At 62.3% G+C, this 56,912-nt stretch carries 53 protein-coding genes and 1 tRNA gene (2 of these 54 running past the window's edge); 15 read left to right on the top strand and 39 right to left on the bottom strand.

Annotated elements, in window-relative coordinates; genetic code table 11:
* On the top strand, window positions 1-454 hold the 3' portion of the coding sequence (locus ACP3TE_RS15760; RefSeq protein WP_332731509.1) for a 3-hydroxyacyl-CoA dehydrogenase. Its footprint begins 392 nt before the window's first position; 454 of the gene's 846 nt are visible here — the last part of the coding sequence; the start codon falls outside the window, past its left edge; its stop codon occupies window positions 452-454.
* Here ACP3TE_RS15760 and ACP3TE_RS15755 read toward each other — a convergent pair.
* Complete coding sequence (locus ACP3TE_RS15755) at window positions 451-861, bottom strand: hypothetical protein (protein WP_105658522.1); 411 nt, start codon at window positions 859-861, stop codon at window positions 451-453. The genes ACP3TE_RS15760 and ACP3TE_RS15755 overlap by 4 nt on opposite strands.
* Before the next feature lie 30 nt (window positions 862-891).
* Here ACP3TE_RS15755 and ACP3TE_RS15750 point away from each other — a divergent pair, with 30 nt between their 5' ends.
* Window positions 892-2,574: an ABC-F family ATP-binding cassette domain-containing protein gene (locus ACP3TE_RS15750; protein ID WP_105661405.1), complete on the top strand. Its 1,683-nt coding sequence runs from the start codon at window positions 892-894 to the stop codon at window positions 2,572-2,574.
* Here ACP3TE_RS15750 and ACP3TE_RS15745 read toward each other — a convergent pair.
* The gene (locus ACP3TE_RS15745) at window positions 2,571-3,182 is read right to left on the bottom strand and encodes an AmiS/UreI family transporter (protein WP_426734159.1); all 612 of its coding nucleotides are present in this window, start codon (window positions 3,180-3,182) and stop codon (window positions 2,571-2,573) included. The genes ACP3TE_RS15750 and ACP3TE_RS15745 overlap by 4 nt on opposite strands.
* A gap of 108 nt (window positions 3,183-3,290) precedes the next feature.
* On the bottom strand, window positions 3,291-5,015 hold the full coding sequence (locus ACP3TE_RS15740; protein ID WP_426734156.1) for an FAD-dependent oxidoreductase: 1,725 nt from the start codon (window positions 5,013-5,015) through the stop codon (window positions 3,291-3,293).
* A 78-nt stretch (window positions 5,016-5,093) separates the two neighbouring features.
* On the opposite strand from ACP3TE_RS15740, the gene ACP3TE_RS15735 reads away from it, so the two are divergent.
* Window positions 5,094-6,014, top strand: a complete 921-nt coding sequence (locus tag ACP3TE_RS15735; protein ID WP_105658510.1) for a LysR family transcriptional regulator — start codon at window positions 5,094-5,096, stop codon at window positions 6,012-6,014.
* Here ACP3TE_RS15735 and ACP3TE_RS15730 read toward each other — a convergent pair.
* The 4 genes from ACP3TE_RS15730 to ACP3TE_RS15715 all read right to left on the bottom strand — a co-directional run bounded on the left by ACP3TE_RS15730 (window position 5,998) and on the right by ACP3TE_RS15715 (window position 9,442).
* Window positions 5,998-6,624: a pentapeptide repeat-containing protein gene (locus ACP3TE_RS15730; protein ID WP_426734154.1), complete on the bottom strand. Its 627-nt coding sequence runs from the start codon at window positions 6,622-6,624 to the stop codon at window positions 5,998-6,000. The two genes, ACP3TE_RS15735 and ACP3TE_RS15730, sit on opposite strands and share 17 nt — an antisense overlap.
* Window positions 6,625-6,633: 9 nt before the next feature.
* A complete protein-coding gene (locus ACP3TE_RS15725) occupies window positions 6,634-7,632 on the bottom strand; it encodes an epimerase (RefSeq protein ID WP_105661414.1) in 999 nt (332 codons plus the stop codon).
* A gap of 10 nt (window positions 7,633-7,642) precedes the next feature.
* A complete protein-coding gene (locus ACP3TE_RS15720; protein WP_426734152.1) occupies window positions 7,643-8,518 on the bottom strand; it encodes a VOC family protein in 876 nt (291 codons plus the stop codon).
* 75 nt (window positions 8,519-8,593) lie between these two features.
* On the bottom strand, window positions 8,594-9,442 hold the full coding sequence (locus ACP3TE_RS15715; RefSeq protein ID WP_105661416.1) for an SDR family NAD(P)-dependent oxidoreductase: 849 nt from the start codon (window positions 9,440-9,442) through the stop codon (window positions 8,594-8,596).
* Window positions 9,443-9,577: 135 nt separating this feature from the next.
* Between ACP3TE_RS15715 and ACP3TE_RS15710 the strand changes: the two genes are divergently transcribed.
* The 3 genes from ACP3TE_RS15710 to ACP3TE_RS15700 all read left to right on the top strand — a co-directional run bounded on the left by ACP3TE_RS15710 (window position 9,578) and on the right by ACP3TE_RS15700 (window position 12,728).
* A complete protein-coding gene (locus ACP3TE_RS15710; RefSeq protein ID WP_133833499.1) occupies window positions 9,578-10,084 on the top strand; it encodes an Lrp/AsnC family transcriptional regulator in 507 nt (168 codons plus the stop codon).
* 209 nt (window positions 10,085-10,293) lie between these two features.
* Window positions 10,294-11,355 (top strand): histidinol-phosphate transaminase, encoded by a 1,062-nt coding sequence (gene hisC, locus ACP3TE_RS15705; protein ID WP_105661417.1) that lies wholly within the window; start codon window positions 10,294-10,296, stop codon window positions 11,353-11,355.
* Window positions 11,352-12,728: an amino acid permease gene (locus tag ACP3TE_RS15700; protein ID WP_426734149.1), complete on the top strand. Its 1,377-nt coding sequence runs from the start codon at window positions 11,352-11,354 to the stop codon at window positions 12,726-12,728. The genes hisC and ACP3TE_RS15700 overlap by 4 nt, the downstream gene beginning before the upstream one ends.
* Window positions 12,729-12,761: 33 nt before the next feature.
* On the opposite strand, the gene ACP3TE_RS15695 is transcribed toward ACP3TE_RS15700, so the two are convergent.
* The 15 genes from ACP3TE_RS15695 to ACP3TE_RS15625 form a co-directional block, all read right to left on the bottom strand.
* Window positions 12,762-13,436, bottom strand: coding sequence for a DNA alkylation repair protein (locus tag ACP3TE_RS15695; protein ID WP_105658503.1), 675 nt, complete (start codon window positions 13,434-13,436; stop codon window positions 12,762-12,764).
* A 14-nt stretch (window positions 13,437-13,450) separates the two neighbouring features.
* Window positions 13,451-14,110, bottom strand: coding sequence for a GyrI-like domain-containing protein (locus ACP3TE_RS15690; protein ID WP_332595112.1), 660 nt, complete (start codon window positions 14,108-14,110; stop codon window positions 13,451-13,453).
* Complete coding sequence (locus ACP3TE_RS15685) at window positions 14,092-15,111, bottom strand: magnesium and cobalt transport protein CorA (protein ID WP_332488796.1); 1,020 nt, start codon at window positions 15,109-15,111, stop codon at window positions 14,092-14,094. The genes ACP3TE_RS15690 and ACP3TE_RS15685 overlap by 19 nt, the downstream gene beginning before the upstream one ends.
* A gap of 179 nt (window positions 15,112-15,290) precedes the next feature.
* Window positions 15,291-17,027: an HNH endonuclease signature motif containing protein gene (locus tag ACP3TE_RS15680; protein ID WP_105661571.1), complete on the bottom strand. Its 1,737-nt coding sequence runs from the start codon at window positions 17,025-17,027 to the stop codon at window positions 15,291-15,293.
* A 111-nt stretch (window positions 17,028-17,138) separates the two neighbouring features.
* A tRNA-Ala gene (locus ACP3TE_RS15675) sits at window positions 17,139-17,211 on the bottom strand.
* A 72-nt stretch (window positions 17,212-17,283) separates the two neighbouring features.
* Entirely contained in the window at window positions 17,284-17,664 is a 381-nt protein-coding gene (gene rsfS, locus ACP3TE_RS15670) for a ribosome silencing factor (RefSeq protein WP_105658500.1), read from the bottom strand.
* A 57-nt stretch (window positions 17,665-17,721) separates the two neighbouring features.
* Window positions 17,722-19,104 carry a hypothetical protein gene (locus ACP3TE_RS15665; RefSeq protein WP_146112903.1) on the bottom strand — a complete coding sequence of 461 codons (1,383 nt, stop codon included), beginning with the start codon at window positions 19,102-19,104 and terminating at the stop codon, window positions 17,722-17,724.
* 82 nt (window positions 19,105-19,186) lie between these two features.
* Window positions 19,187-19,792, bottom strand: coding sequence for a nicotinate-nucleotide adenylyltransferase (nadD, locus tag ACP3TE_RS15660; RefSeq protein WP_105658499.1), 606 nt, complete (start codon window positions 19,790-19,792; stop codon window positions 19,187-19,189).
* Window positions 19,793-19,794: 2 nt separating this feature from the next.
* The gene (locus ACP3TE_RS15655) at window positions 19,795-20,007 is read right to left on the bottom strand and encodes a hypothetical protein (protein ID WP_105658498.1); all 213 of its coding nucleotides are present in this window, start codon (window positions 20,005-20,007) and stop codon (window positions 19,795-19,797) included.
* A gap of 118 nt (window positions 20,008-20,125) precedes the next feature.
* A complete protein-coding gene (locus tag ACP3TE_RS15650; protein ID WP_105658497.1) occupies window positions 20,126-21,412 on the bottom strand; it encodes a glutamate-5-semialdehyde dehydrogenase in 1,287 nt (428 codons plus the stop codon).
* A 16-nt stretch (window positions 21,413-21,428) separates the two neighbouring features.
* The gene (proB, locus tag ACP3TE_RS15645) at window positions 21,429-22,586 is read right to left on the bottom strand and encodes a glutamate 5-kinase (protein WP_105658496.1); all 1,158 of its coding nucleotides are present in this window, start codon (window positions 22,584-22,586) and stop codon (window positions 21,429-21,431) included.
* A 3-nt stretch (window positions 22,587-22,589) separates the two neighbouring features.
* The gene (obgE, locus tag ACP3TE_RS15640; protein WP_105658495.1) at window positions 22,590-24,179 is read right to left on the bottom strand and encodes a GTPase ObgE; all 1,590 of its coding nucleotides are present in this window, start codon (window positions 24,177-24,179) and stop codon (window positions 22,590-22,592) included.
* Window positions 24,180-24,303: 124 nt separating this feature from the next.
* Window positions 24,304-24,558 carry a 50S ribosomal protein L27 gene (gene rpmA, locus ACP3TE_RS15635; protein ID WP_013349162.1) on the bottom strand — a complete coding sequence of 85 codons (255 nt, stop codon included), beginning with the start codon at window positions 24,556-24,558 and terminating at the stop codon, window positions 24,304-24,306.
* Between the two features lie 48 nt (window positions 24,559-24,606).
* Window positions 24,607-24,915: a 50S ribosomal protein L21 gene (gene rplU, locus ACP3TE_RS15630; protein WP_013349163.1), complete on the bottom strand. Its 309-nt coding sequence runs from the start codon at window positions 24,913-24,915 to the stop codon at window positions 24,607-24,609.
* A gap of 228 nt (window positions 24,916-25,143) precedes the next feature.
* Window positions 25,144-27,987, bottom strand: a complete 2,844-nt coding sequence (locus ACP3TE_RS15625; RefSeq protein ID WP_426736242.1) for an Rne/Rng family ribonuclease — start codon at window positions 27,985-27,987, stop codon at window positions 25,144-25,146.
* A 606-nt stretch (window positions 27,988-28,593) separates the two neighbouring features.
* Between ACP3TE_RS15625 and ACP3TE_RS15620 the strand changes: the two genes are divergently transcribed.
* The gene (locus ACP3TE_RS15620) at window positions 28,594-29,217 is read left to right on the top strand and encodes a vitamin K epoxide reductase family protein (RefSeq protein ID WP_332489127.1); all 624 of its coding nucleotides are present in this window, start codon (window positions 28,594-28,596) and stop codon (window positions 29,215-29,217) included.
* A 260-nt stretch (window positions 29,218-29,477) separates the two neighbouring features.
* A complete protein-coding gene (locus ACP3TE_RS15615) occupies window positions 29,478-30,065 on the top strand; it encodes a GNAT family N-acetyltransferase (protein ID WP_332489126.1) in 588 nt (195 codons plus the stop codon).
* Window positions 30,066-30,140: 75 nt separating this feature from the next.
* Here the strand turns inward: ACP3TE_RS15615 and ACP3TE_RS15610 are convergent, their stop codons facing one another.
* Entirely contained in the window at window positions 30,141-30,359 is a 219-nt protein-coding gene (locus ACP3TE_RS15610; RefSeq protein ID WP_332489125.1) for a hypothetical protein, read from the bottom strand.
* A gap of 243 nt (window positions 30,360-30,602) precedes the next feature.
* Between ACP3TE_RS15610 and ACP3TE_RS15605 the strand changes: the two genes are divergently transcribed.
* The gene (locus tag ACP3TE_RS15605) at window positions 30,603-31,892 is read left to right on the top strand and encodes an AI-2E family transporter (RefSeq protein WP_105658490.1); all 1,290 of its coding nucleotides are present in this window, start codon (window positions 30,603-30,605) and stop codon (window positions 31,890-31,892) included.
* A 352-nt stretch (window positions 31,893-32,244) separates the two neighbouring features.
* Window positions 32,245-32,451: a hypothetical protein gene (locus ACP3TE_RS15600; RefSeq protein WP_105658489.1), complete on the top strand. Its 207-nt coding sequence runs from the start codon at window positions 32,245-32,247 to the stop codon at window positions 32,449-32,451.
* A 63-nt stretch (window positions 32,452-32,514) separates the two neighbouring features.
* Here the strand turns inward: ACP3TE_RS15600 and ndk are convergent, their stop codons facing one another.
* From ndk to ileS, 4 genes are read right to left on the bottom strand one after another with little or no spacing between them, the layout of a single operon-like run.
* Window positions 32,515-32,931 (bottom strand): nucleoside-diphosphate kinase, encoded by a 417-nt coding sequence (gene ndk, locus ACP3TE_RS15595; protein ID WP_105658488.1) that lies wholly within the window; start codon window positions 32,929-32,931, stop codon window positions 32,515-32,517.
* A gap of 40 nt (window positions 32,932-32,971) precedes the next feature.
* Window positions 32,972-33,406: a DUF4233 domain-containing protein gene (locus tag ACP3TE_RS15590; protein WP_105658487.1), complete on the bottom strand. Its 435-nt coding sequence runs from the start codon at window positions 33,404-33,406 to the stop codon at window positions 32,972-32,974.
* Window positions 33,406-34,701 (bottom strand): bifunctional folylpolyglutamate synthase/dihydrofolate synthase, encoded by a 1,296-nt coding sequence (locus ACP3TE_RS15585; protein ID WP_426736240.1) that lies wholly within the window; start codon window positions 34,699-34,701, stop codon window positions 33,406-33,408. Before ACP3TE_RS15585 ends, ACP3TE_RS15590 begins: the two co-directional genes overlap by 1 nt.
* A gap of 56 nt (window positions 34,702-34,757) precedes the next feature.
* Window positions 34,758-38,018, bottom strand: a complete 3,261-nt coding sequence (ileS, locus tag ACP3TE_RS15580) for an isoleucine--tRNA ligase (protein WP_105658485.1) — start codon at window positions 38,016-38,018, stop codon at window positions 34,758-34,760.
* A 428-nt stretch (window positions 38,019-38,446) separates the two neighbouring features.
* On the opposite strand from ileS, the gene helR reads away from it, so the two are divergent.
* From helR to ACP3TE_RS15555, 5 genes are all read left to right on the top strand, one after another.
* Window positions 38,447-40,606: an RNA polymerase recycling motor ATPase HelR gene (gene helR, locus ACP3TE_RS15575; RefSeq protein WP_426734142.1), complete on the top strand. Its 2,160-nt coding sequence runs from the start codon at window positions 38,447-38,449 to the stop codon at window positions 40,604-40,606.
* A gap of 30 nt (window positions 40,607-40,636) precedes the next feature.
* A complete protein-coding gene (locus tag ACP3TE_RS15570) occupies window positions 40,637-41,884 on the top strand; it encodes a sensor histidine kinase (RefSeq protein ID WP_105658483.1) in 1,248 nt (415 codons plus the stop codon).
* Entirely contained in the window at window positions 41,881-42,498 is a 618-nt protein-coding gene (locus ACP3TE_RS15565; RefSeq protein WP_426734140.1) for a response regulator, read from the top strand. The genes ACP3TE_RS15570 and ACP3TE_RS15565 overlap by 4 nt, the downstream gene beginning before the upstream one ends.
* 112 nt (window positions 42,499-42,610) lie before the next feature.
* The gene (locus ACP3TE_RS15560; protein WP_426734137.1) at window positions 42,611-44,713 is read left to right on the top strand and encodes an MMPL family transporter; all 2,103 of its coding nucleotides are present in this window, start codon (window positions 42,611-42,613) and stop codon (window positions 44,711-44,713) included.
* On the top strand, window positions 44,706-45,149 hold the full coding sequence (locus ACP3TE_RS15555; RefSeq protein ID WP_388022208.1) for a DUF2871 domain-containing protein: 444 nt from the start codon (window positions 44,706-44,708) through the stop codon (window positions 45,147-45,149). Before ACP3TE_RS15560 ends, ACP3TE_RS15555 begins: the two co-directional genes overlap by 8 nt.
* Window positions 45,150-45,282: 133 nt before the next feature.
* Here ACP3TE_RS15555 and ACP3TE_RS15550 read toward each other — a convergent pair whose 3' ends face one another.
* The 12 genes from ACP3TE_RS15550 to ACP3TE_RS15495 form a co-directional block, all read right to left on the bottom strand.
* Complete coding sequence (locus tag ACP3TE_RS15550; RefSeq protein ID WP_426734134.1) at window positions 45,283-46,260, bottom strand: exonuclease domain-containing protein; 978 nt, start codon at window positions 46,258-46,260, stop codon at window positions 45,283-45,285.
* Between the two features lie 257 nt (window positions 46,261-46,517).
* Window positions 46,518-47,972 carry an FAD-dependent oxidoreductase gene (locus ACP3TE_RS15545; protein ID WP_105658478.1) on the bottom strand — a complete coding sequence of 485 codons (1,455 nt, stop codon included), beginning with the start codon at window positions 47,970-47,972 and terminating at the stop codon, window positions 46,518-46,520.
* Window positions 47,973-47,989: 17 nt separating this feature from the next.
* On the bottom strand, window positions 47,990-48,769 hold the full coding sequence (cobA, locus tag ACP3TE_RS15540) for a uroporphyrinogen-III C-methyltransferase (RefSeq protein ID WP_105658477.1): 780 nt from the start codon (window positions 48,767-48,769) through the stop codon (window positions 47,990-47,992).
* Window positions 48,762-49,619 carry an ABC transporter permease gene (locus ACP3TE_RS15535; protein ID WP_426734132.1) on the bottom strand — a complete coding sequence of 286 codons (858 nt, stop codon included), beginning with the start codon at window positions 49,617-49,619 and terminating at the stop codon, window positions 48,762-48,764. Before ACP3TE_RS15535 ends, cobA begins: the two co-directional genes overlap by 8 nt.
* Window positions 49,591-50,334 (bottom strand): ABC transporter ATP-binding protein, encoded by a 744-nt coding sequence (locus ACP3TE_RS15530; RefSeq protein ID WP_105658475.1) that lies wholly within the window; start codon window positions 50,332-50,334, stop codon window positions 49,591-49,593. The genes ACP3TE_RS15535 and ACP3TE_RS15530 overlap by 29 nt, the downstream gene beginning before the upstream one ends.
* The gene (locus ACP3TE_RS15525) at window positions 50,334-51,431 is read right to left on the bottom strand and encodes an ABC transporter substrate-binding protein (protein ID WP_105658474.1); all 1,098 of its coding nucleotides are present in this window, start codon (window positions 51,429-51,431) and stop codon (window positions 50,334-50,336) included. The genes ACP3TE_RS15530 and ACP3TE_RS15525 overlap by 1 nt, the downstream gene beginning before the upstream one ends.
* Entirely contained in the window at window positions 51,418-52,713 is a 1,296-nt protein-coding gene (locus tag ACP3TE_RS15520; protein ID WP_105658473.1) for a sulfate adenylyltransferase subunit 1, read from the bottom strand. The genes ACP3TE_RS15525 and ACP3TE_RS15520 overlap by 14 nt, the downstream gene beginning before the upstream one ends.
* A 1-nt stretch (window position 52,714) precedes the next feature.
* The gene (gene cysD, locus ACP3TE_RS15515; RefSeq protein ID WP_105658472.1) at window positions 52,715-53,638 is read right to left on the bottom strand and encodes a sulfate adenylyltransferase subunit CysD; all 924 of its coding nucleotides are present in this window, start codon (window positions 53,636-53,638) and stop codon (window positions 52,715-52,717) included.
* 10 nt (window positions 53,639-53,648) lie between these two features.
* Window positions 53,649-54,371 carry a phosphoadenylyl-sulfate reductase gene (locus tag ACP3TE_RS15510; protein ID WP_426734129.1) on the bottom strand — a complete coding sequence of 241 codons (723 nt, stop codon included), beginning with the start codon at window positions 54,369-54,371 and terminating at the stop codon, window positions 53,649-53,651.
* Window positions 54,368-56,068, bottom strand: coding sequence for a nitrite/sulfite reductase (locus tag ACP3TE_RS15505; protein ID WP_426734127.1), 1,701 nt, complete (start codon window positions 56,066-56,068; stop codon window positions 54,368-54,370). The genes ACP3TE_RS15510 and ACP3TE_RS15505 overlap by 4 nt, the downstream gene beginning before the upstream one ends.
* A gap of 67 nt (window positions 56,069-56,135) precedes the next feature.
* Window positions 56,136-56,876 (bottom strand): sirohydrochlorin chelatase, encoded by a 741-nt coding sequence (locus ACP3TE_RS15500; protein ID WP_105658469.1) that lies wholly within the window; start codon window positions 56,874-56,876, stop codon window positions 56,136-56,138.
* A 30-nt stretch (window positions 56,877-56,906) separates the two neighbouring features.
* Window positions 56,907-56,912 carry the end of an SDR family oxidoreductase gene (locus tag ACP3TE_RS15495; RefSeq protein ID WP_133833253.1) on the bottom strand. It continues 759 nt past the right edge of the window, so 6 of the gene's 765 nt are visible here — the last part of the coding sequence; its start codon lies off the right edge, out of view; its stop codon occupies window positions 56,907-56,909.

Genomic DNA, 56,912 nt, shown 5'->3' with positions numbered 1-56,912 from the left:
CCGCCCCGGACAATTCCTCGCCCTGCACTACGCCAACCGCATCTGGTCCAACAACACCGGCGAAGTCATGGGCACACCAGCAACCTCCCCCGAAGCCTACGAAGCAGTGGTCGATTTCGCCGAGCGTACCGGGCTGGTCGCGATCCGGGTGCTCAAGGAGCAGCCGGGCTACGTGCTGAACTCGCTGCTGGTCCCCTTCCTGCAGTCCGCCAGCCACCTGCTGGTCAACGGGGTCGCCGATGCGCAGACCATCGACAAGACCTGGAAGCTGGGCACCGGGGCACCGCATGGGCCGTTCGAGATCTACGACATCGTGGGGCTGAACACCGCCTACAACATTTCCCGTGCAGGCGATGCAACCAGCCAGAAGTTCGCCGAGCTGCTCAAGACCCAGTACATCGACCAGGGCAAGCTCGGCGCGGCGGCCGGCGAAGGGTTCTACAAGTACAACTAGCCGCCGCGGGGCGCGCCACCAGGCAGGGGCGCGCCCTCATCCCAGTCGGCCAGCGGCGGAAGGCTCTTCGGATCCGCTACTTCCAGTCCCACCACGATCCAGTCGTGGTCGAAATCCGTGCCTTCGGGAACATGCAGGGTATCGACCACCGGGACAGGGCCACCTGCCAGTCCCCCGGCCTTCGCCGCACGTTCAGGATCCCGGTACTGGATGCGCACCACCCGGGCGGCGACTGCTGCCACGGGCACCCCCGTGCCATCGAAGGTGCCGTGGTCATCGAGCTCGAAGGAAATTTCCCCGCGCCCATTGCGCACCTGGGCCAGCTGCCAGCGCACGTGATCGCCTACCGAAAACGCTGAATGGCAGCAGGCATGGAGCGCTCCGTAAATTTCTACTGTGATCTGCATGTTCGGCAATCTACCCGATAGGATTGCCAGGTGGCCCATATAGACGTGACAGACATCCAGTATTTCCTTTCCGACGGCACCCAGCTTCTGGGCGGCGCGGCCTTCAAGGTCACCGCCGGCTCCAAGACCGCGCTGATCGGACCCAACGGCACCGGCAAGACAACCCTGTTCAAGATCATCGCAGGAGACCTGAAGGCCGACGAAGGCTCCATCAACCGCACCGGCACCCTGGGCATCATGCGCCAGTTCGTCGGGCAGGTGCGCGACGACTCCACGGTGAAGGACCTGCTGCTGTCCACCGCCGCACCGGCTTTGGCCCAGGCCGCCGCCAAGGTCGCCGAGTACGAAGCCAAGATGCTCACCAGCGAGGACGAGAAAGTCCACATGCGCTACGCCGAGGCGATCATCGAGTGGGGCGACGCCGGCGGCTACGAGCTGGAAACCACCTGGGACAAGGTCTGCATGGCCGCCTTGGGCATCGGGTTCGACAAGGCCGGGGACCGGCTGGCGCGCACCCTGTCCGGCGGCGAGCAGAAGCGCCTGGTCCTCGAAGCGCTCTTCGAAGGCAACGACGAACTGCTGCTGCTCGACGAGCCGGATAACTACCTTGACGTGCCCGGCAAGCGCTGGCTGGAAGAGATCATGTCCCGCTCCAACAAGACCGTGCTGTTCATCAGCCACGACCGCGAGCTGCTGGACAACGCCGCCACCCGCATCGTGACCCTGGAACCGGGCCACGGCGGGGCCACCGCCTGGGTGCACGGCGGCGCGTTCGGCTCCTATGTGGAAGCCCGCAAGGAGCGCAACGAGCGCTTCGAGGAGCTGCGCAAGCGCTGGGACGAGGAGCACGCCAAGCTCAAGGAACTGGTCAACATGTACAAGACCAAGGCCGCGTTCCGCTCCGACATGGCCAACCGCTACCAGGCGGCCACCACCCGGCTGGAGAAGTTCCTGGAGGCCGGCCCGCCGCAGGCGATCCCGCTGGAGCAGAACGTGCAGATGCGGCTGAAGGGCGGGCGCACCGCCAAGCGCGCGGTCGTGGCCGAAAAGCTCGAGCTGACCGGGCTGATGAAGCCCTTCAATACCGAAATCTGGTTCGGCGACCGGGTGGGCGTGCTGGGTTCGAACGGCTCGGGCAAGTCGCACTTCCTGCGCCTGCTGGCCTCCGGCGGATCCGATCCGGAGCGCGAGCACCTGCCGGTCTCCGATGTGGTGATCGCCCCGGTGGCGCATGCCGGCACGGTGAAGCTGGGAGCGCGCATCCGCCCGGGCTACTTCGCCCAGACCCACAGCCGCCCGGACCTGTTTGGCCGCACCCTGCTCGAAATCCTGCACCGCGGCGACGAGCACCGCTCCGGAATGCCGCGCGAGGCGGCGGCCGGAGCGCTGGATGGCTACGGGCTGGCAGCGCAGTCCGAGCAGAAGTTCGAATCGCTCTCCGGAGGCCAGCAGGCGCGCTTCCAGATCCTGCTGCTGCAGCTCTCGGGGGCAACCCTGCTGCTGCTCGATGAGCCCACCGACAACCTGGACCTGCACTCGGGCGAAGCCCTGGAGCGTGCCATCGACGCGTTCGAGGGCACGGTGCTGGCGGTGACCCACGACCGCTGGTTCGCCCGCGGCTTCGACCGCTTCCTGGTCTTCGGCTCCGACGGCACCGTCTACGAGTCCGACGAGCCGGTCTGGGACGAGGCCCGGGTGCAGCGCAAGCGCTAGGCTGCCTCCTGCATGGAGCGCCAGGTGCTGCGGGCTTTCCAGCAGCTGAATCCGGCGGCCGCGGCCAGCACGCAGAGGGCGGCCCAACCCGCAGCCGGCGACGTGGACCACCGCTCGTTCTGCGCGAACAGCGCCGGGATAGTGCTGCTCGGGATGCCGGCGCTGAGCATCAACCATGCGGTGGCCACAGGCACCTGGACCGGGCCGAGCCGGCGCAGCCCCAGCCCGTCGGAGAGGAACAGGCCCAGCCACATCAGCGCCCAGGCCAGCCAGATGACCGCGAACAGCGGGTCCGGGCCGATGGACAGCACGCTCTTGTAGAGCGCGATCGCGGCCACGAACGCGCTGAACCAGCCCAGCGTGGCCGGGTCGAAACCGGACAGGGTGTTGAACCCGACCAGCAGATAGGTCATCCCGAACAGGTAGCTGGGCCAGGTGGCATTGACCAGTGCGATGTCGCTGCCTGCCTGGCTGAGTATCAAGGTCGGCAACATGATCTGCAGCGCGCCGACCATCAGGTTGAGCACCGCCGCCGAGCGGGCCGGAATCCGGGCCAGCCCCACCAGCGCATTCACACTCAGAATCAGTCCTACGAATACGAGCCCCACATGGGCCATCTCATCCTCCACTCGCGAAGGGCACCCACGCCTGGCCGGTCGCCCACTGAGCTCAGTTTCAGCGCAGCCGCCGGGCCTTGGCAAGTTCGCACCGGTTCATTACTCCACGAGCTTGCCTGCCTGCGATACCTCGGTGATCAGCGCGGCCACTTCCGCAGGCACTTCGGGGATCGGCTCACGGGTGATGCCCTCGGGCGACCAGATGAGGTTCACCTGCAACTGCGGATCGGTGAGCGGATAGTCGCTGCGGTTATGGCAGCCGCGGGTTTCCCGGCGCTCCAGCGCCGACTCCAAGGTGGCGCGCGCGGCCAGAGCCGAGGACTTCAGGTCGAAGGCGTGGCACAGATCCTGGTAGCCGGCGATGTCCGGGTGGATGCCCACCCGTGCCATCCGCACTTCGACCTCTGCCAGCTTTTCCAGCCCCAGCTTCAGCCCCGCCTCATCGCGCACGACTCCGGCGTGCTGGGTCATGATGTCGCGGATCGCCCGCTGCAGGGACCGGACATTTTCCTGCCCATCGGCGGCCAGCAGCCGGTCCACTTCCCCGCGCGCCTTCTCGATGGCCGCCTGCGAACGCGGCTGGGACGTGAGCGCACGCGAATACCGGGCAGCTCCCTGCCCGACGATCCGGCCGAAGACCAGCAGCTCGATCAGCGAGTTGCCGCCCAGCCGGTTGGCCCCGTGCAGGCCCGAGGAGGCTTCGCCGATCGCGTAGAGGCCGGGGACTTCGGTTTCGTGGGTGAGCGGGTCCACCTGCACCCCGCCCATGGAATAGTGCGCCGTCGGGGCGATCTCGATCTTCTGCTCGGTGATGTCCAGCATCTGCTCCTCGAGCAGCGTCTGGTAGACCCGGGGCAGCCGTTCCATGATGGTGGCCCGGGGCAGGTGCGAGACATCCAGCCAGACCCCGCCCTTGGCGGTGCCGCGCCCGGCGGCGATCTCGGTGTAGGCGGCCAGGGCGACCCGGTCGCGGGTGGACAGTTCCATGCGCTGCGGATCGTAGCGCTCCATGAAGCGTTCGCCCAGGGCGTTGGTCAGGATCCCGCCTTCGCCGCGGGCGGCCTCGGAGACCAGGGTCCCGGCCACCGATTCGGGTTCGATGATGCCCGAGGGGTGGAATTGGACGAGCTCGGCATCGCGCAGCCGGGCACCGGCCTCCACGGCCAGGCGGAAGGCGTCGCCGGTGTTCTCGTCGCGCCGCGAGCTGCTGCGCCGCCAGATGCGGGTGTGGCCGCCGGCGGCCAGGATGACCGCGTCGGCATGGATCAGGTACCCGGTGCCGTCGTTGACGTCGAAGCCGTAGGCGCCGAAGATCCGCCCCTCGGCGACCAGCAGCTCGGTGATATAGACCGAGTCCAGGATCGGGACCTGCAGCTGCTGCGCACGGCGGACCAGGGTGCGCTGGATTTCCAGCCCGGTGTAGTCCCCGGCGAAGGCGGTGCGCCGGAATTTGTGGGCGCCGAAGAAGCGCTGGGAGATCCGGCCGTCGGTTTCGCGGGCGAAGTTCATGCCGTAGCGTTCCAGGTCCTCGATGCCGCGGGCCGCGCCTTGGGCGACCACCTGCACGGTGCGCGGATCGGCCAGGTAGTAGCTTTCCTTGATGGTGTCCGCCGCGTGCTGCTGCCAGCTGTCCTCGGCATCCATCGTGCCCAGTGCGGCGTTGATGCCGCCGGCGGCCAGCGCGGTGTGCGCGTCGTGGCGCGGGCGCTTGCCCACGGCCAGCACGTCGGTGCCCGATTCTGCCAGCTCGATGGCCGCGCGAAGGCCTGAACCGCCGGTGCCGATGACCAGTACGGAGGTGGATATCTGCTGTTCGTTTCTCATGGTTTCCAGCATCGCCCCGCACCCAGAATACGTCCAATGAATTATTGGCATGATGTTGATAGCAGTAGGCTATGCACCATGAACCTAGAGCAATTGCGCGGCTTCACCGCCATCGCCGAAGTGGGGCACTTCACCCGGGCCGCCGAGCAGCTGCACCTGGCCCAGCCATCGCTCAGCCGGCAGATCGCCACGCTGGAACAGGAACTGGGCTCCGAGCTGTTCCACCGGGCCCGCGGCAACATCACGCTCACCGCCGCCGGACAGGCATTGCTGCCCCGTGCGCGCCGGATGCTGGCCGACGAGGAGTCCATCCGCACCGAAATGGCCGACCTGGCCGGGCTGCATCGCGGGCGGGTGCGCCTGGGCGCCCCGCCTACCCTGTGCGTGTCGCTGGTCGCCGAGGCGCTGTCCATCTTCCGCACCCGCTACCCCGGGGTGCAACTGCAGATTTTCGAAGCGGGCTCGCACAAGCTGCTGGAGCAGCTGGACGGTGGCGCACTGGATCTGGCGCTCATCGTGACCTCGGAGCATGCGGTGAACGACAACCATCTGGAGAACCTGCCGCTGCTCGAAGAGGAATTGGTGGTCATCGACGCACTGGAGCACCCGCACCTGGCTGGCCAGGAGCTTGATTTGCGCGCGTTGGCTCCGGTGCCCCAGCTGGCCTTCTCGCACAGCTACGATCTGCGCGCCAGCACCGCCCTGGCCTACAAGAACGCCGGCCTGGTGCCCAATATCGTCGTGGAAGGCGGGGAGATGGACGCGGTGCTGCGCTTCGTGCAGCGCGGGCTCGGAGTCGCCGTGGTTCCGGCGACGGTGGCGCTGGACGCTCCGGGAGTGCGCTCCATTGCCTTGCGCGAACCGCTGGCCCGCACCATCGGGCTGGCGCACCGGCGCGATGTCTCCTTGACCCGCGCCGCTGCGGCCATGGCGCAGCTGCTGGCCGAAACCGCGCAGCAGCTGGCCGCCGGCCACGGGCAAATCAACTCCCTAGCTTGATCCCCAGGTGGCTGGCCATCGCCTCCGCGAGCAGGCCCAGCTGCAGCGCACTGATCCGTGCCCCGCGCAACCCGTCGACCCCCTCAACCTGGGCGAAGTCCAGCCCCTGCAGGTCGACCTCGCGCAATTGCGCCCCGGCAGCGGTAATTTGCCCGGCCCGCGAATCGACGAAGCCCAGGCGCTGGATCTGCCCGCCCAGGTCGATCTCCTCGAATTGGCAATTGACGAAGAGCACATCGCGCACCGTTGCACCGCGCAAATTCAGCCAGCCGAATTTGCAGTTCTCGAATACCACGCCATCGAGCTGGGCCTCGGCGAAATCCGCAGACCCGAAGCGGCTGTGGGTCACCCGCACATCGTTGAGGAACGCACCAGCGGCTTGCAGGGCGGGAGCCCCGGATTGGTCCAGTTCGCACTGGATCAGCCGGGCATTGCGCAAGGCCTCGATCTGCACGGAGCTGAAACGGCATTCCTCCAGCCGCGCGCCATCGGCCGCCAGCGGCTCATCGAAATCCCTGAAGTGCAGCAGTTCAACGTAGTCATCGCCCAGATCCCCGCGGTAGCCAGGGGCCAGTTCGGGCAGGGTGAAGCGTCGGATTCTCGGTGCCAATGCGCGTCCTTAAAGTGCTTGCTTCGCAGCCAGGTTCCCGGCCACGTCATCCAGCGCCGCATCCAGGTGCGGCCAGCGGAACTCGTACCCGGTCCCCTGCAGCACCCCGGGCAGCGCCCAGCGGGACTTGAGCAGCATTTCCGGTTCCACGCGCAGCACGAACATGGCCGGCTCCAGCATCCAACGATACGCGGGCAGCCCGAATTTCGCGCCGGTGGCGCGGCGCAGCGAGGCCATCAGCGCCCGGTTGGCAACCGGGTTCGGCGAGCTGAGGTTGACCGGGCCGGTGATTTCGCGGTGGTCGATGATATGCCCGATCGCGCCGATCGCATCATCGACATGGATCCAGCTGAAGCGCTGGTTCCCGCGCGTGCGGTGCCAGCCGCTGCGTTCGGCTCCGCTCGGATCCGGGCCGATGCCGCGGTAGCGCCGATGCGCTGGCCACCAGCTATCGTGCTGCGCCCCGCCCAGCCCCAGCCGCGCGACGGCAAGCAGCTTGCGCGTGGCCGGGCCGTCGCCGAGCACGATGGCCATGCGCAGGGCGACCCGGCGCGTGGGCAGCTCGCCGCGGAAGAACTCGCGTTCCCAGTTGCGCGCCACATCCACCGAGAACCCTTCGCCGATCCGGCCGTCCTCGGTGTTCGGCGCGTCCATGCTGTGCCGGTAGATGGTCGCGGTGGACGCGTTCAGCCACAGCGCCGGCGGATCAGCGGCCTGGGACACTGCCTCGTGCAGCGCGCGGGTCGTGTCCACGCGCGAGGCGAGGATCTCGTTGCGCGCCGCCTCGTGATAGCGGCAGCCGACATTCTTCCCGGCCAGATTGACCAGCAGTTCTGCACCATCGATGAGTGCCGCCAGCGCCGGGCCATCGCCCCACTGCGCATCCGCTGTACGGCCGCGGCCGATGACCGCCACCTGGTATCCAGCCCCGCGCAGCTGCGCGATCAGCCGTTCGCCAATGAACCCGCTGGCTCCTGCCACTACCGCCCGCCGTGCAGCGCTCTGCATCGTTCCCCGCTCAGAAGTCGTTGATCACCAGTTTCTTCATCTTCAGCATATGCTCGAATGCGCCGGGTCGCTCCATCAGCTCGCCCATGTTCGAGGGCACGATCTGCCAGCTCACCCCGAATTTGTCGGTCAGCCAGCCGCAGGCCTCGGCTTCAGGCACCGCGGACAGCGCCTCCCAGACGCGGTCGATCTCCGCCTGGCCATCGCATGGCCATTCCAGCGAGACGCCGGGAGTGAAGGTGAAGTCCTGCGGCACGGCCGAATCCATGGCGGCAACGCAATCCTCGCCGAGCGTGAATTGGGCGTACATCAGCGCTTCGGCGGTAGCGGCTTCGGTCGGCTCCCCGTACGGGAAAGCGCTGTCCAGTTTCGCGCCGAGCACCTGGCTGTAGTACTCGATGGCCTCGACCGCGCGGTTCTGGGCCGCACCGCCGAACATCAGCGCAGGAAAGACCGAGGCGCGCGGCTCAACGGGCTCATCGGACTCCATCAGCTGCCAGGAGACACCGTACTTGTCGTTCACCCATCCGTAGCGCGCGCTGAACGGGTAGGTGTCCAGCGGCATCAGCGCCGTGCCGCTCTCCAGCAGCGCGGCCCAGGTGGCATCGAGGGACTCGCGCTGGCCGGCGTTGAAGACCACGATGATCGAGATCGCCGGATTGGGCATGAATTCCTGGCCCGCGTTGATCAGCGTGATCTTGGTTCCCCGCACCCACAGCGAAACGGTCAGCGCCTTGCCGGCGAAGGGTTCCTGGAATTCCAGCAGGCCCTCGGTGGGATAGCGCGATTCGACTTCGGTTTTTGCCTCCGGCAGGGCGCGGGCATAGAATTCCCCCGCTTCCTCTGCAGTGCCTTGCATCCATAAATTGACGGTGAGCTTTTGCATGACGGTCCTCCTAGCTGGGCGATGCTCCAAAGCTACCCCGCAGGGCCCTCCAGCAACAGATGGGCCAGCGAACTTTCAGCCCCGATTCATCTGCTCGTCCCGCGTTGTTCGCCCGGTGAACTCGTCCATCGAGCGGTATACGCCGATAACCTTGCCGGCCACGAAATCCCAGGCCGGTCGCGGCAGCACGCCGCGCAGCAGCTGGCCCAGCTTGCTGGTCCACGGCATCAGCACCAGCGGCGTGCCGGCAAGCATCGCCCGCCACGCCCGGTCCACCACGACTTCCGGCTCCAGGATCGGGGTCAGCAGCATCGGCTTGGCGCCCGCGAACATGCCGGTGCTGATATAGGTCGGGCAAATGGTGCTCACGGCGATCTGGTCGTTGCCTTCCAGCTCCAGCCGCAGCGAATCGCTGAAGGACAGGGCCGCAGCCTTGGAGGCCGCGTAGACGCTCATATTCGGGTTGGACACCAGCGCGGCCGCCGAGGCGATGGTCAGCACCCGGCCCTTGCCCCGTCGGCCCAGCTGCGGAAGCAGGGCGTGGGTCAAGTACATCGGGGCGAGCGCGTTCACCTGCATGGCCGCGGTGATCTGCGCGGTGCTGTGCTTCGCGAAGGAGGTGCCGGTGACCACCCCGGCGTTGTTGACCAGCACGTCGATTCCCCCGCCCTCCACCGCCGTGGCGGCGTAGCGCTGGATTTGGCTCTGGTCGGCAAGGTCCACCACATGGGTCTCGACAGTGCCGCCGAGCTGGCGCAGCTCCTCGGCAGCCGCGTCGAGCTTGGCCGCGTCGATGTCCCAGATGACCACCCGTGCCGCGCCCTCGAGGCAAGCCTGCCTGGCGAAAAGCAAACCCATGCCCTGCGCGGCCCCGGTGACAAGGACGTGCAAACCGGCTACCGACTGGAGAGGTGTCTTGCCCATCAGTGAACTCCTTGAGGATCAGTATGGCAACAGCCTCGCCTGTGGCGCGGATTACACTTGGCTCATTTTCATCGAGCGCGCCCAGCAAACACCGCTAGCCTTGGATCATTGGACCGACTCGTCGAAAGGACGACCGTGCGCATTGACCGCCTGGACGCGGATTTGATCGAACTGCTCACCGAATCACCGATGCTTCCGGTGATGGAGTGCGCCCGGCGCTTGGGTGTTGCCCGCGGCACGATCAGCAGCCGGCTGGCCCGGCTCCACGAGGCCGGCGTGATCCAGGGCATCGTCCCGCGGGTCAAGCCTGCGGGGTTCGGGTACACGCTGGTCGCGTTCTGCCAGGTGGAGATCATCCAGCGCTATGGGCACGATCCGGTCGCGAGCGCATTGGAGGAATCCATCCCGGAAATCCTCGACATGTACACCGTGACCGGCAGTTCGGACTTGCAGCTGCGCGTTGTGGCCCGGACCCCCGAGGACCTGCAGGCGATTTTCAACCGCATCAACAAGGTGCCGGGTGTGGCAAGGACCTCATCCTCCTTCGCCCTGCACGAGCATTTCCAGGGAAGGACACTGCCACTGGTCGCAGCGTGCGCTAGGGCCGAGGCAGAAGTGGAAAACACTGGGCAGATTGACTAGTAAAATGGGTTGATTGGCGGCGATTGCTATGCAGCCTGCATAGAAACAGGGTTTGCGATTGCGCCGGCAGATTCATTCAACCTACAGTCGATGCTTGTGAATCGCGACACGCGAGGATATGAGCAGGGCCACCGCTGACCACGCACCACGGCTTTGTCATACGAACGATTGCCAACCTCGTGCAGCTCTGGCAGTCAGAGAGGAAACTCATGACCCTTCACCAGCGCCCCTCCTTGCAGGAAGTGCCCGCTTACAAGCAGGGCAAGCCCGCAGCCGCTGGAGCCTCCAAGCTCTCATCCAACGAATCCCCGCATAGCCCGCTGCCCTCGGTGCTGTCCAGCATCCAGGAGGGCCTGGCCACGATCCACCGCTACCCGAGCATCGCGGCGCCCGAATTGACCGGCGCCCTCAGCTCGCAGTTCGGCGTCCCGGCGGAGCACATCACCCTGGGCGCGGGCTCGGTCGAGGTCGCGGCCCAGATCATCCATGCGGTTGCCGCCGAGGGCGACGAAGTCATCTACGCGTGGCGCTCCTTCGAGGCGTATCCTTCGCTGGTGCGGATCGCCGGCGCCACCCCGGTCGAGGTGCCCCTGGATGCCGATAGCCGCCATGATCTGCCCGCCATGCTGGCCGCGATCACCGATAAGACCCGATTGGTCTTCATCTGCAACCCGAACAACCCGACCGGCACGGTGGTGGAGGCCCGCGCGCTGGATGAGTTCATCAATGCCGTGCCGCGCAACGTGCTGGTCGTCGTCGACGAAGCCTACGTGCACTTCGACCGCTCGGCCGTGCGGGCCGATGGCATCGAGCTGTTCCGCAAGTACCCGCATGTGGCCGTGCTGCACACCTTCTCCAAGGCCTACGGCCTGGCTGGCCTGCGCGTCGGATACGCCATCAGCCCGCTGGAAGTTGCCGGGAACCTGCGCAAGGTGGCCGTGCCATTTGGCGTCTCCGACTTGGCACAGCGCGCGGCGGTGGCCTCGCTGGCCGCCATCGGCGAGCTGTCGCTGCGCATCGAGGAAGTCGTCACCCAGCGCGAGCGGATGTACGAGGGCCTGGCTGCTGCCGGATACCCGGTCGTGAAGTCGCAGGCGAACTTCGTCTGGGTGGATGCCGGCGAGGCGACCGAAGAGCTTGAAGCCAAGCTCGCCGCCGGCGGTGTAGTGGTTCGCGCCTTCCCCGGTGACGGGTTGAGGATTTCCTCCGGTACCGCACACGACGTGGATCGCGTGCTCGCGGCCCTGCCCGTCCAGGAGGCCACCGCGTGAGCGCAGTCAAAGCCCCCGAGCAGCTGCATACCGGGCTGACCCGGCGCCAGATCTCCATGATGGGCCTGGGCGGCGCGATCGGCGCTGGCCTGTTCGTCGGCTCCGGCCAGGCCATTTCCATCGCCGGTCCGGCCGTGCTGGTCTCCTACCTGATCGCTGGAACCGTGATCATCGTGATCATGGCCATGCTCGCGGAGATGGTAGCCGCCAATCCGTCCTCCGGCGCGTTCTCCACCTTCGCTGGCCAGGCCATGGGGCGCAGCGCAGGGTCCACCCTGGGCTGGCTCTACTGGATCCAGCTGGTCGTGGTGATCGCTGCCGAGGCTACCGGGGCCGCGGCTATTACCGCCGGCTGGGTTCCGGCCTTCCCGCAGTGGGCATGGGTGCTCGGCTTCGTGGTGGTCCTGACCGGAGCGAATCTGCTCGGCGTAAGGAATTACGGCCGTTTCGAATACTGGTTTGCCGTGATCAAGGTGGCTGCGATCATCGCGTTCCTGGTCTTCGGCGCCTTGGTGCTGACCCGGGTGATCCCGACGCCGGAACCAGTTGGCTTCGCCAATCTGGCCGCCCATGGCGGCTTCGCCCCCGGTGGCATGGCCGGCATCGCCGCCGCAGTCCTGATCGTCATCTTCTCCTTCGGCGGTACCGAAGTGGTGTCCATCGCGGCCGCCGAGTCCAAGGACCCGGCCGGCAACATCAAGCGCGTGGTCAAGTCCGTGATGATGCGTATCCTGTTCTTCTACCTCGGCTCGATCCTGGTCATTGTCGCCCTGGTGCCCTGGAATGATCCGGCGATCGTGGACGGCCCATTTGCGGCTGCACTGGATGTCATGCACATTCCAGGCGTGGGCTTCTTGATGAACGCCGTGGTCGTGGTCGCCTTGCTTTCGGCGATGAACGCGAATATCTACGGTTCCTCGCGCATGCTGTACTCGCTGGGCCAGCGCAAGCTCGCCCCGAGCGCCGTCACCCACGTGACCGGCAAGGGCGTGCCGTCGAAGGCCGTGATCGCCTCCGTGGCCTTCTCCTTCCTGGCCGTGGGCCTGAACTGGATCTGGCCCGAGGCTGTGATGCCGATCTTGCTGAACGTGGTGGGTTCGACCATCATCTTCATCTGGGCGTTCATTGCCGTGACGCAGCTGATCCTGCGTCGCCGCGCGGACCGCGATGGCGGGCATCTGCCGTTGCGGCTGTGGGGTTTCCCGGGCCTGTCGATCACTACGATCATCGTCCTTGCGGCGATTGTCGCCATCGCGATGACTGATCCCGCGGCGCGCACCCAGCTGCTGCTCACCGGCGGGCTGACCGCCGTGATCTGGGTGATCTCCAAGATCGCGCTGCGCGATAAGCGCGAGGAACCGGCGGACGCCTAGCTCCCGGAAGCCTAGGTCCAGCGATTGCTGGACCTAGGCTTTTCTTTTGGCCATTTCGGTGATCCAGATGGGAGCGAATGGTGAAATGCACCCGGCGGAGGTCGGGTAGTCCGCCAGCACCTGCAAGGTCTCGCCGATGGCCAGGGCACGTCGGCGCAAATGCTCATGCTCGATGCCGATGTGCGCCAGGGTCGTATTCATCGCCCACTGCAGGCGATCCGGTGCGGCGCTCATTCGGGCTTCGATCGTGTCAAGCAGCTGTTCCAGGTCCAGCAGTTCCGGGGCCTTGACTACCTGGTGGGCAGTCAGCTCCCAGCCGGCAGCCAGCTGTACCGGGTCGCTCTGGCTCATGAGCAGCAGGCGGAGCTCCTCGAGCAGCTTGGATTTCTTGACGATGTAGCTCAGGAACCATGCTTGGACCTTGGGAGTGCTGGCGCCTTGGCTCCACACCTGCAGCTGCTCCAAGGTAAAGCTCCGTGGTTTGGCGATCAGCAGCGCGACCAGCCGGGTTGCGGTTTCGCCGGTGGCCCAGAGTTCCTCGGCAAGCTCCTGGTTGCTCTTCAACGACTTGGCCAAGGCGCGGAGCTTGCCTAGATTCACGCCGAAATCATCGCCGTGCTTCTCATTGACCGCGCGGTACTTGGGGTCTTCGAGCTCGGCCAGTGCCTGTTGCACTTGGGCAACTGTGCTCTGGGGTGCCAGTTCCATCTATTTTCCTCTCGCTAGTTGGGCTCAACGGGTTGGCGCAGGATCGTGCGAAGCTTTTCCGGTGCCACCTTACGAGGGTCGCCGAGGTAGATCTCGTGGTGCTTGCCAGTCATGCGCAGTCCCTGGCCGGGTATGAATTCGTGGTGCATCGCGGCCAGGATTTCGGCTTCTGCATCGTAGGGGCCAATGTGCAGCGTCTGCACGCATTGGCCTTCAGCAAGCGACTGGAACCGGATGCGCCCAGGGCAAGGCAACGGCTTCTTCGCCTGGGCGGTTTCCAGAGCCGTCGCGTAGTCGTCCTCGTTGATCCACGCCGGGACCATCAGCATCATGGTCCAGCTCCACTGTTCCTTGTCTCTCCGTTCGGTAAAGACCGCCATGTCCTCGGCCCACCACAAGCCTTCCAGCGGCGGGACGACATAGTCCTTGCCCTGCGCCTTGCTCGCGAATTTGAGTTTGTAGGCCACCGGATACAAGGTTTGCAGGGCTTGCTGGTACAAGTTGCTGGTATTCGGGTCACCTGATCCATCGAACATCAGGTAGTGCATCGCTGGCAGCTGCAGGACACGGAACTGCCCGGCCACGGACCGATAGCTGTCCAGCGACTTCTTGAAGTCGATTTTCGCCGTCAATGTCTCCCCTGGAATCTTTCCGCTCAGAACCACTTGCGCCATTTGAATACACCATATAGTGCGGCAGCAAATCCCAGCATGAGGCCGGCCGCAATCGGGTAGCCGAAGGTCCAATGCAGTTCTGGCATGTTCTCGAAGTTCATCCCGTAAATCGCTGCAATCAAGGTCGGGGCGAAGAGGATCGCTGCCCAACCGGAAATCTTCTTCATGTCCTCGTTTTGGCGCTGGGCTACGAGGGTGGAATTGACGCTCAAGATCTGCGATAGCGCATCCCGGTATTCCACGGCTTGGGTATGCGCGCGGGTGAGGTGGTCAGTGACATCCTGCAGGTAGGTTTCCAGCTCAGCGGGCACCGGGTACTTCTTGAACCCGTCGTCGAGCGATTGCACGACCTCCAGCAATGACGCGGTCGCATGCTGCATGTCGATCACTTCTTGGCTGAGGCGATAAATGCGTTCGGTGACTGCGGCATCGCCACTGAAGACTTGCCGTTCGATCTGCTCCTTGTCGATCCCCAGGCCGTGGAGCACGGGGGCGTATCCATCAACAATCGCATCAAGTATCCGGTACAGCACTGCTTCGGCGCCCAACCGGAGCAGCTCCGGGTCTTTGAGCAGCACCTGGTCCTTGCGAAGCTTGCCGTTCCTGATTGACTCGACGAATTCCTCGCCGTCTGTGCCGTCGATCCACCGGTGGTCCTGGCAGAGCACCGCCACAGCGCCTTTGCGCATCAGGATGTGGAACTCGGACAGCTCGACTTCTTCGGATTCATCGAGGTACAACGCTGAGCGAACTACCAGCAGGAGCACCTCGCCGTAGCGTTCGAGTTTAGGCCGCTGGCGGGCGTGCACGAGGTCTTCGGCTAGCACTGGATGCAGTTCCCACGCCTCGGTGAGATCGTGGATGTCAGCTTCATCTGGTGTGGGATACAAGGACAAAGCAATGCGCTGATCACCAGTCTGGCCGAACGCCAGCGCATCGGCCGCGCTCGTGCCTTCCGGAGCGGATTCCACGTTGCCATCATCAATATAGCGAACAGCCATCGAGGTATGCGACGAATTCTGGGTACCGAAAAATGGTCGGGAATTCGCAGCCCGGCGTTGAACACGTGACATATTGCTCCTGAATGATCTTCGTTCATTCAAGTATCGCAACTCCGGCGAGAATATCGGCGCTGAAACGGTCCTCCGCTCGTCGGCGGCTGAATCTTGCTAGGGGGATCTCAAGGTTCGACGATTTCTACGTCCAGCTCCCCCGCGCGCCACTTCGCTGTCGTTTCATCCGCCAACGCTTCAGCTTCCAATGCCTCTGCGGGAGTCATGAAATACGTATTGATCCGCAATTTCTGTTCCGGATCCAATTCTGGTGAAAGCAATACCATCGGCCTGCTCTCCGGAATCTTCACCGCGTGGAACAACCCGCAATGCCGGGCAGTGTGGTGTATCAGGCAATTCAACCCGGCAGACTTGATATCCGTTCGTCCACCCTTTTCCCACGCGTCCAGATGATCAATTTCGCACCGTTCTACGGGCATGCTGCATCCAGGATAGGAACAGCCCCGGTAGGCGGCTCGGATCGCACGGCGCTGGGACTTCGAATACAGTCGTTGCGTCCGGCCTAAATCGAGGGGCAGGCTCTGGCCATTGAGCACTACCGGATACACTCCGGCATTGCACAGCGCAGTTCTGACTTCACCAGCAGACAAGGACATCCCACTGCTGGTGACCGCGAAGTCTTGTGCTTGCTCTTGCATCTTGTCCCAATTCAGAATGATGCTCACCTGCGGTGCGACCAACCCAGCACGTTGACCCGGCGGGTCACTGGTGCTCGTCCTGTCACTCATCAGCATTGCCATGAATCCAACTAAACGGCGTCGCTCGGGCTTCAAATCCTCCCATGGAGTGACTGCACCATTGGTAGCTGATTCAGTATTACGTTCTTCAGGATCCCCCGGCCGGCAACATTCTTCCTCGTCATCCGAGGTCTCCGAAACTTGTTCGTTGTTGTCTGCCGGCGGACTATCGTCTTCGGTTTCTTCGTCCGCCACCGGATCGTCTTTTGCCCAGTCCGGTTTGGACTCCGCATCGTCCCAACCGGAGTCCTGCTGACCCGTGAATTGAGCCTCGGCGTCTTTCAAGCCGTCCCTGTTCCCGGCCACGGTGGCAGGATTGTCCAGTTGCGCGAAGTAGGCCTCGATATACGCCGCCTGGGAGGGCAACACACGAAGCGTATACTCGATCAGGCCCTGGCGCATGCCCTTCTTGAAGATGCCAATGCGCTCCAGCAGAGCTTTCAGCGGGCGTTTGCCGGCTTTCACCTGAGCCACCAAGTCATTGATGTGCTTACGAGCCGATTTGGGTTCTGAGCGCAGGAAAGCGACTGATTCTGCTTCCAATCGCGCTTTCTCCGCCTGGCCGGTTTCATCGTCGCCGAAATCATTACGTGCCGAATGCAGCTTCAAGGCCGTAGAAGCTACCAATCGCGGGTCCACATTCGGGGCTTCGAATTGCGCGGCTAGCTCCGGGAGCCACGGCTCTACCGGTTGCCCTGCTTGATCGACACCACCTAGCAGGCAGTCGGCTTGGACTAGCCGAGTTCCTGCAGTGCCGCGCGGAATATTCAGCCAGTCGGTCATCATGCCTTTGGCGTCTTTGAAATGGGTGCGCCCGGTAGTGGCATGTCCTTCGGCGGCTTCAAGTTGTTCCAGCGTGGGATCGACACCAGCATCGCTGACCGCTTGGAAGGAGGCCTGATCAAGTTTGTGTGCACCGGTGCGGCGTAGGGCATGAGCTGCGTGGATCTGTGCCCGACTGAGCTTTTGGTTGATTTCCTCGACATACAGCGCGAATATCGCAGCGTGGCCGGCCGGTACGTCGCCGGACAGGATCGAAGTAGCCAAGGCGATTAGCTTGCCCGCCTCGACCAGATTCGATAGTGCTTGTGCCGTCACTGTGCTCATGGGATACAGCATGCCGTGGGCATCGCGGGCACCGGCGGTGGGCAACACGGTTTGTGGAAAACAAAAAATCCTGAAATCTCGGACAAACCGAAATTTCAGGATTTTAATTTGTGGAGGTAAGGGGATTCGAACCCCTGACCTTCTGCATGCCATGCAGACGCGCTACCAACTGCGCCATACCCCCAAAAGGATTGCTACCCTGATCAGGCAACTCCATAATCATAGATGACTACCTGATCAGGATGCAAATTGAGGGTTACTTCTGGTTTTCAGAAAGTTCCTCAGGCAGCTCGATGACTGGGCAGTCGGCCCACAGGCGTTCGAGCGCGTAGAAGATGCGGTCTTCCTGGTGCTGAACGTGGACGACTACGTCGCCGTAGTCCAGCAGGACCCAGCGTCCCTGGCCGAAGCCTTCACGGCGAATCGGACGCATGCTGTACTCGTCGAGCACCTCAGCGACGATTTCATCGACGATTGCGTTCACCTGAGGTTCTGATCCACCAGAGACAATCAAGAAAGCGTCGGTGACGCCCAAGCGGTCGGCAACGTCCAGCGCGACCATGTTTTCTGCCATCTTCTCGGAAGCCGCGTGCGCGGCAACTTTCACGAGGGCAATTGATTCGGCGTGTGCTCCCATAGAGTGGAGTGTCTCCTTATAGAGGTGTAGATCGAGAACCTAATTGTCCTACGAAAACTAGTTGCCAAGCAACATGATCAAGCCAGCAATCAATGCTGCACCGCCCACGCTGAGGGCGACGATCATCGCGATCAGCATGTTATTGGCGCGGCGGAGGCCGTGCGCCTGCACGTCAAGTGGCTGCAATCCCTGTGCATTGACCGCATCGATGCGTGGCATGTCAACGTCCGGGGCCGGTTGGGCCGTATGGGTTTCAGCCTTCTGATCCGCCGGCGCCTTTGGCGCAGGCTTAGCGGCTGGTTTTGCAACTGGCTTGGCTGCAGGCTTGGCCGGTGCCTTGGCCGCAGGCTTGGCGGGGGCCTTCGCTGCGGGTTTGGGCGCCGGCTTGGCCATAGGCTTCTTGGCTGCTGGTGCCGCTTCGTCCTTCTTGGAGCTGAGCTTGCCGCCGGCGTTGAAGTCCAGCGAAACACTCTGGGTCTTGGGCCCTTGCACGCCGGTTTTGGCGATGCGGTCCTCGACCTCGCGAATGTTGCCCATGGCGCCGGTGAAAGGATCGGAGGCCTTGTCGTCCTTGCCCTGGTTGGCATTCTGGATGCGCAGGCGTTCACGTTCCGCGGCACGGCGGGAAATGATGGCCGCGCGGGCTGCCATTTCACGCTGGTGGGCGAGCACTTCGAGATCGATCTCGGAATCGTCCTCCCCCAGCAGGTTTGGATCGACCGGGGTCTTCGGCGCGTGGGCACGGCGGGCGGCTAGCGCCTGCTCGACGCTCATGACCGTAGTCTCCGGGTCGTCTTCCTTGGGCGCAGGCTTCTTGGCGGCCGGGGCCTTCGGCTCGGCCTTGCCCTGGTCTGCCAGCGCCTGGAGGCGCAGTTGACGGCGGGTCAGCGGCTTAGGTTCCTCCGCGGGGGCGACCGTTGGAATATTAGTGGTCAGCGCGCCGACCTCTTCTTCCAGTCGACGACGCTCGCGCAAGGCCTCGCGGTCACGGGCACGGCGCAACGACGCCCGTTCACCCAGGGACTCTTCGGACTGTGGTGCGCTAGCTGGCTCAGCTGCAGGCTTTGCGCTGGGAGCCTTGGCTGGGGCTCCAGCCGGCTTGGCCGCTTCTGGCTTGGCACCTGCGGTCTTGGCGGCTGGCTTGGCCGGCTGCGGCTTGGCTGGAGCTGGTTTTGCCGGCTCTGGCTTGGGTGCAGGCTTGGCCGGCTGCGGCTTGGCTGGAGCTGGTTTTGCTGGCTCTGCCTTGGGTGCCGGCTTGGCCTTTGGGGTCGCGTCAGATTTCGCTGGCTTCGCCGAATCCTCGGCCTTTTCCGCGCTTTTCGACGCGTGCTCCTTGGCTGCCTGCTCGGCCTTGCTGTTGGCCAGCAAAGCTTCCATCTCAGCACGTCGTTTTTCGCGCAGAGCTCGCCTGCTTGAAACCGGCTGCGAGTTATCGCTCATCCTGATACTTCTCCCGACCGCATAGACAAATACCGTCACCCTTACCTAGAGATTATGCCGTGCTACCCCACCTTATGTGAGGTTACGACTCGGTATACAGCCCATATTTTGCAATGTACTGCACCACACCGTCCGGCACAAGATACCAAACCGGCTTGTCGGCGGCGACACGCTCCCGGCAATCGGTAGAGGAAATTGCCAGTGCCGGAATTTCCAATTGCGAGACATTGTCGCGACCCACATCCGCGATGACATAGCCAGGGCGGCTCACGCCAACGAAGTGGGCGAGGTCGAAGACCTGGTCGATGTCGCGCCAGCTCATGATCTGGCTCATCGCGTCGGCACCGGTAATGAAGAAGAGCTCCGCATCCGGGCGCAAGGCGCGCAGATCGAGCAAGGTGTCACGCGTGTAGGTGGCGCCTTCGCGGTCGACGTCGACCCGGCTTACGGTGAAGCGCGGGTTCGACGCGGTGGCGATCACGGTCATCAGGTAGCGGTGCTCAGCGCTGGTGACCTGGCGATCGGCCTTCTGCCAAGGCTGGCCGGTGGGCACGAAAACGACCTCATCCAGGCCGTACTCGGCGGCTACCTCGCTGGCAGCGACCAAGTGGCCATTGTGGATGGGGTCAAAAGTACCGCCCATCACGCCGAGGCGCAATGGGCGGTCTTGAGGCTTTTGCTCTGCCAAGACTAGTGGCTATGTGGTACGTGAGTCTTGAACTGGCGGTGGGTGTCCTCTGGTTCAGGCTTTGCCTCGTGGCGGTTGCCTACGTTGGTGTAGGAAACGGTAATCAGCAGCAGGACCATCAGTGCTGCGAAGATGCCCCCACCGACGATCACAGCGAAAGTGTGAGGATCCATGCCGGTGGAAGCGGCTTCCGAAGCCAAAATCAGCGCGTTCAAGATAATTCTCCAGTCGTTTTCACGAGTTCGCTAAGCCAGCAACCTGGGCGGCTGGATCAGTAGCTCGAAAAGTAACGGTACGTTTCTTCTACATCGTACCGAAAAGGGCGGTCAGAAACTATTTGCGAATGTGCCCGTCGCCCTGGACGATCCACTTGGTCGTGGTCAGTTCGGCCAGGCCCATCGGGCCGCGAGCGTGCATCTTCTGGGTCGAGATGCCTACTTCTGCGCCCAGGCCCAGCTGCCCGCCGTCGGTGAACCGGGTCGAGGCGTTGACAATCACCGCAGCCGAGTCGATCTCCGCCACGAACTGCTCGGAAGCAGCCAGCGTGGAGGTGATGATCGCCTCGGTATGGCCGGTGGAGTAGGCGCGGATGTGCTCCAGGGCCTGGTCCATGCCATCGACGACCTTCACCGCGATATCCAAGTCCAGGTACTCGTTGCGCCAGTCATCCTCCCCCGCCGGGATGGTCGGCAGCTGCGGAACCAGCGCGGCGGCTCGGTCGTCCGTGTGCAATCTCACGCCGGCTGCGGCCAGGGCCTGCAGCACTGCCGGGGCCACAGCGGCATCCTTGTGGACCAGCAGGGTCTCCACGGTGTTGCAGACGCTGGGGCGGTGGGTTTTCGCGTTGAGCAGGATATCGACGGCCATTTCCTCGTCGGCGCTCGCGTCGAGGAAGATGTGCACATTGCCTTCGCCGGTTTCAATTACCGGGACCTTGGCGGTGGTGACCACGCGCTGGATCAGCTCGCGGCCGCCACGCGGGATGAGCACGTCGATCTTTCCGCGCGCGCCCATCATGGCGTCGGCACCGGCGCGGCCGAATTCGTCGACCGAGATCACGATGTCGCGGGGCAGGGAGACGGACTCCAGCGCGTCGCGGATCACCGCGACCAGCGCCTGGTTGGAGTTCAGCGCCGCCGAACCGCCACGCAGCAGCACCGAGTTGCCGCTCTTGAGCGCCAGGCCAGCGATGTCCACGGTGACGTTCGGACGCGCTTCGTAGATGGTGCCGATGACGCCCAGCGGGACGTTGACCTGGCGCATGCGCAGGCCGTTGGGCAGGGTTTCCCCGCGCACCACGCGACCGACCGGGTCGGGCAGGCCAGCGAGTTCATGCAGCGCGGAAATCAAGCCGTCGATGCGCTTGCCATCGAGCTTCAACCGGTCCAGCAGGGCCTCGGAGGTGCCATTGGCGCGGCCGGCAGCCAGGTCCTTCTCGTTGGCGCGCAGGATCATCGCACGATTCTGGTCGATGCGCGAAGCCATGGCCGCGAGGGCGCGGTCCTTCCAGTCGCGGTTGGCGCGCTTGAGGATCCGTGCGGCGCGGCGTGCACGGTCGGCCAGCTGGTGGACCGAGGTGGTGACGTCGGTGGTCGTTTCTTCGGTGTTTACGGCATCCATACTCATGCTCCTCATTCTAGAAAATGGGTTCGATCAAAGCTAGGTCGTCAACATGCACTACTGATCTGTCGTAACCTTCGCCCAGCTCCTCAACCAGATCCGTGGTGTTGTGTCCGAGCATCTCGGGCAGTTCATGGGAGCTGAAGTTCACCAGCCCGCGAGCGAAGGGGGTTCCTTCCGCGTCGCAGATCTCTACGGCGTCACCAGCCTCGAATTCCCCGCGGACGGCGGTAATGCCGGCTGCCAGCAGCGAGTTGGTTCCCTTTTCGATGGCCTTGACTGCGCCGGCATCCAGGATCAGCTTGCCTTCGATGGAAGCCAGATAGGCCAGCCAGACGTCGCGGGCCGAACGGCGGGAGTTGCGGGCGGCGAACCAGGTGCCTACATCCTGTCCGCGCAGCGCCTTGGCGGCATTGTCGGTGCTGGTCACCAGGGTGGGAATGCCCGCCGAGGAGCTCAGGGTCGCGGCATCGACCTTGGTGATCATGCCGCCGGTGCCGACTCCGGCTGCCCCCGGGGTGCCCAGGTCCACCGCTTCGAGTTCGTCGGGGTGCTCGATGGTGGTGATGCGGCTGCCACCGTCATCAGGGTGCGCGTCGTAGACCGAGTCCACGTCGGAGAAGAGCAGCAGCGCGTCGGCCTTGACCAGGTGGGCCACCAGCGAGGCGAGGCGGTCGTTGTCGCCGAAGCGGATTTCGCGGGTGGCGACCGCGTCATTTTCGTTCACGATGGGCAGCACGCCCAGGTTCAGCAAGCGAACCAGGGAGCGCAGCGCGTTGGTGTAGGAAGAGCGGCGCATCAGGTCGTCGGCGGTGAGCAGCACCTGGCCTACGCGCTGGTCGTACTCATCGAAAAGCTGGGTGTACTGCGCCAGCAGCAGACCCTGGCCAACGGCCGCCGCGGCCTGCTGGGTGGCAAGGTCCTTGGGACGCTTGGCCAACCCGAGCGGGGCCAGACCGGCGGCAATGGCACCTGAGGATACAAGAATGACCTCGGTACCGTTGTTGACAGTTTCAGCGAGAGTGTCCACCAGGAACTTCAACCGCTCGTGGGATATCCCGCCGCTGACCGTGGTCAGCGAGCTGGATCCAACTTTGACCACTAAGCGCTTGGCTTGAGGCAGTTGGTGGGGCGAGGTAATGGCTGAAATTGTTTTGGTGGCACTTTCACTCATACTTTAATTTTCCTCCTGGGTTGCCTTTGGTTCCGCAGTCTTTCGTCCGTACTTGGAGTCAACCGATTCGGTCCAGACGCCGGCCTTGCGTTCGGCTTCCAGTTCGGCGCGAGCCGATGCCTTGGCCGCCCGGCGCTCTTCGTGCTCGGCACGCTTTTCCTCGCGGGTCTTGCGATCGCCGCGATCCTCGAGGCGGATGTCCTCGCCGCGTCGGCTGCCGCCGAGCAGTTCGGCGCCGGCTGCCATAGTTGGCTCCCAATCGAAGACCACTGCGTTGTCCTCGGCGCCGATGATTACCGCGTCCCCTGGCTTGGCGCCGGCCTTGAACAGCTGGTTTTCGACACCCAGCTTGGCCAGGCGGTCAGCCAGGTAGCCGACAGCTTCATCGTTGCGGAAATCGGTCTGCATAATCCAGCGTTCCGGCTTTTCACCGATAACTCGCCACATTGGCTCAAAGTTCTGCTCCTCGCGGCGGATGGTGAACTCGGCACGCTTGGTGGTACGTGGACGAATCACAGGCACCTCGACTACTGGGGCTTCAACAACCTGTTCAGCGCGTGCCTGCTCTACCAATTCAGCCATAGCGAAGGACAGATCACGCAATCCGTTACGCGAGAGCGCGGAGATCTCGAAGACGCGGTAACCGCGTTTTTCCAACTCAGGGCGCACGAATTCAGCCATGTCGGCACCGTCTGGCATGTCAACCTTATTAAGTGCGATCAGCTTCGGGCGCTCGATCAGCGGCACGATGGTGCCGTCGGTACCGGCGAAGGTGGAGTCGGCTTCGTAGTTGGCCAGCTCTGCTTCGATGATGTCCAGGTCGCTGATTGGGTCGCGGTCCGCTTCCAGCGAGGCGCAGTCCAGCACGTGCACGATGGCGGCACAGCGCTCAACGTGGCGCAGGAACTCGTGGCCCAGCCCCTTGCCTTCGGAGGCTCCAGGGATCAGGCCAGGCACGTCGGCGACAGTGAAGCGGGTTTCGCCTGCTTCGACGACACCCAGGTTAGGCACCAGGGTGGTGAACGGGTAGTCGGCGATCTTCGGGCGTGCCGCGGACACGGCGGCGATCAGCGAGGATTTGCCGGCCGATGGGTAGCCCACCAGCGCGATATCCGCCATGGACTTCAGTTCCAGGACAATATCCTGGCCGGTTCCGGGAATGCCCAGCAACGCGAAGCCCGGGGCCTTGCGCTTGTCCGAGGCGATGGACGCATTGCCCAGGCCGCCCATGCCGCCTATTGCGGCGATGTATTCATCGCCCGGCTTGACCAGGTCGCCGAGGATGTCGCCGTCCTTGGTCTTGATGACGGTGCCGGCAGGTACGCCCAGGACCAGGTCCTCGCCGCTCTTGCCCGGGTGCAGACCGCCCTTGCCCGGCTCGCCGTTGCCGGCCTTGCGGTGCGGCAGGTGGTGGAAGTCCAGCAGCGTGGTGACCTGGGGGTCGACGCGCAGGATGATGTCTCCGCCCTTGCCGCCGTTACCGCCGTCGGGACCGCCAAGCGGCTTGAACTTCTCACGCTTGATGGACACACAACCGTGGCCACCATTACCTGCGGTGACATGAAGGGTTACGCGATCAACGAATGCAGCCACGGGGCCATCTTCTCCTAGTACGGGGTTGCGAGGGTTACTCGCTTAAAAGTCTAACTATGCACGCAAGGGGCGGACCGAAATCGGCCCACCCCTTGTGTACTAAAAAATTTGCCTGTTGCCTGAATTAGGCAGCAGCCACAATGTTCACCACGCGGCGACCACGACGGGTGCCGAACTCGACTGCGCCAGCAGCCAATGCGAACAGGGTGTCATCCTTGCCACGGCCTACGCCGGCGCCTGGGTGGAAGTGGGTGCCACGCTGGCGAACGATGATTTCGCCTGCCTTGACTTCCTGTCCACCATAGCGCTTTACGCCTAGGTACTGTGCGTTGGAATCGCGACCGTTGCGAGTGGAACTCGCACCTTTCTTATGTGCCATGCCTTTTAGCCTCTTTCGCTACAAAAATGGATTCTACGATTGCCTGAATTAGGCGATCGAGGTGACCTTGACCTTGGTCAGAGCGGCACGGAAGCCCTGGCGCTTCTTGTAACCGGTCTTGTTCTTGTACTTCTGGATTACGATCTTCTCGCCGCGAAGGTTTTCTACAACCTCAGCGGTGACCGTGACCTTAGCCAGATCGGCAGCTGCGGAAGTTACCTTCTCGCCATCTACCAACAGCAAAGCTGGAAGCTCGATGGAGCTGCCTGGGGCAGCCTGAAGACGGTCAACGGTGATGAGGTCTCCAACGGAAACCTTCTCCTGGTGGCCGCCTGCGCGGACAATTGCGTACACCACGTGGGTACTCACTTCTACTCGACGTTTATTGTCTTACCGGCGCAGATATCGACCCGAACACCCACAAAGTGGATGCGATCCCGGGGATCTCATGCGCTTGTGCCTTGACGCCGAGCGGACCAAAAGTCCGTGATCTTGGCGTTTAGCACCGATCAACTAGATTACGCTAGTCCACACCGCTGGAGCAAATACAAACTGCCCCAGCGAGGGAAGCGTGATCAAGTTCATCTATTTCAGTTCGCGTACTGGAACACCCACACCGAGCATTACCGGTTGCCCGGCAGGCTCAGCTGGCTTATCTTTCTGCGAACCGGAGGCATCCATCTGAACTACCGAACCGGTAGCGGCGGATACCTCTGCCACGAGAACCTCTGCAGTCGCATCGCCCTGGACCGAGGTGGCCCGACGACTGCGACGCTTTGGCTTCGTGGAATTCTGTGGGGCTGCCGCGGTGGCGGCAGCTGGGACGGAAGCCGCGGGACTGCTGGACTCAGCAGGCGCGCTGGCAGCAGGCATGGCCAGGCCGGTGAGCACCGGCTGGTCCTGCTGTGCCGCTTCCTGCGGACGCGAAGCACGGCGTGAGCGCTTGCGCGGCTGCTCCTGGGACGTCGAGGCGGCAACAGGTTCAGGAGCAGCCTGCTGTTCCTGGTTGGCCTGAGCTTCCTCGTTGCCCGAAGCGTTTTCCTCGGACTGGTTGCGTCCGCGTCCACGGGAGCGTGAACGGCGGCGCGGCTTGCGGCTGCCGTCCTGCTCGTCGCTGGACTCATCCTGGCCCGGCAACGCTGCTTCCAGCGCTTCCAGGGTAACCGAGGCCTCGGTGCCCTGCGCAGACGCCGCGGACTTGGCCACAGGAATCTGTTCGCCCTCGATGCTCACTGCGTTTTCAGCAGCGGCATCCAGGTGCGAAGCGGCGGCAATGCTGGCCAGGGCGTTGCGCGTGGCTTCGTCCTTCTCCCCTGCTGCCGGCTCCTGCTTCTCAACTGGCTTCTGCTCGTCCTTCTCGCCGCCACGACGGCGGCGGGAGTTGCGGCTTGGCTTGTCGTTGAACTTCTTGCTGTGCGCTTCGCCCTGCGAGTTGAAGGTCTTGCGCGATTCAACTGGCTCTTCGTGGGTGATGAAGCCAGCACCTGCACAGTGCTCGCACTCTTCACCGAAGACTTCGAGCAGGCCGGTGCCCATGCGCTTGCGCGTCATCTGGACCAGACCCAGCGAGGTCACTTCAGCAACCTGGTGCTTGGTCCGGTCGCGGCCCAGGCACTCCACCAGGCGGCGCAGCACCAGATCGCGGTTGGATTCCAGGACCATGTCGATGAAGTCGATGACGATGATGCCGCCGATGTCACGCAGGCGCAGCTGGCGGACCACTTCTTCGGCCGCTTCCAGGTTGTTCTTGGTCACGGTCTCTTCGAGGTTGCCGCCCGAACCGGTGAATTTACCGGTGTTCACGTCGATGACGGTCATCGCTTCGGTGCGGTCGATGACCAGCGAACCACCCGAAGGCAGGAAGACCTTGCGGTCCAGCGCCTTGGCGATCTGCTCGTCCACACGGAAGTTGGCGAAGATGTCCTCTTCGGCTTCCCACTTCTCCAGGCGGCCCATCAGATCCGGCGCCACGTACATGACGTAGGCCTCGATGGTGTCCCAGGCGTGGTCACCGGAGACGATCAGCTTGGTGAAGTCCTCGTTGAAGACGTCGCGGACCACCTTGATGGTCAGATCGGGTTCCGAGTACAGCAGTTCCGGAGCCAGGGTCTTGGTGGAGTTGGCCTGCTCTTCGATGCCTTCCCACTGCGCACGCAGCCGGTTGATATCGTTGGTCAGTTCTTCCTCGGAAGCGCCTTCGGCGGCGGTGCGCACGATGACGCCCGCGTTTTCCGGCAGGTGGTCCTTCAGGATCTTCTTCAGGCGCTGGCGTTCGACATCAGGGAGCTTGCGCGAGATGCCGGTCATCGAACCACCTGGCACGTAGACCAGGTAGCGGCCAGGCAGGGAGATCTGGCTGGTCAGCCGGGCGCCCTTATGGCCTACCGGGTCCTTGGTGACCTGCACCAGGACCGAGTCGCCAGCCTTCAGGGCGTTCTCGATACGGCGCGGCGCGCCTTCGAGAGCCGCTACGTCCCAGTTCACTTCGCCTGCGTACAGCACGGCGTTGCGGCCGCGACCGATATCCACGAAAGCAGCTTCCATGGATGGCAGCACATTCTGCACCTTGCCGACGTACACGTTGCCGATCAGCGAATCCTGCTGGGTCTTGGAGACGAAGTGCTCTGCAAGCACTCCATCTTCCAGTACGCCGATCTGGATGCGGTCCTCGCGCTGGCGCACGATCATCTTGCGCTCGACGGATTCGCGGCGGGCCAGGAACTCGGCCTCGGTGATCACCTGGCGGCGGCGACCGGTTTCGCGTGATTCGCGGCGGCGCTGGCGCTTGGCTTCCAATCGGGTGGAACCGCGCACCGAAGCGACCTTGTCGTTGACCGAGCTGTGGCTTTCGATACTGCCACGCGGGGCGCGCACACGGGTAACGGTGTTGGGCGGATCATCCTGCGAGCCGCCCTCAAGTTCCAGATCCACTTCCCCGCGGCGACGGCGGCGGCGGCGGCGCGAAGTCACGTCGTCGGCATCGGCGTCTGCCTCGGGATCTGCGGCAGCTGCGCGGCGAGCAGGTTCCTGCTTCTTCGCAACAGCCTGGGCCAGAACAGCCTGAGCTGTTTCCGGCACGGCGAAAGGATTCAAGATCATGGTGCTGCCGTGTTCGGCCAGCAGCATGCCGGTCTGGTCAACGTCGTTCGCTTCCTCAACCGGTGCAACTTCCTGCTCGGCCGGGGCAGCGATTTCAGCGCTCTGCTCCTGGACGTCTTCCTGCTTGTCCTGGACGTCTTCCTGCTTGGCCGCGGCGACCTCTACGGCCTCGTCATTCGCGGTATTGCGCACTGCCTGCGCCCGGCGTTCGGCCTGGCGGCTGGCCCGCTTGGTGGAATCAGGGGTGGAAATCTGGGTGCGGCGGGTGGCCCGCCAGCGGTATGGGCTTTCCTCGACGCCGGCAGCGGCATTGAGTTCGGCCAAGGTCATGGCGCGACGCAGTGGTCGCGCGGGTGTGGTTGAAACACTGGTACGGCGGGCTCGTGTTGAACGGTTGCCCCGCTTATTACCTTGCGTTCCGCCCTTTCGTTGATTTGCTGCGCTCATTTAAATTCGCGTACTCCTACTATGTCCCGCTCGGGCATCCTCCACAGACGGCGCCGTTGCTGAAACTACAATCATCACGTGTCGCTTGGCCTACTTATCTTCCAGTAGTCCGGACACAAAAGCTCGCTATTTTCCGCGGGTTCGACGCTGGTCCAAATTTCTGAACCAGGCGCAAATCCTGCGGATCAACGTGGCCTAAGAAAACCGGCTGCTTTCCTTTGCAGCCCTACGATCCGCGGTATTCCCCCGGGAGGCGCACATATTGGGCACTCAACCGAAGCGATGCATCGCCTGTCGATCTGTTGTTTCAAAAGTCTATCGTCGGGTTGAAAGCAGACTGTGGATCCGCGAACAACCACTCCCATTCTCTCATATTTCGTTCACGCCTTGTTCATTGCTTCTCACCAGATGCACAGAAATGCTTCCTAGGATGAAAAAGGCCTTGGCGGAATAACCCGCTTTCCTATGAACTTATGGAATAGTCAAAACATGGTTTCATCACAAGAAAATAGCCACGGCTCGGGCGTGTTGCCCTGGTGGGCTAAGGAACGCGGCTTCGGGCTGTTCATCATCGTTACGGGATTGATCTCTTGGCTCGCCGCCGGAATCCTGGTCCTGGAACGCTTGGAGTTGTACAAGAACCCCGACTACATCACCAGTTGCGACGTCAATCCCTGGATCTCCTGTGGCACCGTGATGAAATCCGAGCAGGCAGGAATCTTCGGATTCCCCAATCCCTTCTTCGGGATCGTTTGCTTCGCTGTTGTTATCGCCATCGGCTTCGCCCTGCTGGCCGGCGCAACAAACCTGAAGCGCTGGTTCTGGCTGTGCTTCCAGCTGGGCATCACCGCCGCTATGGGCGTGGTGATCTGGTTCTGGTCCCAGGCCCTGTATGAAATCAACGCCCTGTGCCCTTACTGCATGGTCGTGTGGGCCATGACGATTCCCTTGTTCGTGTTCACGACCGCACGCAATGTGCTTACCGGCGTGATTCCTGCTGGAGCCGGCGTGAAAAAGTTCTTCGCCGAGTGGAGCTGGATCATTACCGCCGTCATCTGGGCGCTCGTTGCCGCATCGGTCGTCCTGCGTTTCCCGCTCGCCTTCTTCGGCTAGAGCCCGGCTTCCATGCCCACCTGTGGGGCCGCTACTTCGGTAGCGGCCCCGCAGTGCTGTTCCTGGCGCTCCCCCACCCCGCCGCCAACCAGGTCGGCCGGCCTTGTGCCACTGCTTGTTGCACCCCGGCGCGCCACCGGCGCCAAGACATCCCGCTTCGGCCTCCGATCCGCGTCAAAACGTCCATCGGCAAGGCCGGAAAGGGTTCGCCGTCAACGATCTTCCGGATACTGTCCAGCTAGACCCGGTAGATTAGAAGCATGGCAAGTGACATATGGAACACAGAAAATGCCCAGGACTACGGAATCAACCTGCTGATTTCCGAACACCTTCGGCTCCGTGAACTACAAGAGGAAGATCTTGCGTTCCTCACCCAATGGTGGAATAGCCCAGAATTCATGGCCCTGCAGGGCAACCTGGTACTTCCCCACCCGATCACCGAAGCCGCAGAACTCTTCAAGTCGCGCAGCGTCAACCGTGGCACTACCGACGGCGTGGGACTTTCCATCACGCTTCCCGACGACACGCTGATCGGGCACACCGCTTTGTACGACTACAACGCGCCGGCCCGTTCCGCCGAATTGATGATCATGATCGGTGGTTCAAATGTGGGCCAAGGCTATGGCACCATGGCCACCAAGATGATCATCGACTACGGCTTCCGCGAGATGGGCTTGAACCGCATCGGCTTGAACGCCTGGGCGTACAACGAGCGCGCACTGCGCACCTTCAACCGCGCAGGGTTCCGCGAAGAGGGCCGAGTGCGCCAGGCTGGATTCCACGATGGGTCGTTCCACGACAAGATCATCATGGGCCTGCTGGCCAAGGAGTACTTCAACGCCAAGTAGTCCGCACAGGCAGAGAACGAGACCTTAACAGAGCTGGGGCCGCGCATTGCGCGGCCCCAGCTCTGCTGCGTCAGTTCACTTCTGGACCAGACCCGCATAATCGGTCTGATAGCCCGTCACCGGCTGGTGAGGGATTTCCTCCCAGCGTTCTGGATCTTCTTGTTGGACTTCGCCCGATGCCATTCCGAGCAGCAATTCCTTGAGCGCAAGAACATTTTGGCGAATCAACTTGCCGCGGGACTTCTGCCCGAGGCTTCCGTCACTGCTATTTCCACTGGTTTCAAAGAAGACCACCGGGTTTCGATGCCCGTCGGCATTGATCCCCCGCTAGTTCAAGCCCAGCATCATTGCAGAGACGACGCCGCAGGAATGCCGGGGAAATCAGCCCGTGGGTGCACGAATCGATGCATTCGGGCACGAAAACGGGTTAGTGGCCAGTGTGAACGCCAAAAAATCAGCATTTCGGTGTTGCCTTGGGACCTTGTCAAGTCGTTAGCCTATTGTTAGAGCTATCAGAACCAGCTACAAGGAGCGACTATGGCTTTTTTCCGTAAGGTCAGGCCCGCCGCGTTGTTGAAAAAGCAACCTCAGGACGACAAGCCGACACCTGCCGAGCACCACCGTGTTCCGGCCAGGGACGCCAAACCAGATTTCACGGTCACCAGCCTGTGGACCGACTTGCTAGGACGCCTAGGCATTCGAAGCGCCCAGCTGCTGGTAGTTGGCGCGCTGGCAACATTCCTCATCATCGGCATGCTCCGCTTGACCATGATCGTGATCCCGACGTTGCTGGCCGTCATCATTTCCTGTGCGTTGTGGCCCCTGGTGGTCAAGCTGCGCAAGTTTGTTTCCCCGATGCTGGCAGCATGGATCGTTTTTCTCGGATCCCTATTGGTCCTCGGAGGCATTGGCACCGGCCTGGTCTTCTCGGTCATCAAGGAATGGCCAAAGCTCGTTGACCAAGCTGTTGAGGGCTTCAACCAGCTCAATGACATGGTTCAGGGCTTCATCGGCACGATGCCTTTCAGCGTCGACCAGAGCCAGATCGATAATGTTGTCGAAACGGTAACCGGCTTCTTGACCAGTTCCCAGTTCGGCACCGGCGCTTTGAACACGCTGAGCGCAGCAGGCAGCTTCGTGACCGGCCTGGTCCTGCTGCTGGTGATCCTGTTCTTCTTCCTGAAGGACGGCGACAAGATCTGGGCCTTTGCCGTGTCGTGGACTCCACGCCACTACCGCAACAAGTGGATTCTTTCCGGCGACCGCGCGCTGCGCACCTTCGGCGGCTACATCCGCGGTACTGCCACCGTGGCCGCGGTGGATGCTTTGGGCATCACCGCGACGCTGCTGATCGTGCAGGTTCCATTGGCCATCCCGCTAGGCGTCATTGTTTTCCTCGGTTCCTTCGTGCCGATGGTAGGTGCCACCGTTGCCGGCATCCTGGCCACGCTGATTGCATTGGTTACCAACGGACCTGTGGTGGCGCTGATCGTGCTGGCTGCGGTGATCCTGGTGAACCAGCTGGAGGGCAACTTCCTGCAGCCGGTCGTCATGGCCAACGCCCTGAGCCTGCATGCACTGGTCGTGCTGATGGCACTGACCGCAGGCACCGTCCTGGCAGGCATCGTTGGCGCCGTCCTGGCGGTGCCACTGGTGGCCGCTTCATGGGCGGTGATCAAGGTATGGACCGGGCGCGACAAATCCGATGCGGTGGCTGAAGCCAGCGAGGACATCAAGTCTGAAGTCGAGATCAGCGAAGAGCAAGCGGCTTTCGACAAACTCGAAGCGAAGGAACAGCACCAGGAATCCCTGAAGGATTCCGAGTAGCTGTTGCGGCTGGGGCGCTCCTGCACGTCAGGGGCGTCCTTCCTTTTGCCACTTAAATGCTCTTGATCGAATTATTTCCGATTAATTCTCAAAGAGTTCACACCCTCATCCAGCCCCGGCTTCCCGGGGTTTTCGCGCTGGGGACAAGACCGGTGGACCCGATCCCGCGTTGCCGTGGATGTGGTTTGTGTGTTTAATGTGACTGAAGTGATGGAAGTGGAGCGACGCGGGATGCGCAATCGCCTTGAGAAGTTTTGCTGCATGTCTTCGTTTTCCCCAACAGGGAAAACCCGCGCCACGCTTCGCCCGCAATCAATGTGCTAACGCGCACTGAAGACTGGGAGGTATCCACGTGCTGGAATTCAGCAATGACGGAGCAGATAAGTATCTTTCGCACATAGTCGGCCCTATCACCGACCACCACCAGGTGGTCAGGATCGGCGCTGCAGAGCATCTGCCGCTGGACTCGACCGCACAGGCGCTCGGAAGTTCGGTGCAGCAGGCAGCTAGCCCGCAAGGAGCTATGCTCGCCCAGGACAGTTTGGATGACTGGTTCTAGGACCCGCTTCCAGGCATGAAAAATCCCGGCAGTTTCCAACTGCCGGGATTTTCGCGTTTCGATCTACTTGCCGAACCAGATGCCGATCTCGCGCTCGGCGGACTCGACGGAGTCCGAACCGTGGACCAGGTTCTGCTGGACCTTCAGGCCCCAGTCCCGGCCGAAGTCGCCACGGATGGTGCCTGGAGCCGCGGTGGTCGGGTCGGTGGTGCCAGCCAGCGAACGGAAGCCGGGGATAACGCCCTGGCCTTCAGCCACGATCGCCACCACCGGACCGGAGAGCATGAACTCAACCAGCGGCTCGTAGAATGGCTTGCCTTCGTGCTCTGCATAGTGCTCGGCGAGCAGCTCGCGAGTAGCTTCCAGCTGCTGCAGCTTGGCAATGGTGTAGCCCTTGGCTTCAATGCGGCCAAGGATCTGTCCGGTCAGACCGCGCTTGACGCCATCTGGCTTGACCAGGATCAGGGTACGTTCAGTCATGTGACTACCTCTTCGTATCGTTGATGTACTTCTTAGGTTCTCAGGCTTGCTCGGGGTTCGCCTTTTCCCAGGCTTCTTGGGCGGCGGCGCGGCGCTTGTTCACTGCGTCGATTTCGCCGCCCTTGTTCAGCGCATACCACCAGCACAGGGCGAAGGCCGCTGCGAGGTAGAACATGTCCGGCAGGATGAAGCCGCACAGGAAGAACACTACCTGCAGGATCCAGCCGATGATGTAGCCGATCTTCTTGCCCAGCAGGGCGCAGTTGAAGATGCACAGCAGCGCCACGGCAGCGCCGAGGCTGAGCACGACCACCGGTTCTCCGCCACGCTTGAGCCCGAAGGCCGCGAGGGTGACGAACACCGCCAGCAGCGCCTCGCAGACCAGCACTGTTGATGCGAACATCATTTTCGTGGAGCGCTGCTTCTTCTTCATCCCAGGACGCCACTCGCGCTGGGCACGGGTGAGTTTAGCCATCAGGATTCGCCTCCCTTGAGCAACAGTGAAATCTCGCCCACCAGTGTAATCGAACCGGTCACCAGCACGCCGCCGGACAAGTCGTTGCCTGCCTCGGCGCGGCCCACCGACCATTCGATGGCATCTTCCAGGTCCTCGGTGACGTGGATGTCCTCTTCCGGCCAGCCAGCGTCGATCGCCATGGTGGACAGTTCGCCGGCCGGGATGGCCCGCGGCGAGGACGACTGGGTGATGCAAATGTCCTCAACCATGTCACCGTACTGCTCGCGCATGGTGTAAAGCATTGCTTCGGCGTCCTTCTCCTGCAAGATGCCAACCATCAGCACCAGGCGGGTGAAGCCGAAGGATTCCTTGATCGCCTCTGCGGTGACGCGTATGCCATCCGGGTTGTGGCCGGCATCCACCAGGATGCTCGGTGCCGCGCGGACCAGTTCCAGGCGGCCCGGGCTGGTGGCGGCCGCGAAGCCGTCGCGGACCAGATCGGCATTCAGCTCGCGCTGGCCGCCGCCCAGGAAGGCCTCCACCGCAGCCAAGGCCACGGTGGCGTTCTGCGCCTGGTGGGCACCGAACAACGGCAAGAAGATCTCGTCGTAGCGCGCCGCTTGGCCCTGGATGGACAGCAGCTGCCCGCCCACGCCATGCTGGCGTTCCAGGAGCTTGAAGTCCAGGCTGTCGAAAGCTGCCGGCACCTCAAGCTCGCGGGCGCGAGCCAGCAGCACGTCGGCGGCATCCACCGGTTGCACCGAAGAGACCAGGTAGCCGCCGGGCTTGAGGATGCCGACCTTTTCTTCGGCAATCTCGCCCGGGGTATCCCCCAGCAGATCGGTGTGGTCCAAGGAGATCGGGGTGATCACCGAAACGTCGGCTTCTGCCACGTTGGTGGCGTCGGTGATCCCGCCCAGGCCGACTTCGAGCACCACGACATCCACCGGAACCTCGGCGAAAACCGCGAAGGCCAGGATGGTGACAGCTTCGAAGTAGGTCAGCTTGTTTTCGCCGCGCTCGACGAGCTCGGTGTCCACGATCTGAAGGAACGGGCTGATTTCATCCCACACGCGCACGAAGGTCCCGTCGTCTACCGGGGCACCGTCAATGGCGATGCGCTCGGTGACCGAGATCAGGTGCGGCGAGGAGTAGCGGCCGGTGCGCAAGTCGTGCGCCATCAAGAGCGACTCGATCATGCGTGCGGTCGAGGTCTTGCCGTTGGTGCCGGTGATGTGGATGACCGGGCAGGCCTTGTTCGGCTCGCCCAGGACCTCCATCGCACGGAACATCGGTTCCATGCGCGGTTCCATCTTGTTTTCCGGCGCGCGAGAGAGAAGTTGCGCGTAGACGCGGTCCAATTCGCTCACTAGTTGGCCTCGACTTTGCCAGAATCCAGCTTGGCCACGGTGACCTGCTCGCCATCTACCGAATCATCGGCGACAAGTTCCAGCTGCGCGGTCAGGGTTTCACCTGCCACCAGCTCGCGGTTCGCTTCCAGTGCCGCGATGGCGGCCGTGTTGGCGGTGACCACGGTGTGGATGCGATCCGATACCTGCAGGTCCGCGTCCTTGCGGGCGGACTGGATGGAGCGGATCATGTCGCGTGCGGTGCCTTCGGCAGCCAGTGCCTCGGTGACCTCGGTATCCAGCACCAGGAAGCCGCCGTCGATGACTGCCGCGGCAATTTCGCCTGCCGCATCAACCACGGTGTCCAGGGTGTATTCGCCCTCGGCCAGTTCCAGGCCGCCTGCGGTGACGACACCGTTGGTGACGGACCAGTCCCCGGACTTGGCGCCCTTGATCGCCTGCTGCACGTTCTTGCCCAGTCGCGGACCGGCGGCGCGGGCGTTCACTACCAGCTGCTGGCTGATGCCGTAGCTGGCCGCGTCGATGCCTTCGGCATCGATCAAGGTCACGGCCTTCAGGTTCAGCTCGTCCTTGATGATCGACGCGTAGGTGCCCTCCAGGCGGGCAGCGCCGGTGAGCACGACCTTCAGCTCGGCCAGCGGCAGGCGCACGCGCAGGTTCTTGGCCTTGCGCAGCGAGGAGCCCACGGAGCAGATCTTGCGGGTGGTTTCCATGGTTTCCAGCAACGCGGCGTCGGTTGGGAACTCGCTGGCTTCTGGCCAGTCGGCCAGGTGCACCGAACGCTCGCCGGTCAGCCCGCGGAAGATCTCTTCGCTGGCCAGCGGCAGCAGCGAAGCGGTGACCTTCACCAGGGTTTCCAGTGCGGTGTACAGGGTGTCGAAGGCCTGGGTGTCTTCATCGAAGAAACGCTGGCGGCTACGGCGCACGTACCAATTGGTCAGGGTGTCCATGTACTGGCGCACGGCCTCCGTAGCATCGGAGACCTCGTAGGAATCCAGTGCCTCGGTGACTTCGCGCACCAGCTGGCCCGTGGCGGCCAGCATGTACTGATCCAGCGGGTCGGTGGAGTCCATCGAGCGCTTGGCCTCGTAGCCGGCCCCGTTGTTGGCGGAGTTGGTGTAGAGGTTGAAGAAGTGCCAGACGTTCCACAGCGGCAGCAGCACCTGGCGCACGCCATCGCGGATGCCCTGTTCGGTCACGACCAGGTTGCCGCCGCGCAGGATCGGCGAGGCCATCAGGAACCAGCGCATGGCATCGGAGCCGTCGCGGTCCAGGACCTCGGTGACATCCGGGTAGTTACGCAGGGACTTGGACATCTTCTGCCCGTCCGAGCCCAGCACGATGCCGTGGGAGATCACGTTGGTGTAGGCCGGGCGGTCGAAGAGCGCGGTGGAGAGCACGTGCATGGTGTAGAACCAGCCGCGGGTCTGTCCGATGTACTCAACGATGAAGTCCGCCGGGTGGTGGCCGGAATCGAACCATTCCTGGTTGTTGAACGGGTAGTGCACCTGGGCGTACGGCATCGAGCCGGAGTCGAACCAGACATCGAGCACGTCTTCCACGCGCTTGAGGGTGCCGGATTCGGCGCAGCCCTCATGGGCCTTGGTCAGCTCGTCGATGAATGGGCGGTGCAGGTCAGGCTGGCCTTCGTGGTTGACCGGCATGCGGCCGAAGAAGTCCTGCATTTCCTGCAGCGAGCCGAAGACTTCGCGGTGCTCGCATTCGGCACCGGTGCATTCCCACACCGGGATCGGCGAACCCCAGTAGCGGTTGCGCGAGATGGACCAGTCGCGGGCGTTTTCCAGCCACTTGCCGAACTGGCCGTGCTTGACATTGCCCGGGATCCAGTTGATCTGCTCGTTCAGCTCGACCATGCGGTCCTTGAACTTGGAGACCTCGACGTACCACGAGGAGATCGCGCGGTAGATCAGCGGGGTGCGGCAGCGCCAGCAATGCGGGTAGGAGTGCTCGTAGGAGGCCTGCTTGACCAGCTTGGCCTCGTCCTTGAGCACATTGGTGATGGTCTTGTTGGCGTCGAAGACCTGCACACCGGCGATCTCGGCCAGCGGGCCGTTGCCGAAGACAGGAAGGAACTTGGCGCCCTCGTCTACCGAGAGGATCACCGGGATGCCGTGCTCTTCGCAGACCTTCTGGTCATCCTCGCCGTAGGCCGGAGCCTGGTGCACGATGCCGGTGCCGTCGGCCACGGTGACGTAGTCGGCGGTGAGAATCTGCCAGGCGTTTTCGGTGCCGTACTTCTCGGTGTCGGTGTACGTGTCCCACAGCGGCTGGTAGCGCACGCCGGCAAGCTGCTCACCGGTGTAGCTGGCGGTGATGGCCGCAGCGGCTTCCTTGGCATCCTTGTAGCCCAGGTCCTTGGCGTAGGAGCCCAGCAGGTCGCGGGCCAGCAGGAATGGCCCGGCGGCGGCCGAAGCCTTCACGCCGGCCTCGCCTGCAGGAACCACGACGTAGTCGATCGCCGGGTGCACGGCCAGTGCGGCGTTGGTTGGCAGGGTCCACGGGGTGGTGGTCCACGCCAGGGCCTGCACGCCGGCAAGTGCCTTGGAGGCTTCGGTTTCACCGGCAAGGATGGTGAAGCCCACGGTGACGGTCTGGTCCTGGCGGTTCTTGTAGACGTCGTCGTCCATGCGCAGCTCGTGGTTGGACAGCGGGGTCTCGTCCTTCCAGCAGTACGGAAGCACGCGGAAGCCCTTGTAGGTCAGATCCTTGTCCGAAAGCTGCTTGAAAGCCCAGATGACCGATTCCATGAACTCGACGTTCAGGGTCTTGTAGTCGTTTTCGAAGTCGACCCAGCGAGCCTGGCGGTTCACGTACTGCTTCCACTCATCGGCATACTTCATCACCGAGGTGCGGCAGGCGTCGTTGAACTTGTCGATGCCCATGGCTTCGATCTGCTTCTTGTCGGTCATGCCCAGCTGCTTCATAGCTTCCAGCTCGGCTGGCAGGCCGTGGGTGTCCCAGCCGAAGCGGCGCTCCACGCGCTTGCCGCGCTGGGTCTGGTAGCGCGCTACCAGGTCCTTGACGTAGCCGGTGAGCAGGTGGCCGTAGTGTGGCAGGCCGTTGGCGAAGGGAGGGCCATCGTAGAAGACGAATTCTTCGCCCTCGCGCTGGTCAATGGAGGCCTGGAAAGTGTCGTCGTTCTTCCAGTATTCGAGGACGCGCTTCTCAAGATCTGGGAATCGCGGTGAAGCCGGGGTCGAACCGGTTGGGTCTGTAGTGACCTTCGGATAAAAGCTCATCGAATGGGCCGTCCTTCAAGCGTAGGGTCGATAAATCCTTGCCTACGAGGACGGCACGAATGCCGCGGTACCACCCCGCTTATCCCCCGCCGCAATGATGGGGAATCGCTTATCTTCAGCTGTGACGGGCTGGTCCCGTTCGGTTCTACTTGGCGTTCATGATGCTCGCGGTTCTTCCGAAGACTCACCGGTGATAGCCGGATCAAAGTCGCAGTCCTTATATCCTACCGCGTGATGCCCCAGCTGAAAATTCCCGGCAGCCTTCGAAATGCAAGTGAGCGCAGGCTCACAGTGCGCAGCTGGAAAACCGAAAACGCCATTCCCTGCATTTTCAGGATAGCGCGCCCAGGGGGCCTTGCCGCAAGGCCCCGCATAGGGTCCATAATCAATATCTTCCCCACGAGAACTAGCCAGACCAGGGAGCCCGCGTGCCTACCAAAATCGCAAACACCAGCTATTTCGATGCCATCGAGCACAGTCCAGCACCGGAGAACTCGGCCGAGATTGGCGAGGACCAGCAACGGCTCTGCGAAATTGCCAAACGGGTTGGGCAGCTTCGATCCGAAATCATGGAGCGCATTGCCCGACGAGGACAAGACCAGGCCGGCGTGCTGCAGCAATCCCTTGAACGCGATGTTGAACTCAGCGAATTAGCACAGCGGCTGCGCCAGCTGGACCGCATGGGTCCCTACGCCTGCTTAGGCTTCATGGAAATAGCCGGGACCGGCGAGCGCCTATACATTGGCCGCAGTGGCTTGAGCGACGACCAGGGCAAGCAGCTGCTGCTTGATTGGCGAGCCCCGGCAGCAGAACCATTCTTCGCCGCCACCCATGAGAAGGACCATGGGTTGGCCATGAGACGCCGCTACCGTTGGCGCCGGCAACGCATCTGCGACTATTGGGATGAAGTGTTTGATTCCTCCCAGCTGGCTTCCCACGCCCGCCTGGATGACCACTCTTCATTTCTCGCTTCACTTGGCAGCAAGCGTTCACCAAAAATGCAGGACGTGCTCGCAACCATCCAGTCGGACCAGGACGCGATCATCCGGAGAAGCTCGCAAGGCGCGCTGGTGGTTGATGGCGGGCCGGGTACCGGCAAGACGGTGGTCGCCCTGCATCGAGCCGCCTATTTGCTGCATGCGGACCCACGGCTTCAACGCCAGGGTGGCAAGGTTTTGGTGGTAAGCCCGCACGAGGCCTATAGCTCCTATGTCGCTGACATTCTTCCGAATCTCGGCGAGGACGAGGTGCTCATTTCAACACTTTCAAGCATAGTTTCGATTGGCGATGATTTGCCCTCGGAACCGGATCACGGAGTCCACCGCATTAAATCCAGCCTGGCAATGCTGGATGCAGTCAAGAGGGCCGTGCAGGTCTTTGAAGAGTCTCCCTCCGTTGACGTTCAAATCGACTTTGGGGAAGCTCAAGCCACTCTGACAACGCAGCTGTGGCGCACTGCGGTCACCATGATTGGCGAAGCAACGCCGCACAATGAAGCACGCATCGAATTGCGTGATGCCCTCATTGATCAATTGCTCCCCCAAGCCCTCAGAGGCGAAGACACGAAACCACTGCCGCGCTCGGAGTGGGAGAGAAATCCAGCACTGAATGGGTTGCTCGATGAGCACTGGCCTGTCCTGGATCCATGCAAGCTGCTGCGGGCGCTCTATTCAACCCCGGAGCTGCTCCGCTACAGCGGCAGAGACCTTGGCAACGAAGAGATCGAAAAGCTACTGGCAAGTTCGGCTTCTGGCCGATGGACCACGTCGGATATTCCGCTGATTGACCTTGCGCGCTTTCTCATTGGCGACCCGCACAGCGAAGCGAAACGTCGTGATGAACAGTTCAGAGTGCACGCCGAGCGTACTCGATGGAAAAACGTCGTTGATGATCTGATGGACTCGGTTGACGACAGCGAGGATCTGGCATCCCAGCTCATCCACCACGATCTCCAGGAGCAGCTTCTCGCCGGAGCTCCGGAGAACAATTTGGCCTCGCTCAATTACGACGGACCCTTTTCGCATGTCATCATCGATGAAGCCCAGGACCTGACCGATGCGCAATGGGCAATGATCCAACGCCGTTGCCCATCAGGGAGCCTGACGATTGTGGGCGATAGGGCCCAGGCCGTTCACGGCTTCAACACGACATGGGAACAGCGTTTGGCCAGGATTGGCATTCGCGGCATCTCCGTATCCCGCTTGCGGGTCAACTACCGCAGCACGGCACAGATCATGGAAGCAGCCGCAGAACAGATCCAGGCACAGATGCCCGAGGCGAACGTGCCGCGATCATTGCGCACGGATGGTGCACCGGTGCGTTATGCCCGCCTGACCGAACTGGAATTAATACTCGATGATTGGCTAGGCGAAAATGCCGAGGGCACGGCGGCAGTTATCGGGGCCTCTGGCTTCCACAACTCTGGCAGGGTCCGCTTTCTTTCGCCAGAGAACGCCAAGGGCCTGGAATTCGATCTGGTGCTCGTCTGCCAGCCACGCTCCTTCGGCACCGGATTAAGCGGAGCCGTGCGCAGATACGTGGCCATGACCAGAGCGACAGCTCAACTGGTAATACTTGCCGATCAATAACCGGCAGCAGCCTTTAGTAGGCTGGCATTCATGAGTACTTCCGAGCCGCAGTGGTTGGACACCCAGAATCAGCAGCACTCGTTGGCCTCGCCAGTGGTGCTGCGCTGGGGGCAGCACCTGGTGACGGCAATCCTGCTTGCCATCGCGTTGCTGCGACAGATTTCAGCGCAAGGAAATGTCCTGCCCGCGATCCTCGTCTCGGTACTCTTCGCCACTTGGTACAGCCTCGGCTTCGTTTCCCGTGCCAAGAAAGGAGTCTTCGCCAAGCCCGCGTGGTGGTTGGCGCTGCTGCTAGGGATCTGGATTGCAAGCCTCTTCGTTTCCGCTGAATTCATGTGGTTGGCCTTCAGCCTTTGGCTTCTCCTGGGCCACCAGCTGCCATTTCTTCCCTCAATATTGTGGTCAGTGGTCGTCTACGCCTTTACTTTGCTCGCTCCTTACCTGCACAATGCCGAGCTCAGCATTGCCGCCATTGCCGGCCCCTTGGTTGGCGGGCTATTCGCCTGGGGCATCTCCCGCGGATACCTGCAGATGGAACGCGATGCCGAAGTGCGCACATCCTTGGTGAATTCCCTGGTGCGAGCCCAGCAGGAAATGGCAGACCTGCAAGGAGAATTGGCCCGTTCCCAGCATGAGGCTGGCATTGCCACCGAACGCACCCGTCTGGCCCGCGAAATCCACGACACCGTGGCCCAGCAGCTCTCCTCCATCGGATTGCATGCCAAGGCGGCAGAAGCCTCCAAAGACCCAGAGTCTGCCTCGGCGGCCCTGAGCCGCATCGATGAGCTTTCCGGGCAGGCGCTGACCGATTTGCGTCGCATCATCGCCGCCCTGGCTCCGGCAGAACTCGATTCCCAGGCGCTCGCCGGAGCCTTGGGCCGCGTCTTGGAGAATTTCAAGGCCGATTCGAAGTTGGAGACCCGATTGGATATCGAACCGGGGCTGCCCACTTTGGATCCGAATGTGCAGATCGCGCTGCTGCGCACCACCCAATCCGCCCTGTCCAACGTGCTGCGCCATGCCCAGGCCTCCACGGTGGCGCTCAGCCTGGGGTCCAGCGGCGACGAGGTACGTTTGGATATTGTCGATGACGGCATCGGCTTCGTTCCCAATACTGGTCGCGTGCAAACCAGTACGCACACCGGAGGCTTCGGCCTGACCGCAATGAACCAGCGCCTGCGCGAACTCGGCGGCGGTTTGGATGTCGAGAGCTCACCCGGTGAAGGCACCGCCCTGTGCGCCCACCTTCCGCTTCGCTTAGCAAAGGACAACTCATGATCCGGATCCTGCTGGTCGACGACCACCCCATCGTGCGGACCGGCCTGCGCGCGCTGTTCGAGAACTACGACGACATCGTTGTCATTGGCGAGGTTTCCAGCGGCGAGGAAGCGGTGGAATTCGTCAAGGCCAACACCGTCGATGTGGTGCTCTGCGACTTGCGCTTGGGTGCCGGGATGAACGGTGCACAAACCACCGCGGCGATCCGCCAACTGGCCAAACCGCCTTATGTGCTGATCCTGACCACCTTCGACAAGGACTCAGAGCTGCTCGCTTGCATCGAAGCTGGAGCTGCCGGCTACCTGCTCAAGGATGTCAGTGCCCAGACCATCGTCGAGTCCATCCGCCAAGCCTCCGCCGGGCACATGGTCCTGGCCCCGGAGATGACCCAGCGCGTTGTCGAGGGCATGCGCCGTCCCAAAATCGAGCTCACCAAGCGCGAAAAGGACGTATTGGCCCAACTGTCTACCGGTGCCGGCAACAAGCAGATCGCCAAGGCCCTGTTCGTCTCGGAGGCGACGGTCAAAACCCACCTGGTCCACATTTTCGACAAGCTCCAAGCAACCACGCGTACCGACGCGATCAACAAGGCCAAAGACCACGGACTGCTGTAGCTGATCAACAGAATCCCGGTGACACGCCGGGGTGCATCTCAACCTTTCGGTTGAAGTTTTATTCACCCCTTTCCACGATGGCCTGACCTGCGAAATCTCGTTAACTGGAACTATGAAAGTTCCAGTTATCCCCCGGATCGGCGATTCGCTGACCAACCGCCGCGGAGCCCGCATTTGGGCCGCCGGCATCTTTGCAGTAGTTCTCGTTCTCTTTGGTGCGCTGAGCAGCATCCAAGCCCCAACCCGTGCGGCCAGCTCCCTGGTCGAAGGCTCCGAATCGGCACAGGTCGCCGAAATCCTGGATGCCAACACCAGCGATTCCCAGAGCTCGGCTTTGCTGGTGGCCAACCGCACCGATGGCCATGCGTTGAGCAATGCCGACACCGCTGCCCTTGATGAGCAGACCGCGGCGCTAGCCCACGACGCGGAGGTGTCCGCCGGCCGCACCATGGCCAGCGAAGACCAGCAGGCAGCCATGGTTCCGCTCACCTGGGATACGGTCTCCGATACGGCCGACCGCCAGAAGCTGGATGAGGTCCGCAACTGGATCCAGGCCCATCCCATTCAGAGGCTGGCCGTGCAGGTCACTGGTTCTACCGCCTTCGCAGTAGATATCACCAATGCCTTCGCCGGGGCGGACTTCACCCTGATGGCCGTCACGGTGGGCATCGTGGCAGTCTTGCTGATCCTCACCTACCGTTCGCCGGTACTCTGGCTGATCCCGCTGGTCGTTGTTGCCCTCGCCGATCGCAGCGCCTCCCTGGTGGCGAACCTGCTGGGCAACGCCTTCAATCTGCACTTCGACTCCGGCGTGCTCAGCGTGCTGGTCTTCGGCGCCGGTACCAACTACGCCTTGCTGCTGATCTTCCGTTACCGCGATGAACTGCAGAAGAATGCTGATCACCGCCAGGCGCTGTCCAAGGCGTGGGCGGCCAGCTTCGAAGCGATTCTGACCTCCAACCTCACCGTAGTGCTGGCCCTGCTGACCTTGGGACTGGCCGTCATGGAAGATACCCGCGGGCTGGGCATCGTCTGCGCCGCTGGCTTGCTGATCGCTGCGTTCTTCGTGCTCTTTGCGCTGCCACCGATCCTGGCCTTTGCCGGGCGCAAGGCGTTCTGGCCGCTGGTCCCCCGTCCGGGACAGGAAAGCAAGAAAGAAAACTTCTTCGGACGTGCTGCTCGTGCTGTGATGACCCGTCCGGGCCTGAACTTGGCAGCATTGGCGGTCTTGCTCATGGTGCTGGCTGGAGCGTTGACCGGTACGCGTATCGGCCTGGACCAGACCCAGCAGTTCCGTACCGCCACCGAGTCTTCCAGTGCCATGCAGACCCTGGCTGAGCACTTCCCCGCAGGTGAAACCCAGCCGATCACCGTGTTGGCGCAGGGAACCGATGTCCAGGTCCTGCGAGATGAATTCTCCGGAGTCGAAAACGTCAAGCGTGTTGGCGAATCCTTCCAGCTCGGCACCACGCCATGGCAGCAGTTCTCTGTCATCTCGGCTGTCGATCCCAGCTCGGCCATGGCACAGGACCTGGTAGCGGACCTGCGCGGTGCTGCGGCAACCGGCAGCACCGGGCAGGTGCTCATTGGCGGGCAGAGCGCCGAACAGCTTGATTCGCACCAGATGCACCTGCGCGACCTGTTCGTGATTGCCCCGCTGATCATGGTCATCTGCTTCGTGATGCTCGGCTGGCTGACCCGTTCCTGGCGAACCGCACTTGCCTTGGGTCTGGTGAATTTGCTCAGCGCGGCCGCCGCCGTCGGCTTGGGTTCCCTGGTTTCCTCGGTGGTCTTCGAGGCCAACGCCTTGGATGTCCAGGTGCCGCTGCTGGCCTTCGTCTTCTTGGTCGCCTTGGGCGTGGACTACACCATCTTCTTGACCCAGCGAGTTCGCCAAGACTCGCAGGTGCTGGCGCTGGGCGACGCAGTGGTACTGGCCGCAAGCCGCACCGGTTCGGTGATCACCAGTGCCGGGCTCGTGCTGGCAGGTGTCTTCGCGGCACTGGCAACACTGCCGCTCACGGTATTAGGCCAGCTCGGCCTGATCGTCGGACTCGGCGTCCTGCTGGACACCTTCGTCGTTCGCACCCTGCTGCTCCCGGCGCTGTTCGCAGTCCTGGACTCAGGCAAGCATCCACTCTTCGGCACAACTTCCTCCGCTGCAGAAGCAACTGCAGAACCAACCGTTCAGAAAGAAAACAAAATCAATGCGTAAGCTCGTGAATTTCTCCTTCGCCTACATGGTCCTCGGTGTAGCTTCCGGTCTTTTCTACCGTGAATTCACCAAGATGAACGGCTTCGCTGAAGGCCAGTGGACCCAGCTCTCCGTAGTCCACACCCACCTGCTGGTGCTGGGCTTCATCATCTTGCTGCTGGTGCTCCTTCTGGAAAAGGCCTTCGGCCTGAGCCAGCACCGCAAGCTCTTCGCGTGGTTCATGGGCACCTACAACGCGGGCGTGATCCTAACCGCGGGCATGCAGCTCACCCACGGCATCATGACCGTACTAGGCGTTGAGTCATCCAAGATGATCTCGGGCATCGCGGGTCTTGGCCACATGTCGATCACCGCAGGCATGATCTTGCTGTTCATCATGCTGCGCCGCAGTGTCGGCGCCCAGAAGCCAACCCAAAAGGTTGAGCTGGCCGGCTAGCCCATCGCGCGTAGAACGTATAGAGGCGGCCCAGAGCGTAATGCGCTGGGCCATCTCTACAACTATTCGCAGATGCCTCGTTACCCGTGCGATCCACGGTATCCATTCATTGCAACGCTACGATATTTTATTTCTACGACCCCGTTGAGGAATTAGGAAGCAGGACTTCGACACCATCAAGTTGAGTTCCATCGAGACACCGTAAGAAATCATCTTCTGTCATGACTTCTATCGATTGCCCTCTATCTTGAAGTTCGAACGCCTTGCGAGCTTTTCCTGTCAGTTCGGATCCAGGACGGAGAACTGTCGGATCAATATCGCCGATGACTAAAACGTTGGTTCGTTTAGTTGTGTTTGCTTCGGGAATCGCACCAAGACGGGCGCATTCTTGCCTGGCTACTTCACGCGGCATCGATTTCAGTCCCCCAGTAAAGACCACGACACGTCCGTATAGATATCCGTCCGGATCCGCTTCGGTATTAATCTCGACATCGGTCAATGGCTTAGATGTTGATTTGGCACGAGCTTGCCCTCCCCGGTAAATCCCGGGAGCCATGTACCCTAGTCGGACGCCAACAGTGTCGGCTAATTCTTGAAGGTCAGCGGCCGCATGCTGCTCTGAAAGCCTGTCGATAATATTTACCACTGCTCTGGCATCAGCCAACGCGTCGTGATGATTCTTCATCGACAATCCCAGCGCTTCGACGACGTAAGGAAGCCGATATGAAGGAAGTTGCAAGGCCCTTCGGGCAGTCACCAATGTGCACAAGAAGTTGAATTCCGGGCATTCAATGGTGTCAGCTGCACAGGCATAACGGATAACGCCCGTATCGAATGCAGCATTGTGCGAGACGAGAATATCGCCTCTAACAAAATCTACGATGCGTGGTAGAACTTCGTTCCAGCGAGGCGCGTCTTGAACCATGTCAGAGGTGATTCCGTGGATTGAGACATTCCACGGGTCGAAGTGATCGGCACCTTTTGGTGGCTTAATTAACCAATGACGTTCCTCCACGGTCCGTCCATCGCGGACGCGTACAAGTCCCACTGAACATGGTGACCCTCGAAAGGAATTCGCAGTTTCGAAATCAATGGCAGTGAAGTTCAACATCGAATGCTCCATACACTCAAATAATCTTTGCTCCGTTAAGGCCATTCTGCATCAAGCGAGAGACAAAATGAGCATATTTAGTTGAAAATTAAATTTCTGCCCAAGATGGCATGTCCCTCCAGATCCGTGATGAAGCCCAGCTTATCCACTGATCGATAGAGTTCCTGAATGCACTTCTGATAACACTAATGGGCGGTGTCCCTCGGCAAATTTGCCGAGGGACACCGCCCATTCAGTGCTAGAGCCCGGGGTGAAACTTACAGGCTCTCAACCAATTTTTTTGCCGAAGAGAATTCCATCATCGCTTCGCGCTCTACGACCTTGACGCGGTCGCGAGTGATCTCGCCGAAGCGAGTCGAAACGGTGCCGGCTGTGGCGCCCAGTTCCTTCTCGTGCGCGTCCAAGTTCTTCCAGCCATCCCAGTTGGAGAAGTTCACGCCGCGGCTTTCGAGCAGTTCCGAGATCTTCTGGGAAGAATCCGGCTGCGCCAGCTTAGTGAGGTCTTCAAGCAAGTGGGTAATGGTCTCCAGGGCGTCGCCCTTAGTGTGGCCAATCAGCCCAATCGGGCCACGCTTGATCCAGCCAGTGGCATACAGGCCGGGAACGTGAGCGCCGGACGCGTTCAGCACGCGGCCTTCCACGTTGGGCAAAACGCCCTTGGCCCCGTCGTATTCAATGTCGTCGACTGCCGAACCGAAGTAGCCGACGGCACGGTAGATGGCCTGCAGCGGGTACTCGACGAATTCGCCGGTGCCGCGTGCGCCGCCATTTCCGTCGAGCTCGTTGCGCTCCACCTTCAAGCCGGTGACCTTGCCATCTTCGCCCAATACCTCGACTGGCGACTGCAGGAAGTGCAGGTGCAGGCGGCGCGAGGCGCTTGGAGCTTCTTCGCGCTCTTCCTGCTCGATCAGCCAGTTGGTCAGGGTGGAGACCATGGTCTTGGTCTGGTTATTGGTCTTCATGGCTTCATCCGAAGCCTTGTCGAACTCGAAGTCCTCTGGATACAGGACGATGTCAACGTCCTTGGAGTGCGAGAGTTCGCGCAGTTCCAGCGGGGTGAACTTCACCTGGGCCGGGCCACGGCGGCCGAAGACATGCACGTCGGTGACGGCCGAGTCATTCAGCTGCTCGTAGATGTGCTCAGGGATTTCGGTTTCCAGCAGCTGGTCAGCATGCTTGGAAAGGATGCGGGCCACGTCCAGGGCAACGTTGCCGTTGCCGATGACAGCAACTTCCTTGGCGGACAGGTCCCAATTCTTGTCAACATCTGGGTGTGCGTCATACCAGGACACGAAGTCGGCGCCGCCGAAGGACCCTTCAAGATCGACACCTGGGATGTTCAGGTCAGCGTCCTTCTGGGCGCCGGTGGAGATGATCACTGCGTCGTAACGGGTATGCAGGTCTTCCAGCGAGATGTCGCGGCCCAAGCCGACGTTGCCGTAGAAGTCGATCCAGTCGTTGTCCAGCACCTTGTGCAGGGCGTTGATGATGCCCTTGATACGCGGGTGATCCGGGGAAACTCCGTAACGGATCAGACCGAATGGCGTAGGAAGCTCGTCAAAGAGATCAACGTGCAGCTTCAGTTCTCCCGATGCGACCGGCTGGCTCTTGTTGAGCAGGTCAGCGGCGTAGATGCCGGCCGGACCGGCACCAACGATGGCAACACGCAGCGCCCGGGAATGGAGGTGCTCAGGGACGATAATTTCACTCATCAAACAACTTCTCTTTCTTAGTCAACGAATGAGGCCGGCGCGGTGGCATCGGCATTCTCTAGCGGCAGGAGGTCTACCAGTTGGTCGGAGGCTTCCGGGGCTAGCCGAACGACGTCACCAATAACGATAACGGCCGGATTCGCCACTGCGGCCTTGCGGGCGCGCTTTACTATCCCTTCTAGCGTACCGATAGTTGTGCGCTGCGTCTGTGAGTAACCTCGCTCAACTATCGCAATCGGTGTACTTGACGGTAAACCACGGGTAAGCAATGTCTCAACAATTTGTGGCAAATTCGATACTCCCATCAGCACCGCAAGGGTGTGATCGGAGCGGATCGGCACGTCCGCGAGTTCGCTGTGTCCACTGACTACGGTAAAACCGGCCGCAATTCCCCGGTGCGTGACGGGAATGCCAGCGGCCATGGGCACGGAGACTGCACTGGTAATGCCGGGAATCACACGCGTAGGGATCCCGTATTTCGCGGCGTGGAGCAGTTCTTCGCCGCCGCGTCCAAGTACAAACGGGTCGCCACCTTTGAGGCGAACTACCCGCTTACCTTCTGAAGCGTACTTGACCAGTAATTCATTGGTTTCATCCTGGGTTTTGACGTGGCAGCCTGGTGACTTGCCCACATCGATGACAACCACATCATCGGAAAGTTCTGCCAGCAACGCGGTAGGTCCCAGCTTGTCGGCCAAAACCACTTCCGCGGCAAGCAGGGCCTTATAGCCGGCGATGGTAATCAGCTCGGGATCCCCCGGTCCACCGCCAATCAGGGTGATATGCCCTTTAGCCATTGTTTTCTCCCGTTCGGGTCATTCCTCGATCGCGCAACAGCTTGCGTTCAATCGGAGCGAAAAATACCAATTCGATCAGCACACCCACCAGCAGGATGGTCAAGATCACCAGCATGACCAATGGCAGGTCTGCCAGATCGCGGCCCCGTTGCAGCAGTGAACCGACGCCTAGGGCCAGCGAACCGCCCACGGCAATCAATTCGGCAGCCATCAACGAACGCCAAGCGAAAGCCCAGCCCTGACGCAGTCCGGCTACATACCCTGGCATGGCAGCTGGCAGCTCAACGTGCAGCACATGCTCCCATTTGGAGGCACCGAGCACCTTGGACAAGGACTTGTACTGCGCTGGAATCATGTCGATCCCGGCGAGCAGGCCATTGATGATGGATGGAATCGCGCCGAGCAGCAGAACCGTGTAGATGGTCGCATCGCTCAGGCCAAAAAGAATGATGGCTGCGGGAACCCACGCAATAGAGGGCAATACCTGCATGGCCGATACCAGTGGCCCCACCCCCTTGCGCAACAGCGGCTGATGCGCCAGCAGCAACGCCAGCGGGGTGGAAATAATCACGGCAATCGCAAATCCGCTCACGGCGCGGAACAACGAATTGCCCACGGCCGCAACCAATGATCCATCTGCCAGCAGTTGCGGAAGCTTAGCCGCGACAGCCAGTGGACCGGGAAAAAGGTCTTCGCGCAGTGGGCTTGCCCAGGAAATAATTTGCCACAGGCTCAGAAGCACAACCACAGTGAGCAAGGGGGCAACCCATGAATCGAGCTGGTTGTTCGGGCGTAGCTTGATAACGCGCACGGGTTTGAACCTAGTTCGAGATTCTGTCAGTGAGCTCATGTTTCCGCTGCTCCTTTCTGAGAATCGTGGTTAGTTCATCGGCCAATGCGGCGGCCTCGGCCGGGTTATTGCGGAGTTCGCCGGTGATCCGGCGAGTCTCCAGGATGCGCCCGGGGTGCGAAGAAAGCACCAGAATGCGGCCGGAGAGGCGAATCGCCTCACGCACATTGTGGGTGACGAAGATGATGGTCTTGCCCGTTTGCCTCCACAAGGCCCGCAACTGCTCATGGAGCATGTCACGCGTGATGGCGTCCAGGGCGGCAAATGGCTCATCCATCAACAGAACCTGGCGGTCCTGAGCCAAAGCCCTGGCCAAAGCGACGCGTTGGCGCATGCCGCCAGAAAGTTCATGCGGCTTCTTGCCGCTTGCATGCCCCAGCTGAACGAGGTTGAGCAGTTTCTCCACGCGTTGCTGGCGTTCCGGAGCTGGCTTCCCCGCGAGCTTGAGCGCCAGGTCAACGTTCTCGCTGGCAGTCAGCCACGGCAGGAGGTTGGCATCCTGGAACATGAATGCCGCGCCGTCTTCAGGTACTTCAAGCCAGCCGGAGCTTGGCGCCAGTAGCCCAGCGATCATGTTGAGCAAGGACGACTTGCCGCAGCCTGAGGCCCCCAAGACAGCGATAAACTCTCCGTCTTCAATTTCTGCACTGAGGCGATCTATGACCAAGCCAGTGCCTGGATAGCTCAGGGAAACTTCATTCAGCCGTACTCCCATTACTTCTCCTGCTGTTCAAGAAAACGCGTATCCACGAGTCCGTCTGCGTTACCGCCAGACCCCACTCCTACGGCTAATGCGTGGTCCACGAGTGACTGGTAGGTTTCAGGCAGGGGGTCCTCGCTGAAGTGCACCTGCTTCAAGGCTTCAGCGATCACTGATTCGTCAAAGGAACTTCCGTTGGCTTCGACCAAAGCTTTCTGCACTGCCGCCAACTTCTGTTTTTCGTCCGCATGATTGAGCCAATCGATGGCTTGGGTATTTGCATCGACCAGCTTCTGCACGGTTTGCGGATGGCTAGCCATGAATTCCTTGGAGACCACCAGAACCGTTGTCGGGAACTTGCCGTCGGGCCAGAGCTCGGCTTCATTCACCAAGCGGTGTCCCCCGTTCTTCTCGACTAGCAATGAAGCGTAGGGCTCCGGGAGCCAAGCACCGTCAATTTCACCGCGGCCGAAAAGCTGTGCGACGGTTCCATTGGAGCTCGGGGTCACTGTGGCGTCCTGTTTCAAGCCCAGGCCCTTCAGGTAGCTGCGCAAGGCAACATCCTGGGTTCCGCCGAATTGCGGGCTGGCCAGATTGCTGCCGGCCAGTTCCTCGGGCTTAGTGATCTTCTTGTCGACAACCAGGCTGGCTCCGCCGTAGGCGACGCCGGACACCACGTTCAACGACTCGCCATCGCTGGACAGGTAGCTGTTCAACGCCGGGTTTGGCCCCAGATATGCGGCGTCGATGGCCCCCGAGTTCAAGGCTTCTACAGCTGCCGGTCCCGCGTTGAATATCTGGCTTTGGACACTGGTACCGTCTTCTTCAAGGTGATCTTGGAGAAGACCTTCGGACTGGGCGATCAAGGCCGGAGCATGGGTGAGGTTGGCGAAATAGCCAATCTTCAGCTCATCTGCCGGGCCGTGATGTGCCGCCTGCGCTGGTACTTCATTTGGTCCCGGAAGAAACGTCGTCGCCACAGCAACTGCGCTCAATGCTCCGACCGCCGCCAGCCCGAGGAAGCGTCCTCGGAAGCCGGTCTTCTGCCCATGAGCCGTCAGCCGGACCCGCCCTTGGTTTCCTGTTGGCTGGCCAACATCAGGCTGCTTCATTATTTTCCTCGATGATCCCCGCCGCAAGGGTGCGCCCCGTAGCTGGATCGATTAGCAGGAAGCTTCCGCCAGTGCGCGAGGTGGCGTACTGCTCGATGGCCAACGCTGCCTGGCTGCGCAAGGTGATCCGGCCCAGGTCGTTGAGCTCCAAGGAGTGGGCGGGCTGCTGCGAATAGTCGGCCACGTTGATGACGTAGTCGATGGTTGACAGCTTGGCTGCGGCGACCTTGGTACCGTGCTTGATCAACAGCCGTTGGCCGCTAGTGAGCTTCACTGGATCCAATACGCAGATGTTCGCCTGGAACTCCCTGTGCGCGGTTGGCAGTTCGCCGGCGACGATGGTGTCGCCGCGGGCAATATCCAAGTCGGTCTCCAGCTCGACAACGATGGCTTCGCCGGCCTGGGCGCGGTGCGCGGTACCAGCAGGGGTGCTGATGGCCTTGATCCGGCTGCTCACCGGCTGGCCGTTGGAGAGCACCTGCACGGACTCCCCCACGGCCAAGCTGCCGTCAACCAGGGTTCCGGCATATCCGCGGTAGTCGCGGTACGCGTCCGGGTCCAGGCCTGGAGCCAAGGCGCCCTGCGGGCGGATCACGTACTGGACATCCAGACGGGCAGTGCCCCCGCCGAGCCGTGGCTCGATGTCCTCGAGCAGCCCGAGCAAGGTCGGGCCGGCATACCAGTGCGCGGAAGCCGAAGGATCGACGATGTTATCTCCCTGAAGCGCGGAGACCGGGATGACGGTGGTTGACTTCAGGCCGAGTTCTCCGGCGAGCGCGAGTACTTCGGCCTCGATCTGGCTGAAGGCCGCTTCGTCCCAGTCGATCAGGTCCATCTTGTTCACGGCGATGACCAGTTGCGGAACCCGCAGCAAGGCGAGCACGCCAAGGTGGCGCCGGGTCTGCTCCAGCACGCCGTGCCTCGCGTCAACCAGCACGATCGCCGCGTCTGCGGTCGACGCGCCGGTGACGGTGTTGCGGGTGTACTGCACGTGTCCGGGGCAATCGGCCAAGATGAAGGACCGCTTGTCGGTGGAGAAGTAGCGGTAGGCCACGTCGATGGTGATGCCCTGCTCGCGTTCGGCGCGCAGCCCGTCGGTGACCAGCGCGAGGTCCAGGGTTCCGGCGCTGCCGCCGAAGCCGCGTTCGGCGCTGGTACGGGCCAGGTCATCGAGCGAGTCGGCGAGGATGGCCTTGGCGTCATGGAGCAGGCGGCCCACGAGAGTGGACTTGCCGTCGTCGACCGAACCGGCGGTAGCGATGCGCAATAGTGTGGTGGTCATCTTAGAAGTACCCTTCGGTCTTGCGGTCTTCCATTCCCGCGGCGGAAATACGGTCGTCGGCGCGGGTGGCTCCGCGTTCGGTGATGGTGGCGACGGCCAATTCATCGAGCACCTTCGCCACGGTGTCGGCGGCGGAGAGCACCGCCCCGGTGCAGCTGGCGTCGCCCACGGTGCGGTAGCGCACCTGCTTGACGACGACCGGCTCATCGGCGTTGGGCTGGCTGACGCTGGTCAGTGCCCGCCACATGCCGTCGCGTTCGAAGACCTGGCGGCAGTGCGCGAAGTAGATCGGCGGCAGCTCGATGTTCTCGCGCTGGATGTAGGCCCAGATATCGCGTTCGGTCCAGTTGGAGATCGGGAAGGCGCGCACATGCCAATCCGGCTCGTGCCGCCCGTTGTACAGGCTCCAGATTTCCGGGCGCTGGTTGCGCGGATCCCAGACGCCGAACTCGTCGCGCAGGGACAGGATGCGCTCCTTGGCGCGGGCCTTGTCCTCATCGCGGCGCGCCCCGCCGAAGACCACGTCGAAGCCGTTGGATTCGATGGTGTCCAGCAGGACCCGGGTCTGCAGGCGGTTGCGGGTGCCGTCGGGCAGCTCGGCCAGCTCTCCGCGGTCGATGTACTCCTGCACGGAGCCGACGACGAGGTTCAGCCCGTACTTTTCCACGACCGCGTCGCGGAAGTTGAGCACCTCGGCGAAGTTGTGGCCGGTATCGATGTGCACGACGGGGATGGGCACGCGGCCCGGGGAGACGGCCTTGGCCAGCAGGTGCAGGACGACTACGGAGTCCTTGCCGCCGGAGAACAGCAGTCCGGGCTTGTCGAATTCGGCGAGCACTTCGCGGATGATGTGGATCGATTCGGCTTCCAAGGCGTCCAGGACGCTGCGCTGGGTGCCTGCGGGCGCGTTAGCGGTGATGGTCATGATTCGCTCCTTAGACGTGGATTCCGCATTCGGTTTTATTCAGCCCGGCCCAGCGGCCAGCCCGCGGGTCCTCGCCCTCGGCTACCGGCCGGGTGCAAGGCTGGCATCCGATGGACGGGTAGCCGTTGGACAGCAGCAGGTTCACGGGTACTTGGTGCCCGGTGGCGTAGTCGATCAGCTGATCGAAGCTCCAGGGGGCCACGGGATTGAATTTGACCAGTCCGTGCTTCTCGTCGAAAGCGACCAGGGGCGTGTTGATGCGGGTCTCAGCTTCGTCACGGCGTACCCCGGTGAACCACGCGCTGTATCCGGACAGGGATCTGGCCAGCGGGTCCATCTTGCGCAGCTGGCAGCAGGCGGCCGGATCCCGGGAGAACAGGTCCTTGCCGAACTTCTGATCCTGTTCGGCCACGGTCAAGGCAGGCAGCACGTCGACGATGTTCACGTCCAGCGTGCGGGCCACCTCGTCGCGGGTTCCATGGGTTTCGGCAAAGTGGTATCCGGTTTCCAGGAACAGCACATCGACCTTGGGCAGCTGCGCGCAGACCAGGTGCGGCAGCACGGCATCGGCCATCGAGCAGGCCACCGCTACCTCCTCGGCTTCGAGGTGCTCAGCAGCGAAAGCGACGACCTGGTCCGCTGTGGCATCCCAGCCCAGCTCGGCGGCGCCCAGCTTGGCGATGCGCCGCAGTTCAGCCTCGCTGCGGGTACGTACTGGGGTCGGCTTGCTCATTTCAGCTCATCCTCTTCAGCTCGGTGGGCCCAGGCAGCGAAGGATTCCCCTTCGGCAGCCGAGGCCGAGTAGTTCTTCACTACCCGCTCCACGTATTCGGGCAATTCATCAGCCGCGACCTTGAGCCCGCGCACCGTGCGCCCCAGGGCGGCTTCGCCATTTTCGAAACCGGCCAGGGTGCCACCGAGGTGAACCTGGAATCCGGAGACCTGTTCACCCTGGTCGTTGGTAATCAGCTGCCCCTTGAATCCGAGGTCCGCGGTTTGGATGCGGGCGCAGGAGTTCGGGCAGCCGTTGACGTGCAGAGACAGCTGGCGAGGCAGCTTGCCCTCGTGGTCGGCCAGGCGATCCTCGATTTTTGCTACCGCGTCAATCATGGTGTCTTTGGTGTCCACAATGGCCAGCTTGCAGAATTCGATACCGGTGCAGGCAATGGCCGAACGCTTGAACAAGCTGGGGAATGCCTCCAGGCCCAGGGCGCGAGCCGAAGCGACGAAGTCCTGCACCTGCTCTTCGGCGATGTCCAGGGCGATGATCTTCTGGTGCGGGGTGGTGCGCAGCCGGGTGGATCCATGGGCTTCGGCCAAATCGGCAAGGCCGGTCAGCGCAGTACCGGATACGCGGCCAGCCGGAGCGGTCAACCCGATATAGAACTTGCCGTCCTTCTGCTCGTTGACCCCGCTGTGGTCTCCTGCTTCGGTGGGCTGCTCCGGCAACGGGCCGTCGGGCAGCTCATAGCCCAGGTACTCATCTTGCAGCACCTGGCGCATTTTTTCCGTGCCCCATTCGGCCAGCAGGAACTTCAGGCGTGCGCGGTTGCGCAAGCGGCGGTATCCGTAGTCCCGAAAGATGGAAACAACGCCCTCCCAGACATCCGGTGCCTGCTCTTCGGTCACGAAGGCGCCGAGGCGTTCGCCCAGGCGGGGGTTTGCCGACAGCCCGCCGCCGACCCACAGGTCGTATCCGGGGCCGAGTTCCGGGTGGACGGTGCCGATCAAGGCGATGTCGTTGATTTCGTGGACGACATCCTGGCTTGGGTGGCCGGTGATGGCGGTCTTGAACTTGCGCGGGAGGTTCGCGAATTCCGGCTTGCCGATGTAGCGGCGGGAAATTTCGGCGATCACCGGGCTGGGATCGATGATCTCGTCCTTGCTGATGCCTGCCACCGGAGAGCCGAGGATGACACGGGGCACGTCGCCGCAGGCCTCGGTGGTGTGCAGGCCGACGGCTTCCAGCCGCTGCCAGATCTCCGGGACATCGACGACGTCGATCCAGTGCAGCTGGACGTTCTGGCGATCTGTCAGGTCGGCGGTGTCGCGGGCGAAGTCGGTGGAGATCTGGCCGATGACGCGCAGCTGCTCGGTGGTCAGGGCGCCGCCGTCGATGCGCACGCGCAGCATGAAGTAGCGGTCTTCAAGTTCTTCTGGGCTCAGCGTCGCCGTCTTGCCGCCGGGGATCCCCTGGGCACGCTGGGTGTAGAGGCCCCACCAGCGGAAGCGGCCGTGCAGATCCTCGGGTTCAATGGAATCGAAGCCCTGCTTCGAGTAGATTTCCTCGATGCGCTGGCGCACGTTCAGGCCGTTGTCGGCGGCCTTCATCTCTTCGTTGGCATTCAACGGGACAGGGCCGTCGATTTTCCATTGGCCGTTGGGTTTTGCCGCTCTTGTGGAGCGAACTGGTGTGGTTGTCTGCGTCATGTCCACCAGCGTAGGAACTGCCCCCAGGGGGTCGGCAACCTGCCGGTGTCACATGGCTACGCGTTGCCTAACGAGTTAGGACTTCGTCATCTGGAGACATGAAAAGCTCCTCTTCGAGCGCCTTTTGCAGTCGCACAAGGAAACATTGAGCAATCATTACGTCAGGAAGCAGGGGGCTTGTCACCACGCCTGCCCCCGTGCTAGCCAGCTTCTGCTGGAAGAATCCGTCGGCGAGCAGCGAGCTGAGCACGAGCACTGGACGCGCGGCAGCATTTCCCACGACGTCAGCGATCCGCGGCTGGGCCCCTGCGCAGTAGCCCACCTGCACTTCGCGCTCCAATAGGACAGCGAGCTGCTCGGCGAGATTCTTGACCTGGTTTTGGCCGACTTCCAATCTCGTGCCCGCCGCCGCCAAGACAACGAGCGGGTCGTTGGCCAGGTGCCCTGCGGCGCGTTGCGCCAGGACTTGGGCCAGCTCCGGCAGCGGACCCAATGGCAGGGCGGCGGAGGTTCCCGCGCGCGAGGCGACCGCCTGCGCGATGTCGTGCGTCGTATGAACGCCGTCGGAGACCAGCAGCGGCAAGACCACTGCCGGCTCGCCTTCAGGCAAACCGGCGATAACCGTTTCAAGCCGGGGCTCTTGGACATCCACATAGGCTTCGTGCCAGACAAGCTGCACCGGGAATCGCTCTTCGCTCCGCCGTTCCAGGTCGGCACGCAGATCATGGATTAGTTGCTGCCCGTTGGCGTTGTCCGTGCCGTGGGATGTTGCGACAACATGTATCTTCTGCTGGGTCGCTTGACTCATGAATTGATCCTCACCGATGTTGTTGGGCGCCTATTT

This window comes from Glutamicibacter sp. 2E12, assembly GCF_050030965.1.
Lineage (GTDB): Bacteria > Actinomycetota > Actinomycetes > Actinomycetales > Micrococcaceae > Glutamicibacter.
Note: the sequence above shows the minus strand (reverse complement) of the source record. Positions and strands in the feature narration are given on the sequence as shown.

Coding starts and splice junctions, on each gene's coding strand:
- ACP3TE_RS15755 (WP_105658522.1), bottom strand. CDS start 861: ATGCAGATCACAGTAGAAATTTACGGAGCGCTCCATGCCTGCTGCCAT.
- ACP3TE_RS15740 (WP_426734156.1), bottom strand. CDS start 5,015: ATGAGAAACGAACAGCAGATATCCACCTCCGTACTGGTCATCGGCACC.
- ACP3TE_RS15735 (WP_105658510.1), top strand. CDS start 5,094: ATGAACCTAGAGCAATTGCGCGGCTTCACCGCCATCGCCGAAGTGGGG.
- ACP3TE_RS15725 (WP_105661414.1), bottom strand. CDS start 7,632: ATGCAGAGCGCTGCACGGCGGGCGGTAGTGGCAGGAGCCAGCGGGTTC.
- ACP3TE_RS15720 (WP_426734152.1), bottom strand. CDS start 8,518: ATGCAAAAGCTCACCGTCAATTTATGGATGCAAGGCACTGCAGAGGAA.
- ACP3TE_RS15715 (WP_105661416.1), bottom strand. CDS start 9,442: ATGGGCAAGACACCTCTCCAGTCGGTAGCCGGTTTGCACGTCCTTGTC.
- hisC (WP_105661417.1), top strand. CDS start 10,294: ATGACCCTTCACCAGCGCCCCTCCTTGCAGGAAGTGCCCGCTTACAAG.
- ACP3TE_RS15695 (WP_105658503.1), bottom strand. CDS start 13,436: ATGGAACTGGCACCCCAGAGCACAGTTGCCCAAGTGCAACAGGCACTG.
- ACP3TE_RS15690 (WP_332595112.1), bottom strand. CDS start 14,110: ATGGCGCAAGTGGTTCTGAGCGGAAAGATTCCAGGGGAGACATTGACG.
- ACP3TE_RS15685 (WP_332488796.1), bottom strand. CDS start 15,111: ATGGCTGTTCGCTATATTGATGATGGCAACGTGGAATCCGCTCCGGAA.
- ACP3TE_RS15680 (WP_105661571.1), bottom strand. CDS start 17,027: ATGAGCACAGTGACGGCACAAGCACTATCGAATCTGGTCGAGGCGGGC.
- rsfS (WP_105658500.1), bottom strand. CDS start 17,664: ATGGGAGCACACGCCGAATCAATTGCCCTCGTGAAAGTTGCCGCGCAC.
- ACP3TE_RS15665 (WP_146112903.1), bottom strand. CDS start 19,104: ATGAGCGATAACTCGCAGCCGGTTTCAAGCAGGCGAGCTCTGCGCGAA.
- ACP3TE_RS15650 (WP_105658497.1), bottom strand. CDS start 21,412: ATGGATGCCGTAAACACCGAAGAAACGACCACCGACGTCACCACCTCG.
- proB (WP_105658496.1), bottom strand. CDS start 22,586: ATGAGTGAAAGTGCCACCAAAACAATTTCAGCCATTACCTCGCCCCAC.
- rpmA (WP_013349162.1), bottom strand. CDS start 24,558: ATGGCACATAAGAAAGGTGCGAGTTCCACTCGCAACGGTCGCGATTCC.
- ACP3TE_RS15625 (WP_426736242.1), bottom strand. CDS start 27,987: ATGACCTTGGCCGAACTCAATGCCGCTGCCGGCGTCGAGGAAAGCCCA.
- ACP3TE_RS15620 (WP_332489127.1), top strand. CDS start 28,594: ATGGTTTCATCACAAGAAAATAGCCACGGCTCGGGCGTGTTGCCCTGG.
- ACP3TE_RS15615 (WP_332489126.1), top strand. CDS start 29,478: ATGGCAAGTGACATATGGAACACAGAAAATGCCCAGGACTACGGAATC.
- ACP3TE_RS15605 (WP_105658490.1), top strand. CDS start 30,603: ATGGCTTTTTTCCGTAAGGTCAGGCCCGCCGCGTTGTTGAAAAAGCAA.
- ndk (WP_105658488.1), bottom strand. CDS start 32,931: ATGACTGAACGTACCCTGATCCTGGTCAAGCCAGATGGCGTCAAGCGC.
- ACP3TE_RS15590 (WP_105658487.1), bottom strand. CDS start 33,406: ATGGCTAAACTCACCCGTGCCCAGCGCGAGTGGCGTCCTGGGATGAAG.
- ACP3TE_RS15585 (WP_426736240.1), bottom strand. CDS start 34,701: ATGGAACCGCGCATGGAACCGATGTTCCGTGCGATGGAGGTCCTGGGC.
- ileS (WP_105658485.1), bottom strand. CDS start 38,018: ATGAGCTTTTATCCGAAGGTCACTACAGACCCAACCGGTTCGACCCCG.
- ACP3TE_RS15570 (WP_105658483.1), top strand. CDS start 40,637: ATGAGTACTTCCGAGCCGCAGTGGTTGGACACCCAGAATCAGCAGCAC.
- ACP3TE_RS15565 (WP_426734140.1), top strand. CDS start 41,881: ATGATCCGGATCCTGCTGGTCGACGACCACCCCATCGTGCGGACCGGC.
- ACP3TE_RS15560 (WP_426734137.1), top strand. CDS start 42,611: ATGAAAGTTCCAGTTATCCCCCGGATCGGCGATTCGCTGACCAACCGC.
- ACP3TE_RS15555 (WP_388022208.1), top strand. CDS start 44,706: ATGCGTAAGCTCGTGAATTTCTCCTTCGCCTACATGGTCCTCGGTGTA.
- ACP3TE_RS15550 (WP_426734134.1), bottom strand. CDS start 46,260: ATGTTGAACTTCACTGCCATTGATTTCGAAACTGCGAATTCCTTTCGA.
- ACP3TE_RS15545 (WP_105658478.1), bottom strand. CDS start 47,972: ATGAGTGAAATTATCGTCCCTGAGCACCTCCATTCCCGGGCGCTGCGT.
- cobA (WP_105658477.1), bottom strand. CDS start 48,769: ATGGCTAAAGGGCATATCACCCTGATTGGCGGTGGACCGGGGGATCCC.
- ACP3TE_RS15535 (WP_426734132.1), bottom strand. CDS start 49,619: ATGAGCTCACTGACAGAATCTCGAACTAGGTTCAAACCCGTGCGCGTT.
- ACP3TE_RS15530 (WP_105658475.1), bottom strand. CDS start 50,334: ATGGGAGTACGGCTGAATGAAGTTTCCCTGAGCTATCCAGGCACTGGC.
- ACP3TE_RS15525 (WP_105658474.1), bottom strand. CDS start 51,431: ATGAAGCAGCCTGATGTTGGCCAGCCAACAGGAAACCAAGGGCGGGTC.
- ACP3TE_RS15520 (WP_105658473.1), bottom strand. CDS start 52,713: ATGACCACCACACTATTGCGCATCGCTACCGCCGGTTCGGTCGACGAC.
- cysD (WP_105658472.1), bottom strand. CDS start 53,638: ATGACCATCACCGCTAACGCGCCCGCAGGCACCCAGCGCAGCGTCCTG.
- ACP3TE_RS15510 (WP_426734129.1), bottom strand. CDS start 54,371: ATGAGCAAGCCGACCCCAGTACGTACCCGCAGCGAGGCTGAACTGCGG.
- ACP3TE_RS15505 (WP_426734127.1), bottom strand. CDS start 56,068: ATGACGCAGACAACCACACCAGTTCGCTCCACAAGAGCGGCAAAACCC.
- ACP3TE_RS15500 (WP_105658469.1), bottom strand. CDS start 56,876: ATGAGTCAAGCGACCCAGCAGAAGATACATGTTGTCGCAACATCCCAC.